This window comes from Fimbriimonadaceae bacterium (assembly GCA_019454125.1).
In the GTDB taxonomy this organism is placed as follows: Bacteria; Armatimonadota; Fimbriimonadia; order Fimbriimonadales; family Fimbriimonadaceae; genus JALHNM01.
Window position 1 is genome coordinate 225,779 of sequence record CP075365.1, and the last position, 57,671, is coordinate 283,449.

51 protein-coding genes (2 of these 51 running past the window's edge) are annotated in these 57,671 nt (G+C 66.0%); 25 read left to right on the top strand and 26 right to left on the bottom strand.

Annotated features, from left to right (window positions below; genetic code table 11):
• Positions 1–612 carry the 5' portion of a DegT/DnrJ/EryC1/StrS family aminotransferase gene (locus KF733_01135; GenBank protein QYK56089.1) on the bottom strand. The gene continues 516 nt to the left of window position 1, outside the view, so the window shows 612 of its 1,128 coding nt (coding positions 1–612); the start codon lies at positions 610–612; its stop codon lies off the left edge, out of view.
• A gap of 37 nt (positions 613–649) precedes the next feature.
• A complete protein-coding gene (locus KF733_01140) occupies positions 650–1,210 on the bottom strand; it encodes a hypothetical protein (protein ID QYK56090.1) in 561 nt (186 codons plus the stop codon).
• Positions 1,211–1,261: 51 nt separating this feature from the next.
• Here KF733_01140 and KF733_01145 point away from each other — a divergent pair, with 51 nt between their 5' ends.
• Positions 1,262–2,515 carry a glycosyltransferase family 39 protein gene (locus tag KF733_01145; GenBank protein ID QYK56091.1) on the top strand — a complete coding sequence of 418 codons (1,254 nt, stop codon included), beginning with the start codon at positions 1,262–1,264 and terminating at the stop codon, positions 2,513–2,515.
• A 101-nt stretch (positions 2,516–2,616) separates the two neighbouring features.
• Here the strand turns inward: KF733_01145 and KF733_01150 are convergent, their stop codons facing one another.
• Genes KF733_01150 through wecB form a run of 4 tightly spaced genes read right to left on the bottom strand, consistent with a single transcriptional unit; the run spans position 2,617 to position 6,662 of the window.
• Positions 2,617–3,237: a GNAT family N-acetyltransferase gene (locus KF733_01150; protein ID QYK56092.1), complete on the bottom strand. Its 621-nt coding sequence runs from the start codon at positions 3,235–3,237 to the stop codon at positions 2,617–2,619.
• A complete protein-coding gene (locus KF733_01155) occupies positions 3,234–4,322 on the bottom strand; it encodes a DegT/DnrJ/EryC1/StrS family aminotransferase (GenBank protein ID QYK56093.1) in 1,089 nt (362 codons plus the stop codon). The genes KF733_01150 and KF733_01155 overlap by 4 nt, the downstream gene beginning before the upstream one ends.
• Positions 4,319–5,545, bottom strand: coding sequence for a glycosyltransferase family 4 protein (locus KF733_01160; protein ID QYK56094.1), 1,227 nt, complete (start codon positions 5,543–5,545; stop codon positions 4,319–4,321). Before KF733_01160 ends, KF733_01155 begins: the two co-directional genes overlap by 4 nt.
• A 7-nt stretch (positions 5,546–5,552) precedes the next feature.
• Complete coding sequence (gene wecB / locus KF733_01165; protein QYK57148.1) at positions 5,553–6,662, bottom strand: UDP-N-acetylglucosamine 2-epimerase (non-hydrolyzing); 1,110 nt, start codon at positions 6,660–6,662, stop codon at positions 5,553–5,555.
• 48 nt (positions 6,663–6,710) lie between these two features.
• Here wecB and KF733_01170 point away from each other — a divergent pair, with 48 nt between their 5' ends.
• A complete protein-coding gene (locus KF733_01170; GenBank protein ID QYK56095.1) occupies positions 6,711–8,042 on the top strand; it encodes a hypothetical protein in 1,332 nt (443 codons plus the stop codon).
• A complete protein-coding gene (locus tag KF733_01175) occupies positions 8,039–9,151 on the top strand; it encodes a glycosyltransferase (protein QYK56096.1) in 1,113 nt (370 codons plus the stop codon). Before KF733_01170 ends, KF733_01175 begins: the two co-directional genes overlap by 4 nt.
• Here KF733_01175 and KF733_01180 read toward each other — a convergent pair.
• From KF733_01180 to KF733_01195, 4 genes are read right to left on the bottom strand one after another with little or no spacing between them, the layout of a single operon-like run.
• Positions 9,120–10,445, bottom strand: coding sequence for an oligosaccharide flippase family protein (locus KF733_01180; protein QYK56097.1), 1,326 nt, complete (start codon positions 10,443–10,445; stop codon positions 9,120–9,122). The genes KF733_01175 and KF733_01180 overlap by 32 nt on opposite strands.
• The gene (locus KF733_01185; protein ID QYK56098.1) at positions 10,442–11,722 is read right to left on the bottom strand and encodes a hypothetical protein; all 1,281 of its coding nucleotides are present in this window, start codon (positions 11,720–11,722) and stop codon (positions 10,442–10,444) included. The genes KF733_01180 and KF733_01185 overlap by 4 nt, the downstream gene beginning before the upstream one ends.
• Positions 11,704–13,047 (bottom strand): metallophosphoesterase, encoded by a 1,344-nt coding sequence (locus KF733_01190; protein ID QYK56099.1) that lies wholly within the window; start codon positions 13,045–13,047, stop codon positions 11,704–11,706. Before KF733_01190 ends, KF733_01185 begins: the two co-directional genes overlap by 19 nt.
• Before the next feature lie 37 nt (positions 13,048–13,084).
• Positions 13,085–13,996, bottom strand: a complete 912-nt coding sequence (locus tag KF733_01195; protein ID QYK56100.1) for a tetratricopeptide repeat protein — start codon at positions 13,994–13,996, stop codon at positions 13,085–13,087.
• Positions 13,997–14,201: 205 nt separating this feature from the next.
• Between KF733_01195 and cysS the strand changes: the two genes are divergently transcribed.
• Both cysS and KF733_01205 read left to right on the top strand, forming a co-directional pair.
• The gene (gene cysS, locus KF733_01200; protein ID QYK56101.1) at positions 14,202–15,800 is read left to right on the top strand and encodes a cysteine--tRNA ligase; all 1,599 of its coding nucleotides are present in this window, start codon (positions 14,202–14,204) and stop codon (positions 15,798–15,800) included.
• 722 nt (positions 15,801–16,522) lie between these two features.
• The gene (locus KF733_01205; protein ID QYK56102.1) at positions 16,523–16,849 is read left to right on the top strand and encodes a hypothetical protein; all 327 of its coding nucleotides are present in this window, start codon (positions 16,523–16,525) and stop codon (positions 16,847–16,849) included.
• 30 nt (positions 16,850–16,879) lie between these two features.
• Here KF733_01205 and gluQRS read toward each other — a convergent pair whose 3' ends face one another.
• Both gluQRS and KF733_01215 read right to left on the bottom strand, forming a co-directional pair.
• Positions 16,880–17,728 carry a tRNA glutamyl-Q(34) synthetase GluQRS gene (gene gluQRS / locus KF733_01210; GenBank protein ID QYK56103.1) on the bottom strand — a complete coding sequence of 283 codons (849 nt, stop codon included), beginning with the start codon at positions 17,726–17,728 and terminating at the stop codon, positions 16,880–16,882.
• 34 nt (positions 17,729–17,762) lie between these two features.
• Complete coding sequence (locus KF733_01215; GenBank protein QYK56104.1) at positions 17,763–18,545, bottom strand: hypothetical protein; 783 nt, start codon at positions 18,543–18,545, stop codon at positions 17,763–17,765.
• A 104-nt stretch (positions 18,546–18,649) separates the two neighbouring features.
• Between KF733_01215 and KF733_01220 the strand changes: the two genes are divergently transcribed.
• On the top strand, positions 18,650–19,984 hold the full coding sequence (locus KF733_01220; protein ID QYK56105.1) for a nucleotide sugar dehydrogenase: 1,335 nt from the start codon (positions 18,650–18,652) through the stop codon (positions 19,982–19,984).
• A 76-nt stretch (positions 19,985–20,060) separates the two neighbouring features.
• Here the strand turns inward: KF733_01220 and KF733_01225 are convergent, their stop codons facing one another.
• Positions 20,061–20,744 (bottom strand): hypothetical protein, encoded by a 684-nt coding sequence (locus KF733_01225; protein ID QYK56106.1) that lies wholly within the window; start codon positions 20,742–20,744, stop codon positions 20,061–20,063.
• Between KF733_01225 and KF733_01230 the strand changes: the two genes are divergently transcribed.
• Positions 20,743–21,324 carry an NAD(P)H-dependent oxidoreductase gene (locus KF733_01230; protein ID QYK56107.1) on the top strand — a complete coding sequence of 194 codons (582 nt, stop codon included), beginning with the start codon at positions 20,743–20,745 and terminating at the stop codon, positions 21,322–21,324. The two genes, KF733_01225 and KF733_01230, sit on opposite strands and share 2 nt — an antisense overlap.
• A gap of 5 nt (positions 21,325–21,329) precedes the next feature.
• Complete coding sequence (locus KF733_01235; GenBank protein QYK56108.1) at positions 21,330–22,208, top strand: NAD(P)-dependent oxidoreductase; 879 nt, start codon at positions 21,330–21,332, stop codon at positions 22,206–22,208.
• A 195-nt stretch (positions 22,209–22,403) separates the two neighbouring features.
• Here the strand turns inward: KF733_01235 and KF733_01240 are convergent, their stop codons facing one another.
• Positions 22,404–23,258 carry a prepilin-type N-terminal cleavage/methylation domain-containing protein gene (locus KF733_01240; protein QYK57149.1) on the bottom strand — a complete coding sequence of 285 codons (855 nt, stop codon included), beginning with the start codon at positions 23,256–23,258 and terminating at the stop codon, positions 22,404–22,406.
• A gap of 77 nt (positions 23,259–23,335) precedes the next feature.
• Between KF733_01240 and KF733_01245 the strand changes: the two genes are divergently transcribed.
• Positions 23,336–23,497 (top strand): YqaE/Pmp3 family membrane protein, encoded by a 162-nt coding sequence (locus KF733_01245; GenBank protein QYK56109.1) that lies wholly within the window; start codon positions 23,336–23,338, stop codon positions 23,495–23,497.
• On the opposite strand, the gene uvrC is transcribed toward KF733_01245, so the two are convergent.
• Positions 23,494–25,383, bottom strand: a complete 1,890-nt coding sequence (gene uvrC / locus KF733_01250; protein QYK56110.1) for an excinuclease ABC subunit UvrC — start codon at positions 25,381–25,383, stop codon at positions 23,494–23,496. The genes KF733_01245 and uvrC overlap by 4 nt on opposite strands.
• A 90-nt stretch (positions 25,384–25,473) precedes the next feature.
• Entirely contained in the window at positions 25,474–26,034 is a 561-nt protein-coding gene (locus tag KF733_01255; protein QYK56111.1) for a hypothetical protein, read from the bottom strand.
• 377 nt (positions 26,035–26,411) lie between these two features.
• On the opposite strand from KF733_01255, the gene KF733_01260 reads away from it, so the two are divergent.
• Entirely contained in the window at positions 26,412–26,612 is a 201-nt protein-coding gene (locus tag KF733_01260; GenBank protein QYK56112.1) for a hypothetical protein, read from the top strand.
• A 60-nt stretch (positions 26,613–26,672) separates the two neighbouring features.
• Here the strand turns inward: KF733_01260 and KF733_01265 are convergent, their stop codons facing one another.
• Both KF733_01265 and atpC read right to left on the bottom strand, forming a co-directional pair.
• Complete coding sequence (locus tag KF733_01265) at positions 26,673–27,437, bottom strand: PspA/IM30 family protein (protein QYK56113.1); 765 nt, start codon at positions 27,435–27,437, stop codon at positions 26,673–26,675.
• 105 nt (positions 27,438–27,542) lie between these two features.
• Positions 27,543–27,950 (bottom strand): ATP synthase F1 subunit epsilon, encoded by a 408-nt coding sequence (gene atpC / locus KF733_01270; protein ID QYK56114.1) that lies wholly within the window; start codon positions 27,948–27,950, stop codon positions 27,543–27,545.
• Positions 27,951–28,098: 148 nt separating this feature from the next.
• Between atpC and KF733_01275 the strand changes: the two genes are divergently transcribed.
• The 4 genes from KF733_01275 to coaBC are packed head-to-tail and all read left to right on the top strand — an operon-like array spanning position 28,099 to position 31,565.
• On the top strand, positions 28,099–28,476 hold the full coding sequence (locus KF733_01275) for a phage holin family protein (GenBank protein ID QYK56115.1): 378 nt from the start codon (positions 28,099–28,101) through the stop codon (positions 28,474–28,476).
• 22 nt (positions 28,477–28,498) lie between these two features.
• On the top strand, positions 28,499–29,785 hold the full coding sequence (yvcK, locus tag KF733_01280) for a uridine diphosphate-N-acetylglucosamine-binding protein YvcK (GenBank protein ID QYK56116.1): 1,287 nt from the start codon (positions 28,499–28,501) through the stop codon (positions 29,783–29,785).
• A gap of 3 nt (positions 29,786–29,788) precedes the next feature.
• On the top strand, positions 29,789–30,337 hold the full coding sequence (gene gmk / locus KF733_01285; GenBank protein ID QYK56117.1) for a guanylate kinase: 549 nt from the start codon (positions 29,789–29,791) through the stop codon (positions 30,335–30,337).
• Positions 30,330–31,565, top strand: coding sequence for a bifunctional phosphopantothenoylcysteine decarboxylase/phosphopantothenate--cysteine ligase CoaBC (gene coaBC / locus KF733_01290; protein QYK56118.1), 1,236 nt, complete (start codon positions 30,330–30,332; stop codon positions 31,563–31,565). The genes gmk and coaBC overlap by 8 nt, the downstream gene beginning before the upstream one ends.
• Here the strand turns inward: coaBC and KF733_01295 are convergent.
• Positions 31,494–32,141, bottom strand: coding sequence for a hypothetical protein (locus KF733_01295; GenBank protein QYK56119.1), 648 nt, complete (start codon positions 32,139–32,141; stop codon positions 31,494–31,496). The genes coaBC and KF733_01295 overlap by 72 nt on opposite strands.
• Before the next feature lie 9 nt (positions 32,142–32,150).
• Between KF733_01295 and KF733_01300 the strand changes: the two genes are divergently transcribed.
• The 3 genes from KF733_01300 (at position 32,151) to KF733_01310 (ending at position 35,711) form a co-directional block, all read left to right on the top strand.
• Positions 32,151–33,410 carry a hypothetical protein gene (locus KF733_01300; GenBank protein ID QYK56120.1) on the top strand — a complete coding sequence of 420 codons (1,260 nt, stop codon included), beginning with the start codon at positions 32,151–32,153 and terminating at the stop codon, positions 33,408–33,410.
• A 56-nt stretch (positions 33,411–33,466) separates the two neighbouring features.
• Positions 33,467–35,296, top strand: coding sequence for an ABC transporter ATP-binding protein (locus KF733_01305; GenBank protein QYK56121.1), 1,830 nt, complete (start codon positions 33,467–33,469; stop codon positions 35,294–35,296).
• Positions 35,297–35,558: 262 nt separating this feature from the next.
• Positions 35,559–35,711, top strand: a complete 153-nt coding sequence (locus KF733_01310) for a hypothetical protein (GenBank protein ID QYK56122.1) — start codon at positions 35,559–35,561, stop codon at positions 35,709–35,711.
• A 530-nt stretch (positions 35,712–36,241) separates the two neighbouring features.
• On the opposite strand, the gene KF733_01315 is transcribed toward KF733_01310, so the two are convergent.
• A complete protein-coding gene (locus tag KF733_01315; protein ID QYK56123.1) occupies positions 36,242–36,847 on the bottom strand; it encodes a dTMP kinase in 606 nt (201 codons plus the stop codon).
• Between the two features lie 54 nt (positions 36,848–36,901).
• Between KF733_01315 and KF733_01320 the strand changes: the two genes are divergently transcribed.
• From KF733_01320 to KF733_01330, 3 genes are all read left to right on the top strand, one after another.
• Complete coding sequence (locus KF733_01320; GenBank protein ID QYK56124.1) at positions 36,902–37,984, top strand: acyl-CoA/acyl-ACP dehydrogenase; 1,083 nt, start codon at positions 36,902–36,904, stop codon at positions 37,982–37,984.
• 89 nt (positions 37,985–38,073) lie between these two features.
• Positions 38,074–40,761 carry an aconitate hydratase AcnA gene (acnA, locus tag KF733_01325; GenBank protein QYK56125.1) on the top strand — a complete coding sequence of 896 codons (2,688 nt, stop codon included), beginning with the start codon at positions 38,074–38,076 and terminating at the stop codon, positions 40,759–40,761.
• A 99-nt stretch (positions 40,762–40,860) separates the two neighbouring features.
• Positions 40,861–41,145: a hypothetical protein gene (locus KF733_01330; GenBank protein QYK56126.1), complete on the top strand. Its 285-nt coding sequence runs from the start codon at positions 40,861–40,863 to the stop codon at positions 41,143–41,145.
• A 7-nt stretch (positions 41,146–41,152) separates the two neighbouring features.
• On the opposite strand, the gene nadA is transcribed toward KF733_01330, so the two are convergent.
• The 4 genes from nadA to KF733_01350 form a co-directional block, all read right to left on the bottom strand.
• On the bottom strand, positions 41,153–42,319 hold the full coding sequence (gene nadA / locus KF733_01335) for a quinolinate synthase NadA (protein ID QYK56127.1): 1,167 nt from the start codon (positions 42,317–42,319) through the stop codon (positions 41,153–41,155).
• 58 nt (positions 42,320–42,377) lie between these two features.
• Entirely contained in the window at positions 42,378–44,303 is a 1,926-nt protein-coding gene (dxs, locus tag KF733_01340) for a 1-deoxy-D-xylulose-5-phosphate synthase (protein QYK56128.1), read from the bottom strand.
• An 82-nt stretch (positions 44,304–44,385) separates the two neighbouring features.
• Positions 44,386–45,489, bottom strand: coding sequence for a radical SAM family heme chaperone HemW (gene hemW / locus KF733_01345; GenBank protein QYK56129.1), 1,104 nt, complete (start codon positions 45,487–45,489; stop codon positions 44,386–44,388).
• 205 nt (positions 45,490–45,694) lie between these two features.
• Positions 45,695–47,752, bottom strand: coding sequence for an arginine--tRNA ligase (locus KF733_01350; GenBank protein ID QYK56130.1), 2,058 nt, complete (start codon positions 47,750–47,752; stop codon positions 45,695–45,697).
• A gap of 201 nt (positions 47,753–47,953) precedes the next feature.
• On the opposite strand from KF733_01350, the gene tadA reads away from it, so the two are divergent.
• The 4 genes from tadA to KF733_01370 all read left to right on the top strand — a co-directional run bounded on the left by tadA (position 47,954) and on the right by KF733_01370 (position 52,936).
• Complete coding sequence (tadA, locus tag KF733_01355; protein ID QYK56131.1) at positions 47,954–49,747, top strand: Flp pilus assembly complex ATPase component TadA; 1,794 nt, start codon at positions 47,954–47,956, stop codon at positions 49,745–49,747.
• Positions 49,748–49,940: 193 nt separating this feature from the next.
• Positions 49,941–51,263 carry a hypothetical protein gene (locus tag KF733_01360; GenBank protein ID QYK56132.1) on the top strand — a complete coding sequence of 441 codons (1,323 nt, stop codon included), beginning with the start codon at positions 49,941–49,943 and terminating at the stop codon, positions 51,261–51,263.
• Positions 51,264–51,269: 6 nt separating this feature from the next.
• Entirely contained in the window at positions 51,270–51,482 is a 213-nt protein-coding gene (locus tag KF733_01365) for a hypothetical protein (GenBank protein ID QYK56133.1), read from the top strand.
• The gene (locus tag KF733_01370; protein ID QYK56134.1) at positions 51,479–52,936 is read left to right on the top strand and encodes a hypothetical protein; all 1,458 of its coding nucleotides are present in this window, start codon (positions 51,479–51,481) and stop codon (positions 52,934–52,936) included. Before KF733_01365 ends, KF733_01370 begins: the two co-directional genes overlap by 4 nt.
• A gap of 53 nt (positions 52,937–52,989) precedes the next feature.
• Here the strand turns inward: KF733_01370 and KF733_01375 are convergent, their stop codons facing one another.
• On the bottom strand, positions 52,990–54,627 hold the full coding sequence (locus KF733_01375; protein ID QYK56135.1) for a mechanosensitive ion channel: 1,638 nt from the start codon (positions 54,625–54,627) through the stop codon (positions 52,990–52,992).
• A 98-nt stretch (positions 54,628–54,725) separates the two neighbouring features.
• Between KF733_01375 and KF733_01380 the strand changes: the two genes are divergently transcribed.
• Positions 54,726–55,196, top strand: a complete 471-nt coding sequence (locus tag KF733_01380) for a hypothetical protein (protein QYK56136.1) — start codon at positions 54,726–54,728, stop codon at positions 55,194–55,196.
• Here KF733_01380 and KF733_01385 read toward each other — a convergent pair.
• Positions 55,180–57,671: the 3' portion of an alpha-mannosidase gene (locus tag KF733_01385; GenBank protein QYK56137.1), read on the bottom strand. It continues 646 nt past the right edge of the window; the window shows 2,492 of its 3,138 coding nt (coding positions 647–3,138); the start codon falls outside the window, past its right edge — the gene reads right to left on this strand; it ends in the stop codon at positions 55,180–55,182. The genes KF733_01380 and KF733_01385 overlap by 17 nt on opposite strands.

Here is a 57,671-nt window from a genome sequence, read left to right on the forward strand (position 1 = left end):
CACGATCGCACCGCCGTCGCCAAAACAGCCGAGGATCTTCGCGGGATAAAAACTGAAGGTGCCGGCCACGCCGAACGTGCCCGCATGCTTGCCCTTATACTTCGAACCCAGCGCCTGGGCGCTGTCTTCGACGATGGCGAGGCCGTGCTCGGCCGCGATTTCCAGGATCGGGTCGAACGCGCAAGTCCGACCGTTCAGCGAGACAGGCATGATCGCCTTGGTGCGCTTGGTGACGGCCGCGCGGACCGCCTCGGCGTCGATCAAGTGGTCGACGCCACATTCGACCGGCACCGGCGTCGCCCCACACCAATGGATCGAAGAAGGCGAGGCCACGAAGGTGTGCGACGGGAAGATCACCTCGTCGCCGGGGCCGACGCCCGCGCACTTAAGCGCCACAATCAGCGCGTCGGTACAGTTCGACATACCGATCGCGTGCTTCACGCCGAGGTAGTCGGCCAGCGCCCGCTCAAACTCGGTGACGTCCTTTTGCAGGATGAACGCCCCGCGGCGCAGCACCTCCACGATCGCCTCCGTGTACTCCTGCTCGCGGTCCGTAAAGAAGCGGTTGTAGGCGAAGAAGGGGACGGTGCGCGTGGCGCTCAGCGTGCTCATAGCGGTCTTCCCAGGATACCTTTGGCCGGCTCGGCGCTCAGACGCCGTGCATGTCGTTCGTGACGCAGACCAGGCGCCACGCTCCATACTGGTCGCGCTTCCAGACCAGCACGAGAGTCCACCAGTCCAAGTTGCCGTACTGCTCGGACCCCGCGTAGTGGTACTCCACGAACTGGCGGCCCGGATAGACCGAGGCCCAGTTGCTCGTGTGGTGGGCGGTGCGCAAGCGGATGTTCTCGCCGACCGTGATGTCCGCCGCGCTGAAGTCCCGCTTCCAGACGAACTGCGGGAAGTAGTCCCGGAAGGTGCCCCGGATCGGGTCGCCCGTGCCGTCAAACCTGCCCCACGTCCTCACCGTTTGGTTAGCCAAGAGGCTGCGGGTCTGGTCTGGACTGAAGACATGATCCGCCGAAGTGAGATAGGGATAGGGCGCGAACCGCAGACCGAGCGACGGGTGGGCGAAGAACGCGACCGTCGCCATGTCCCTTTCGCGGAGCGCGCGAACGACGGCGTCCGAACAAGAACGGACGATGCTGGCCGGCACGGCGGGCCCCTCTTGGGCTTGCGCCATGCCACAGAAAGCGACCAATGACACCATAACCGCGATTCTGGCACGCCGACCACGGCCCCGGAGTAATCTCTCCCCTTAGTGAGGGGAAGGAACTGGGAGGCGGCGACCCTGGCCGCCCTGGGCGCGCTCATGGCCCTCGCCTATGCCTTCACCAACCCCCCGTTCGAGGCGCCCGACGAACCTGGCCACGTCGCCTATGTCAACTTTGTCGCACGGACGGGCCGCTGGCCCGATCTGAACAAAGAGTCGGGGAGGGTCGACATGGGGCACCACCATCCCCTTGCCTACTTCCTCTATGCGGGGGCGTTGCGACTGGTGGAACCCGACGGGCAGATCGACTTCCACCTCCTTCCCCGTCAGAACCCGCTTCCTCGACGGTTCGTGAACCCGGGCGAAAGCTTCGCCACTGCGAGCGACCTACGCGCGTTCCTCGTGCTTCGCGCCCTCGGCGCGGTGGCAATGGGACTAACCATTTGGTTGACATATTTGGCCGCGCGGCTCTGGTCGGGACGGCGGGCAGCCCTTCTTGCAGCGAGCCTGGTTGCGTTTCTGCCCCAGTTCGAGTTCGTCTGCGGGGCCGTCAGCAACGACCCGTGGGTCGCGCTCGCGGGGGCGGGGGCGACCTATGGCGCCCTGCGATGGTCGCGGGGCAAGCCCCACCACTGGGGCTGGTGGGCGGCCGCGGCCGTTCTCGTGAAAAAATCTGCCTTTGTCCTTCTGCCCGTAGGGCTCCTCGCCGCGTTGCTCGCGCCAAGTCGGGGCCGGAGCGGGGCATGGCGGGCGTTCGTGCCCGCGGGCCTCGCCGCCGCCCTCGTCCTCACCCGCAACGCCGTGCTCTATCGCGACCCCAGCGCCAACGCGGTGGAGGCTTCGCTTTACGCCGAGCTTGTCAAGCCGAAGACGCTCTTCGAACCCTACTTCCGCGAGGAGTTCCCACGCATCACCGCCAACTCGTTCTTCGGACACTTCGGCTGGATGTCGCTGGAACTGCCAGGGCGGCTGATCGCGCTCGTTGCCCTGCCCTGGATGGTGGGGCTGCTCGCCAGCCTCGTGACCGCGGTTCTCCCGAAGAGGCGGCGGATTCGCCGCGGGGTCTTGCTGCTCGCGGCGAGTTTCCTCTTCATGGTCGGCGGGGTGCTCTATTACAACCTCTCCTACACCCAGCCTCAGGGGAGGCTGCTTTTCCCCGCCCTCTCGGCCCTGGCCGTCCTCTCGGGAATCGGCTGGGCGAGCCTCGCCAGGTTCCTTCCAAAGTCGCTCGTGTGGCTCGTGCCCCTCGCCTCCGCGGCCACGGCATTGGCCGCGCTCTTCTTCAACCTCCGCGCGAGTTAAAGCCGGGAGGACTGGCACTCCCCCCTCCCCAGGCTTGGGGAGGGGGCAAGGGGGAGGGGGCGGCGAAGCCGCCGCGTCGGCGTCTCTCCCAATTCACGGGCCTAATCCAGGCCGAAGACGTAGACCCGGCTCGGGGTGCCCTTGTGGACCTCGATCGTGCGAGCCAGGATCGCGCCTCGCTTTTCATAGAACCGCTGGGCAGAGACTTGCGATTCGCCCGTGACGATGCGGATCTTCGTGACGTCGCGCCTCCGGAACTCCGCGCACAGTTCTTCGAAGAGCCGCCCGCCGACGCCCGTGCCCTGCGCGCTTGCGCGCACGCAGAAGTTGAGGATCTCCGGTTCCGGCAGGTCGTCGGACTGCTTCTTGCTGGGGTAGAGGAGGGTCTCGACCACGCGCTTCATCCGCTGAGGGGACAGCAGCTTTGGCGCCAGCGCGACGATCGCGGAAGGGCCCGCCCGACGCGCGAACTCCCTATAGACCGCGCCCGTGTCGATCGCCCCCGCGATGAACCCGGCCACCTGGCCCCCCGAAGTGGCCGCAACGACGAACGAACTCGCGGAAGCCGAGAGGGACCGGTACAGGGTGACGAGAAAGCGGTCGCCCAGCGTGCTCAAGAAGCCCTCGTGGATGGCCTCGCGGTGGATCTCCGCGAGCTGCAAGAAGGTCTCCTCGTTCTCAGAGCCGTCCAGCCGTACCAGCAGCAAGTCGGTCGAAGTCATAGCGAATTGAGCAGGCGAACGACGGCGTCGATGTCTCGGTCGGTGGTCTTCTTGTTCACGGGCAGCGACACGATCTGCCGCGAGAGTTCTTCCGCGCGCGGGCAGGAACCGGCCTCATAGTGGACCGCAGGCCACGACTCCGGGCCGGCCGGGTGGATCGGCGTCTTGTACCAATCGGCCACCTCGACCTTCGCCTCCTCAGCCTTGGCGAGCAGCGCTTCTTTGTCCTTCGCGAGCAACGGATAGCGGGCGAACGCGATCTCGCTTTGCTCCGGGAGGCACACCTGCCCGACCGCGCCGGACTGAATCTCCGCCCGGTAGCGGCCGGCGACGTGGTTGCTGTGGACCAAGACCTCGCCCGCCTCACGGATCTTGCCCAAGAGCCGCCTGCGGAGCGACCCCGCCATACGGAGGGAGAAGTCCTCCGCCACCTCGCCGGTCGGGTTGTAGTTTCCTTCGGCCGCGCCCGCCCGCGCCAGCTTTTGGAACGCGCGACGGACCTTCCAGTACGAGGACGGTCGGTAGAGCGCCTCGAACGCGAAGTACTGGAGCTGGATCTTCAGCAGCGACTTGAGAGACGCCTCCTTCAAGGTCTTATGGTGCTGCGTCAACTTCGCGCGAAGGTCCGCATCGTCAGTCGTGACCGCGCCGCCGATCCCCGCGACGAGCGGCTTGCCCCATTCGAACGAATAGAACGAGGCCACCCCGAAGTCTCCGACCGTGCGGCCTTCCAGACGGGAGGCAAACGTGTGGCAGCAATCTTCGATGAGGGGCAGGCCGCCCATGACTGCGGCGATCGCGGGAACCCGGGCAGGAATGCCGAAGGTGTGTTGGACGACGACCGCTTTCACTCCGGGGAGTCTCCGGGCGAGGTCTTCGGCGTCCATGTTCACCCCGCCAGGCTCGGTATCGATCCAGACCGGGACCGCGCCGGTGGCCATGATGCCTTCCGGCACGGCCAGACAGGTGAAGGCTTGGGTCGCGACCCGGTCGCCCGGCCCGATGTCGAGCGCCTTCAAGATCGCGGCGAGGCCCACCCGCCCCCGGTAGTACGTAAGTTCGGCAAGCGATTCGAGCCGGGTCACTGCGCCCTCTCCGCCGCGCGCTTCACGGCCGCTTCCAGCACCCGCCCGAGCTTCGCCAGGTCGTGGTGCTCTTCTACGTAGCGCCGACCGTTGAGGCCCATCTGCCTGCGCTCTTCGAATGGCGCCTCGCTCAGTCTCAGGACGCCCTCCGCCAGCGAGCGGGCGTCCTCCGGAACGACCGTGATTCCGGCCTCCGCGTCACGCACAGGGTTGTTCGAGGCTTCCACCGAATAGACCACCGGGCGGCCGGCGCCGAAGTAGTCGAACAGCTTGTTCGGGCTCACGCCCCAGCGAAACACCGGGGACGACTTCAGGATCATCAGGCCCGCGTCGGCCTCGGCGATCTCGTCCGACACCTTGGCCTTTGGCACCGACGGACGGAACTCGACGTTCGTCAACCCCATCTCGGTGGCTCGCTTAACGAGCCGGTCCTTCTCGCCGCCGTCTCCGACGAAGCGGAACCGGATCCGGTTCGCCATCCCCGCCTCGGTCAGGATCTGGGCCGCGTCGAGCACGGTATCAAGGCCGTTCGCGACCCCATGGATGCCTGCGAAGACGACGGTGAACTCATCGCGCTGAGGGAGCTCCCGAACGGGCGGAAGGTCGGGCAGGTAGACGCCGTTCGGCAGCCACATCACGCCATCGGGGTCGGCGCCCTTTTCGACGAAGTACTTCTTGGAATCGGGGAGCAGGGTCAAGACCGCGCCTGCGCGCCGCACCAGGTGCCGCTCGATGGCCGACATCACGAGGATGGCCGGATGGCTCGGGGAGAGACGGCCGTAGTCGATCAGCGATTGCGGCCAGATATCGCGGACTTCGAAGACGAAACCGGCTCCGTTGCGCTCTGCTTGCCGCTCCGCGGCGAGCGCGGCGAAGAGGTGCGGGTTCGAGCCGACCACAGCGTCGGGCGGCTCCAAGTTCGCGAGGATGGCCGAGGTCGCGACGCGCCGCGCGAACGCGACCATGCTGAAGAAGCGCCGCACGGTCGAGCCCGGGTAAGGCGGGACCCGGATCCAGACGAACCGGACGCCGTCGATGAACTCTTCGAGCTCGTCCTGGCCCTCTTTCAAGCGGGATTCCCTTCGGGTCCAGTGGTTGAAGCTGCCGAGGACGAGGGTCACGTCGTGGCCCGAGAGGGCCAGTTCTTTCGCCAGGGCAAAGGGGCGCAGCCCACCGGGTTGGTCCGGCGGCACCGCATATTGGTTGACGATCCAAACTCGCATCAGGGAGTCAAACCGAGCCGGACGTCGCGGAGCGCGCCAACAACCCTTCGACGATAAGTTCAGACGCGCGACCCTCGCCGTAGGGTGTGCCCTCCGCGCCTTTGCGGCCAATGGCCCCGAGCACGGCCTCCGCGACCGCCGCGGGAGAATTCGGCGGGCACAGGGTGTTCCATCCCATCTGCACGAGCTCGACCCACTCCGTCTCGTCCCGCAAGGTGACGCAAGGGCGCCCGTGGAAATACGCCTCCTTCTGGACCCCGCCGGAATCGGTCGCGACCACCGCCGCCTCGCTTTCGAGCGCGGCCATTTCGATATAGCCGACGGGCTCGGTCACGACGACGCCCGCGTGTGCGCCAAGGTCCAGACCGCTGGCTTCGGCCGAAGCGCGCGTGCGAGGATGTAGCGGCATCACCACCGGCAATTGGCGGGCGACGATGGCGAAGCCGTGCACCAGATTCCGCAGGCGTTCGGGGTCGTCCGTGTTCTCGGCCCGGTGGACCGTGGCGAGCACGAAACCGCCCGGCTTGACGCCGAACCGGTGCAGCGCGTCGCCCATGCGGGCCGCGTCCTCGCGCGATGCAAGGGCAACGTCGTACATCACGTCGCCGCAATTCACCACCTTCTCGCCCGTGAGGCCCTCATCGGCCAGGTTTTTCACCGCGGTCTCGGTCGGGGCGAAGAGCAGGTCGGCCGCGTGGTCGGTCAGGACGCGGTTGATCTCCTCCGGCATGCGCCGGTTGAAGGAGCGCAGGCCCGCTTCCACATGGGCGACCGGGATGTGGAGCTTGACCGAGGCGAGCGCGCCCGCCAAGGTCGAGTTCGTGTCGCCATAGACCAGCACCCAGTCCGGCCTCGCCTCCAGGAGCACGGCCTCGATCTGCTCAAGCATGCGCCCCGTTTGGGCGCCGTGGCTCGAACTGCCTACGCCCAGGTTCCAGCAGGGGGTCGGGATCTTGAGCTCGCGGAAGAATTGCTCGGACATCGCATCGTCGTAATGCTGCCCGGTGTGCAGGATCGATTCTTCGACCCCGGTCGCTTTGGCGAACGCGCGGGAGACCGCAGCCGCCTTTATGAACTGCGGCCGCGCTCCGACGACCGTCAGTACTCTTAGCACGATGGCGGAGTTTAGCAGAGCACGGTGCCTGGTACGATGACGCGGCCCGGCATGGCGAGGTGGCCCTTACCCCAGGAGATCTCTAAGCGGCTTTTTCTCGTCGCGCTTTGCGCCGGGTTCGTCTGGTCCCTCCAGTGGTCGTACGAGGTCATGGACTCTCGTCTCTTCAGCTTCCTCGGGCTTGTCTACAACCCGCCTCCGATGCCCTATCCGCTCTTGGGATGGGCGATGGCGCTGGCCCCACCCCTCTGGCTGCCGATCCGCCTGCGCAGGCCCTCCGAGGTGGGCATCTGGATCCTTTACCTCACGGTGATCGCGCCGGTCATGTGGATCCCGTACCACGTGCTGGACCGCGACCCGGCGGACCTGGCCGTGTTCCTCGGCGCGATGCTGCTCTGTTTCTTCGGGCTGTGCGCGGCCTTGCGCCTCAAGCGGTGGCGTTTTCGGAGGCCAGCCGTCCACCCCACCGAGTTTGAGTACGTCCTCGCGGGGTTGGTCGTCATGCTGTCGGTCGTAACCTGGTCCAGCGTCGGGTTCGCCCTCGATCTGAGCTTTCAGACCCTTTACGCAAGGCGCCACGCGGCGCGCGAGGTCATCAGCCAGCAGTCCTTCATGGCTTATCTGAAAGGCAACCTGGCGAGCGCCCTCCAGCCTTTCGCGTTCGCGCTCGGGATGGTGCGCCGCAACACGTTCCTGATCGGCGCCTCCATCTTCGCGGGTGTCGTGGTGTTCTCGGTAGAGGGGAGCAAGACCTCGGCCGCGATCCCCTTGTTCCTTGTCCTGCTGTACCCGATCATGACGTACTTCCGGCGCTCCTTTGGCCTCGTCCTCGCGGGGACCTCGTTTGCAGGCGTGGCGTCGGCCGTCCTTCTCTGGCAGAAGACGAACCTCGTGGTCATCCCCGTGCTCACCACGTGGCGGCTCTTTCAGGTGAAGGGGCTTCTGAGCGCCTACTACTGGGATTTCTTCAGCAAGAACCCGCTCACGCTCCTCGGCGACGGCATCCTCGCGCCTTTGGTCGGCAGGCAGTACGAGCTCGCCACCCCCCGGCTCATCGGGCTCCAGTATTTCAACAATGTCGAGACAAACTCGAACGCCAACGTCTTCGCGGCCGCTTTCGGCGATTTCGGATACCCGGGCATGGTCGTGGCGACGATCGTCCTTGCCGCCATCTTGCGCCTCGTCGACTCTCTCGCCGTAAACCGCGGGTTCCTCGTGGCCGCGTTCCTCGTCGCCTTCATGGCGATGAAGTGGAGCGACGTCGCGCTCGACACGTCGATCCTTTCCCATGGCGTCCTCGCGGGCCTCGCGCTGCTTTACGTCATGCCGCCCAAGCGCGGCGAGCTCGACCCGCTCCCTCAGACGAAGGCGGTGCCCGCGTGAAGAGGGTCTGCCACATCACCACCGTCCACCAGCCCTTCGACGTGCGCATCTTCCAGAAGATGGCCCGCGGCCTGGCGAAGGCAGGCTATGACGTCGTGCTCCTTGCCCCGCACACTCAGAACGAGACCGTGGACGGGGTCCGGATCGAAGCGCTGCCAAAGGCGCGCCACCGCATCGAGCGTTGGCTCTCCTCCCGCAAGCAGGCGCTCTACCAAGCCCTGGGCGTGGGGGCCGACCTTTACCATTTCCACGACCCAGAGTTGATCCCCGTCGGCCTCGCCCTCAAGGCGCAGGGCAAGACGGTCGTCTACGACGTCCACGAGAGCCACGCCGAATCGATCCTCGACCGTGCATACATCCCCGCACCCCTTCGCCGGTTCGTCTCCGCCAACGTGGCACGGCTGGAACGACAGGCCGATCGCAAGCTGGACGCGATCGTCGCGGCGACCCCGAAGATCGGCCGCGCCTTCACCAACCTCCGCACCGTGCTCGTCCAGAACTATCCGCTGGCGGGGGAGCTCGAGGCCCCGATCGAGGCGCCTTTCGCGGACCGCGAGCGCGCCGTGGTCTTCGTAGGCGGCGTCTCAGCAGCGCGTGGAGCGAGAGAAATGGTGCGCGCGATGGACCAGACAAGGGACGTGCGCCTGATCTTGGTCGGCCCCTTCACGCCCGCCGCGCTCGAAGCCGAGCTCCGCCAGGAGCCGGGCTGGCGGAACGTGGAAGCCCTCGGCTGGCAAGACCGGCCCGCGGTCGCCGCCGCCATGGCGCGCGCCCGCACCGGGCTCGTCCTCTTCCATCCCATGCGGAACCACGTCGAATCCCAGCCGAACAAGCTCTTCGAATACATGTCAGCCGGGCTCCCGGTGATCGGATCTGACTTCCCCTATTGGCGCGAACTGCTGACACCCGAAGGTGGCGAGCCAGTCGGCGTCCCTGTCGATCCCCTTGACCCGACCAAGGTGGCGGAGGCCGTGCAACGGCTCGTCGACGACCCGGGCTTCGCCGAGAGCCTTGGTCAAAACGGCCGCCGCGCGGTGGCGGAGAAGTTCAATTGGGCGACCCAGGAGCAAGTGCTCCTCAACCTCTATCGCGACCTTCTGCCGCGTTAGGCTGGTGCCGCGAGATGGCCTGGCGGCACGCATAGAGCAACGCGCCGTACATGAGCGTGATCGCGACCGAATAGAAGCCCACCGAGAACAGCGCAGGCCAACCGTAAGTCCGCGCCATCCAAAGCCCGGCCGCCATCACGGCAAGGCCCGCCCCGTCTATCCAGAGCTGCCACCTTTGCCGCTCGAGGATTGCGAGGGCGGGGAGCACCGGCCCCACCACAAACATGGCGAACCAGGAGGGCGCTTGCACCTGGACGTACTCGCCGGCCGTGCGCCATGGTTCGCCGAAGACCAGCGCGACCAGCGGGCCGCCTGCGAACGTCAAGATCGCGAAGGGCACGCTGCCGAGCACCATCAGGCGCCGGACGATCGAGCGGAACGCCGCCCGCAACCGGGCCGGGTCCTCGCGCGACAATCGGCTGGCCTCCCCGACGAAGACCTGCGCCATCGCCTGGCCCACGAGCGAGACAGGCGCCCACACGAAACGGATGCCGAAGAAATACGCCCCCCAGACCTGCGGCGTATAGACCACCGTCAGCAACAGGGGGATCGCGGTCGTCGCCGTATGGATCAAGGCGGCAGGGCCGCCGAACTTGGGGAAGGAGGAATAGCGGCGGGCCATTGCCAGCGCGCCCTCCCGCGTCACCGACCGGATCTTCTCCCCCGACCGCTTCCAAGCGAGGGTCGCGATGGTGCCGCTGCCCGCCACCCGCCCGAGGACCTCGCCAAAGACCAGGCCGGGCCCGCCCCAGTTCAGGACGCCCGCAACGATCTGGGCGGCCGTGCCGGTGAGGCCCTGGCTGAGCTTCGTGCGCGCCGTGACTTGGTAGAGCCGGTGCCGAACTGCCCAATAGTTGAACGCCTGGTAGACGCCGACCCCGGCAAGGCTCAAAGGGACGAACGGGAGCAGCCGGACGAGGCCCGGCTGTTTGAACGCGGCGGCGAGCAAGTCTCGCGAGAGCATCACGGCGACGAATGCGGCCAGTGAAACGAGTAGGGTCGAGACCAGGCAGACGACCAGCAGTTCGGACGCGTGCTGCTCGTCCTCGGGAAGGCTGAGGGCGGACTCATAGCGCAAGCACGCGATCGGGGCGAGGAAGGAGAGCAAGGTCGCAAAGGTCGCGAGCGCGGCCACGTCCGCTTGGTCGAAAAGGCGCGAGATGACGGGGCCGGTCAGGACCACCACCGCTTGCGCGGCTGCCGTGCCCCCCGCCAGCCACGCGGTCCCGCGCACGAACGCGCCCCGGTCAGAGTCGCCGGCGACGAGGTCCTTCAGTCGAGCCAGGCGCTTCATGGGGCAGGGGCCAGCGCGTCCGCCCCACGCGCCAGGCAGTACTCCGCGAGCCCCTGGCACAGCAAAGCCTGAGCCCAGCGCATCGAATCAATCCGCATTGCGTTCAACGGCCACCGGCGGTAGATAAAGCCCCCGTCACCGTACATCATATCCCGCACGATGTAGCCTACAAGACGGTGCAGCGTATCCACGGCCCGCGCCCGCAACTTTGCCTCGACCCACGGCGAGCGCACGGCGCGGACCAGAGTGAGGACGCTTTCTCCCGCGCTGTAGGCGTCGATCGGCCAGCGCGTGTGCGGACGCATCTTCGGGCACCCGTCCTTTTCGAAGTGGAACCCCAGGTGGAAAGAAAGGCCGAGGTTGAGCGCCCGCACGACGTTCTGGTCGTCGAGCGTCCCGACCGTTTCCAGCAATGCGGTGAGGATCATGCCCGTGTGGTAGTGGTCTATCACCTGCCGCCCCTCGCCCGCGTCTGGGGCCGAGTAGAACCAGCTGCCGCCCTCGTTCTGGGTCTCCAGCACGAACTGGGTCAGGCGCTGGGCCAGGTCGAAGTGGGCCGGATCCCCGTTCCGGAGCAACAGCGCCGCGATCTCGGCGTTGGTGTTCATCACCTGCGACCAATCCAGCGGCGTATAGCTCAGTGCGACCGACCCGGACGGGCGCTCCGTCTGGTTCAGGCCTTCGGTCAAGAAGCGGCACGCCTCTTCCGCCTCGGCCTTTGCCCACGCCTCTCCGGTCGCGTCGTGGAAATCCAGGAGGGCGTTCGCGACCGCCATCGTCGTGTGCCCGATGGCGGTGCCCGCGGGAACGACCACGAAGGCCTGCCACTCGAAGGGCAGTCCCCAGCCCTTGCCGACGCCCGCCGTCCCCGGGTTTTGGGCGAGCCACTGGAGCAACCCCCGCGCGGCGTCCAAATGCCGGCTCTCGCGCGTGAGGGCGTAGCGGGCTAAGTGGGCCTGGGAGAACCGCGCCACCCCTCCCGCGCTCCGACGCTTCTCGCAGCGCAGGAGCTGGCGGACTCCGATGGGGGCGAAGAGCTCCAGCCCGAAGACGGCCTTGCGCAGCAGGGTGTGGAGGGGGGTGCGGGACCGGTACGTCCACATCACGAACTGCGACCCCTTCGTGTCGAACGGGTCGTAGGTGTCCACGCCGATCTCCTCGGCGAACTCGAACGCGACGTCCGCCGCCGCCCGCGCCTCGTTCAGGGTCAAGCCGAGCCCTCGCGCCGGGCGATAATCGCCGCGGGGCTCCGGAGAAGTCACCTGCTGAGCGCCCACCGGTCGATTTCCTTGCCCGCCCCGTCGATCTGGCTGAACTCGACCCGGCCCTTGCCGACCTTGATCCAGCCAAAGCTGTTCCCGGCCAGGTAGTTCAGCGTGTAAGGCTTCCAGGCTGCCGGCTTTTGCGCCAAGTCTTGGTCGTAGAGCGCGGCCCCGCCGGCGCCCTGCACGACGTACACGACCCCGTCCGCCTTCGTCGCCTTCTTGCCGTCGAACGCGCGGTCGAAGGCGCCCCCTGCCTGCATCGGCGCGGACCGCTGATAGTTGTGCACGTGGCCGCAGAAGACGACGTCGACTTTGTGCTTCAAAAAGAGGTCGTGAACGGCCAGCATCCAGTCCTGGCCCGCGTTCTTCCGCGAGCTGTGGTAGGGCGGGTGGTGCATGGCGACGAAGCGCCACGCCTTCGATGCACCCCGCGCAAGCTCTTTGTCCAGCCAATCGCGCATTTGCGGGTCTTTCCAGTTCACGTAGACGTTCGAGTCGAGCACGGTCCAGTGCGAGTCGCCATAGTCAAATCCAAAATTGGCCGAGCGGGGATAGGTGGAACCCGCCGAGCGGATGAGGCGCGCCCCGCCTGCTCCGGCGGGGATCGGCGCGTTCTTCTCGCCCGTCCGGGTCGGCCCCTGGGGCGGCTGCCGCCAATAGACGAACCAAGCGAGACCGTCGGGATAGGCGTTCATGTCGCGATAGCCCGTGTCGTGGTTGCCGGCGGCGGAGACGGCAAGGCACTCGGTGAAGAGCGGAGAGCCGCGCCGCACGCCCGGGTCTTGGTTCAGGTACTGCGGGAAAAATCGCCGCGCGTACTCGCTCGCCCGACCCCGGTCGTAGACGACGTCCCCGACGATCATCGTCATGGACGGCTTCTTCAGCCAGGCTTGGTAGCCCACGGCGGCCTGGCCCGGCGTGGCCCCCCCGCAATCGCCGAAGACAGCCATTTCATAGCCCTGGCCCGGGGCTGGCGGCGTCGCGGCCAGGGCCGAGAACTGCACCCGCCCCTCAGCCGTCACCCGGTAAGGCACGCGCGCCCGGGAAGGAAGCCCCTCCGCGTCGAACGTGAGCACGTCATGGGGAGCGACCCCGCCCAAGTCCACATGGACACGCTCAGACTCTCTTGTCGCGCGCCACTCGCCCCCGACCTTGACTTCCAGTTTCGGCGTGGCCCTCGGTGGCGTCTGCAGCATGAAGCTGAGCTTCCCCGGCCCAGGGTCCGCGCCGAGCTCCACCATGGGCGGGTGCAACAAGACCCGCGAATCCGGGCGTGGCGCGGCCACCTCCAGGGCCCAGAGGATGGGAACCACGCAGACAACGGGGACCCGCCGCACGGAAGCCATTGTGGCCCAGCGCGCCGCCGCTGGCCCGTTAAGGCCTGAGGCGGCTGATCTCTTCGCCCGCAATGACCTGGTTCGGGTCGTGGGCGAGCGCGGTCTTGAATGCCTCGCGGGCTTCGTCGTCGCGGTTCAGGCGGCGCAAGGTCACGCCCAAGAGCGCGTGCGCCTCGGCATATCCCTCGTTGATGGCGATCGCCTGCCGGAATTCGTCTTCGGCCCGGTTCACCTGGTCGACCTCCAACAGCGCCTGGCCATAGCGCACGTGCAGGTCGGCGAAGCCCGGTTGCAGTTCGATCGCCGTCCGGTAGGCCTGCTCGGCGTCCGCGTAGCGGCCGTGGGCCATCATCCGGTCGCCCAACATGGCGAGCGCGTCGGGGTCTTGCTGTTCGGCGCGGACCTGTCGCAGCTTCAGGGCGGCCGCGTCCCACTCGTCCCGGTCTGCCATGGCAATGGCCTCTCGGAAGGTGTCGGTCTCCAGCCGGCGGTCGAGGGAGACCGCTTGGACCGCGCGGGCGAGCCCGTTGCCGTGGTCCCCGCTCGCGATCATGAGGCTCGCCTGCCAGAGCACGGCGAAGCCGTACTTGGGATTGATCCGCAGGGCCGCGTCCACTTCCTCGTTCCGCTTGCCGTGCTCGCCCAGGGCCTCGTGGGCCATTGCGAGGGCCATGTGCAAGTCGGCGTAGCGCGGGCGCATTGCGACCGCGTCGCCCAGGAGTTGGATCGCCCCGGTCACGTCGCCGCGCTCCATCGCCAGCCGCCCCAGCCGGCCCAGCGCCCCCGCCAGGTACGACTTTGCGCGCTGGCGCAGGGCGAGGTCCGTGGTGGCGCTCGCCGCTCGGAACTCCTCTACGGCCTCTTCGAAGCGGCCCGCCTCATAGGCGCGGACCCCTGCGTCGAACGAAGCGTTCCTCCCAAAGCCGAACCATTTGCCAACGTGCGCCATCGTAAAACCTCTCATTCTCGCCCGCGAGCCCCTTTCCGCTCGGGACCCCGGTATCTCTGTCACAGCCCGAGAGGGCGGCAGAAAGAGTCTGAGTGTTCCTACGAAGGCGCACCGTGAGGCCTGAGTCTTCCGGAAGGGGAGGCTGCCCGGGACGCCCTCCGCGCCTACCGGGAACCTTTTGGGGGCCGGTACCCTAGAGTCTGCAATGGCCGACCGAGAGTTCCTTCTCTATGACTCCCTCAGCCGACAGGTCAAGCCGCTGGAAACCCTCGAACAGGGGCACCTGAGGTTCTATACCTGCGGGCCGACGGTCTACAGTTACGCCCACATCGGCAACTTCCGCTCCTTTCTCGCGGCAGACCTTGTGGTGCGGACGGCACGGGCACTGGGTTGGCGCGTCACTTGGGTGAGCAACATCACCGACGTGGGGCACCTCACCCAAGACGACGTCGCGGACGCGGGCGGGGAAGACCGCATGGAGAAGGCGCTGCATTCAAAGGAAGGCGAGCAGTTCGCCAACGTCTGGCAGCTCGCGGAGTTCTACGCCGACAAGTACATCGAGGACTGGCGGCGGCTGAACCTCACCGAGCCGACCGTCCGGCCCAAAGCCACGCAACACGTGCGCGAACAGATCCTCATGACGGTCGGCCTGATCGAGAAGGGCAACGCGTACGAGACCCCCACCGGCGTCTACTTTGACGTGGAGAGCGACCCGAACTATGGCAAGCTCAGCGGCAACACGCGGGAGAAGCTGCAAGAGGCCGTGCGCGACGTGGTGCTGGACGGGAACAAGCGCCGTCAAGCCGATTTCGCGCTCTGGAAGAAGGACGACAAGCATCTGATGCAGTGGTATTCCCCCTGGGGATGGGGCTTCCCCGGCTGGCACATAGAATGCTCGGCGATGGCGCGGGCTTATCTGGGAGACACGATCGACCTGCACAGCGGCGGTGAGGACAACGCCTTCCCCCACCACGAATGCGAGATCGCCCAGAGCGAAGCCTACTCCGGCAAGACGTTCAGCAACCACTGGATGCACGTGCGGTTCTTGCAGGTCGAGGGCGAGAAAATGGCCAAGAGGGGGGGCAACTTTTACACCGTGCGCGACCTGGTCGAGGAAGGCTACGACCCGCTCGCCTTGCGGCTGGCCCTGATCAGCGTGCCCTATGGCAAGCCGATGAACTTCACCTTGCAGTCGCTGCGCGACGCCCAAGGGCACATCGAGCGCTTTCGCGAGTGCGAACGCCGCGTGGAAGCGTCCGGAGCCCCTCGCCCCTCCGCGGGAGAGGGGCCAGGGGGTGAGGGGGCGCCGGGCGCACGGCCCGGATCTCCCCCCCCAACCCCCCCCTCAGTTTCGCCGGGCACGAACCATCCCGGCAAAGCCGAGGGGGGGGCTCTCGGAGCCGACCTGGCGCGGCTCTACAACGAGGCCCTCGACGCCATGGCCAACGACCTCAACACCTCCGTCGCCATCGCCAAGGCCTTGGAAGGCACCCGCGTCATCTTGAGGGAGGCCTCGCTGACCTCGGAGCAAGGACAGGCGGCAAGGACTTTCCTGGACCAGGTGAACGCCCTGCTCGGCATTGTGCGCACCGACTATCCCAACGGCTGCCCGGAAGCCGCCGCCCAATCCACGCCGGAGATCGACGGCCGCCCAATCGACGACTGGGTGGCCGAGCGAGACGTCGCGAAGAAGGCCAAGGACTTTGCCCGCGCCGATGCGATCCGCAACCGGCTGAATGAGGAAGGCATCGAACTCCGCGACAGCCCAGAAGGCACGACCTGGGCAAAGAGAATCGGTGCCTGAGACGGTCGGAACTTGCTCTCAACACGGCAACCGGCACAATCACTTTGGTGATGGCGTGCAACGAACCTGGTCGTAGCATCTGGAACCCGTTCGAATCTCGTCGAGGTATCGGACTCCTGCTTTCCGGACAGCTCGTAAAGAAAGTGTCCAAGGGCAACTTTGCAGATCCAGCCTGGTGGGCAAACCCCGAATTGTAACTCAAGATCGTGACCGCATCGCTTCCAGAGGAAACACTCCATGAATAAACAGAGAAACCTTCGTGTTTCGACGATTGTCGCCACGGTCGCACTGAGCACGACACACTCCGCGATTGCTGACGAACCCTGGTGCATCGTCAAAAAACGTAACGAGGTTCAAATTCTTCTTCAGGAGGGTTGGGTCTGCCTTGTCGAAACCGACTGCTATTGAGGCAAGACCTGCGAAGTGGGTTCCTTACCTGGTCTTAACCGTTCTCGCTGCGGCTGGCGCCCTTTGGTTGTTCCGTCCGCAGGCGAGCTTGGAGGACGTCTGCTACACGGCCCTGGACTGCATCCGAAGGAGTGACCTTGAATGCGTCTTTTCACTTAGCCGGGTTGGAAGACCGTGTCGCCTATAACCTTACTCCGGACAGCGTGAGGGCCCTGATGCGGGATTACGCAGAGCCACGACTCGCAGGAAGCGTCTTCGGCGAGAAATCAAGCGAGATTCAACTCCAATTCGGCCGTGGTACTTGCACTCAGAGTATGGTGACCGCGCAAGGTAAACGCAGTGGTCTTGAGGTCCAAGTCGTACGGACTGACGAGGGGATTCGCGCCCTTCGCCTTGTCACCTCCATCTTGTTAACCGTCGCACACGCGCGGTACGAGAATGTCGGCGGCAATTCCACCGTGGACAAGCTAAAGGCTTGGCAAAAGCAGGCGACCGAAGATAGTAAGTTGCTGGAAAGGATCGGCATCAACGGGATCTTTCGATCCGACGAAGAAGGTTTAATAGCTTGGGATCGGTGGCGACTCCTGAACGAGGAACGTTTGGCGCGCGTCACGGCGCAATCTGTGGGGCAGTCCAGTTAGGGCCTAACCGCCGGGACTAGCGATTGACGGCTAACCGATCTCGAGTAGGGCCCGCTCTAGGTCGGCGTCCCAAGCGCCCGGCCGCGCGATCCGTGCCAGGTCGTCGCCGAACCGCGACTCGCGCAGGGCGCGGAGGGTGACCGACTTGTCGCGCTTCGCCAGCCGCTGGCCATCGCGGCCGAGTAGGAGACGATGGTGCCAGTATTCGGGCTCTGGACAGCCGAGCAACGCCTGCAGCAGACGCTGGTGGGGCGTGGATTCGGCGAGGTCGATCCCCCGCGTGACCAGCGTCACCCCTTGCAGCGCGTCGTCCACGACTACGCTGAGGTGGTAGCTGGTCGGGGTCTCCCGACGGGCCACGACGAAGTCGTCGCTTGCGGTCAGTGCGACCGGGTGGACCCCCGTCGCACGGTCGGACCAGGAAAGGCTTCCCGTCAGGCCCGTTGCCATGACGACATCGAGCCTCCACGCGAAGGGGGCCCCCGCTTCCGCCCTGCGCTCCGAATCCTCGGCGGGCAGGTCGCGGCAGGTGCCGGGATAGCCCGTGGCCGGCGTGCCGTGCGCGGCCGAAGCCGCTTCGGCGATGTCGCGCCGGGTACAGAAGCACCGGTAGACGGTTCCAAGCTCCTGGAGCCGCCCAAGCGCCGCACGATAGTCGTCAAGATGCTCGCTCTGGACCCGTGCCGGTGTCTCCCAGGTGAACCCTAGCCAGGCGAGGTCTTCGTAGATGGCGTCCGTGAACTCCGGTCGGCAGCGGGTCGGGTCAATGTCCTCGATCCGTAGGAGGAACTGGTCGCCATGCTCCCGGGCGAACCACGCGGAGTACGCGTGGCCCAGGTGGAGCAGGCCGGTCGGCGAAGGGGCGAAGCGAGACCTCAATGTGGCCCCATTAAAGGCTCCGAGCCGCCTTGCCTTAGAACCCCACGTTCAGCGACCAATAGGCGAACTCTCCGCGCATGACCCCTGCGAAGGCGTACACCCGCACGCCGCGGTCGCGCACCGTGCCGACCTGGCCAAAGTCATAGCCCAGCCCTGCGTTCCAGTTGTAGCCGTCGTGTTCGGCGACCGCCTTCAAGCGGGGCGTCAGGTTGTGCGAGGCGCTGGCGAAGCCGCGTCGGAAGCGCGTGTCGCCAAACCCGGCGGAGACGTGCGTCCCCGGGCGCACCTCGTAAGTCGCGGCAAGGAAATAGGAGCGGCTTTCGCCCGGGTCGGTTCCGTCCGGCTGCTCCCCGGCGGTGCCCCCCTGGCCGCTCACGTCCTGGACGCCGATCACGTAGCGCAACGCGCCCTTCTGCCCGGGGGGCGCCCAAACGAAGTTTTGCGCGTTGTCCAGCTTGTTGCTGAGGATCATGTGCGTCGCCGTCAGCGACCCGTACTTGCCAAGCGAAACGCCGAGAAGGATCTGGCCCGTGCCGTTGCCGCCAAGGTCGCGCTCGCGGCCCCGGAAGAAGGTGGGGGCCAAGTCGGCGCTGAGGTTCCCGAGCCCGAAGACCGCGTGCCAATCGCTCAAGGAGTAGCCGATGGGCGAGGAGATCGACATTGCGCCGTCCATGCCGATCGACCCGTCCGCGCGGACCCCATAACCCGAACCAGGGAGGCCGGACATCGAGCGGTATTGGGGGTATTGGCCCGGGCCGCCAAGCTGGGCGAGGCACAAGGCGGGGAACAGCGCGGTGGCAAGGGCGAACGGACGCACGGGCAGATTATGGGCCAGGCAGACGGCGCGCTTTGCCATGGGCCGCCTTGCGCGGCGCGGGACCCTGGTTCTAGGTCGCCGAGTACACTGCCGAAACTTCTGCTATGGCTGAGACCCTCGCCCCCGCCGCCGCCCTGCACCAGAGCCTGGTGCAAAAAATCCAGGACAAGACCGCGATCGTCGGCGTCGTCGGGTTGGGCTATGTCGGCTTGCCGTTCGCGGTCGAGAAGGCGAAAGTCGGGTTCCGCGTCGTCGGAATCGAGCAGAACCCCGCCCGCGCGGACAAGGTGAACCGCGGCGAGAACTACATCGGCGACGTGCACGACCACGAGCTGACCGAGTGCGTCGAAAAGGGGCTCATCACCGCGACGACCGACTTCAGCGGCGTCGCCGAGATGGACGTGGTGGTCGTCTGCGTCCCGACTCCGCTCAACAAGAACTTGGCACCGGACCTGCAGTACGTCGAGAGCGTCACGCGCGAGATCGCCAAGCACCTGCGCCCGGGCCAGCTCGTCAGCCTGGAGTCCACCACCTACCCCGGCACCTGCGAGGAGGTCATGCTCCCGATCCTCGAGCAAAGCGGGTTGAAGGTCGAGGAAGACTTCTACCTCGCCCACTCGCCCGAGCGCGTCGACCCCGGCAACAAGCGCTACACCACAAAGAACACGCACAAGGTGGTCGGTGGAGTCGGCCCGCGCTCGCTGGAGGTCGCGATGGCGTTCTACGGCATGACGATCCTCAACGTGATCCCGGTCAGCAGCGCGAAGGCGGCCGAGCTGACCAAGGTCTTCGAGAACACGTTCCGCGCCGTGAACATCGCGCTCGTGAACGAACTCACCCTCCTTTGCGACCGCATGGAGCTGAACGTCTGGGAGGTGTTGGACGCGGCCTTCACGAAGCCGTTCGGCATCATGCCGTTCTATCCCGGCCCCGGCGTCGGCGGACACTGCATCCCGCTCGACCCGCACTACCTGGAATGGAAGGCGAAGGAGCACAACTTCGCCACCCGCTTCATCGCACTCGCGGGCGAGATCAACCGCGCCATGCCCCGCTTCGTGCGGCACAAAGCGTGGAGGTGCCTGAACGAGATGGGCATCGCCCCCTCGCGATCCTCGATCCTCGTCATCGGCGCGGCCTATAAAAAGGACATCGACGACTGGCGCGAGTCGCCCGCCATCGAGGTGATGGCGCTGCTCGTCGAAGACGGCGCCAAGGTGAGCTACCACGATCCCCACGTGCCCGCCTTCCGCGACCACGGCCTTGACCTCGTCTCGGTTCCGCTGACTCCGGAAAGCCTTGCGGCTGCGGATCTCGTGATGATCCTAACCGACCACACCGCCGTCGACTACGACTTCGTCGTGAACCACGCCCGCCACGTCCTTGACACCCGCCATGCGACTCGTGGCCGTTCCGGTTCGGCTGTCGTGACGTTGCTGTAAGTTCCGGAGCCCCCTCCTCGTTTCTCGCCCGATGGTTCGTGCGGGTGGGAAATGAGGAGGGGGTTGGGGGTGGAGACTAGGGCGTTATGGTCAGCGAAGTTTCGGCTTCAAGCCTTCCCTTGAACGATCGGTCGAACATCTTCTTCGCCGTGGGCGTGAACTCGTAAGTGTCGTTCGGGCCGCCCATCCCGGTCGTCAGGGGTCGGTCGAACTGGTACCACCCTTTCACCGTGTAAGTCCCCGGCGGCAGCGGTTCCTGTATGACAACCCACTCTTCGAAGTCTTTCTTCAAGGAAGGTCTCGGCTTTCCACCCCCGACCATCATGCTAAAGGTTCCTTGCCAAAAATTGGCTTGGTACCCCTTATAGAGGTCTTGAAAGCGGTGGCTCGTCACCTGGTTGTCGACCATCACCTGATACATGCTGGGAGAGTCTCCCCCGCCAACTTCGATGGGCGTCCCGCCACGGAAAACGCGAAAGCCGGCCCCCGCCCCCATCCCGCCATCGTGCCTCGTGGTGCAGACGCTCACCAGCGAGTCCGTCTCGTTCCGAACCACAAGGTTAACCTCCACCATCTGGCCAGGGTGCGCGACTGCAGGAGTTAGAACGACCTCCAGAGTCAAGCTTGGAGCGGCCATCGCGATTGCGGCTAGTAGGGAGACCATCGAGTCTCTGTACGCCGCTCCCCGACCGTTTGCTTCCAGCTGGGAGATCTTTTCCAGGTGGGGTCGGCCGGGGCCAAAGTAGACTCCGCTCGTCATGGCTAGTCTGGACCTTGTGGTCGTCTATGGTTCTGTCCGCACAGAGCGGCTGGGGATTCGCCTCGCGCGAGGGGTCGTCAAGGCGTTGGAAGAGCGCGGGCACAAGGTAACGCTCATCGACCCCCTTGAATACCGCCTCCCGTTGCTGGACAAGATGTGGAAGCAGTACGGCGAGGGCGAGGCGCCCGAGGACTTGCAGCGGATGCACGACGTGATCGTCCCTGCCGACGGCTTTCTCATCGTCACCGGCGAGTACAACAAGGCGGTCCCGCCCGCGCTGAAGAACCTGCTCGACCACTTTCTTGAGACCTGGTTCTGGCGGCCCTCGGGCATCTGCAGCTACTCCTATGGCAGATTCGGAGGCGTGCGCGCGGCCTCGACGCTCCGCCAAATCCTAGCCGAACTGGGCATGCCCGCCGTCCCCTCGGAGATCAACGTGCCGGCAGTCCACAAGGCCTTCGACGAAGACGGAAACCCCACCGACCCCGACTTCGCCAAGTGGACCAAGCGCTTCTTCGAGGAGTTCGAGTGGTACGCGGAAGCGTTCAAGGCGCAGCGGGCAAAGGGTACGCCCTACTAACGTAGATGCGTGTCTTCCTCACCGGTGGGACGGGCTACATCGGCGGCCATCTCTTGAAGCAGTTGCTGGAATCCGGGCATCAAGTGGCGGTGCTCGCGCGGAGCGAAGTGGCGCTGCCGCCGGGAGCGGAGCTGGTGCAGGGCGACCTGGAATCGCCCGAGACTTACCGGACCGCCCTTGAGGGGCAAGATGCCCTGGTCCACAACGCGGTCGTGTGGCCGGAAGAGCCCGGGGAGTGGGGGGCTCCGGACGTCTGCGCAGGCGCGGCGCTCTTCCATGCCGCGGCCGAAGCCGGCGTCCGGCGGATGGTCTTCACCTCGTCCACCGCCGTCCACCGCCCCTTCCAAGAGCGGATGAGCGAGGCGGACGTGCTGCGACCCCAGGACGCCTACGGAGCGACCAAGGCGGCAGGCGAGGCGTTCCTCTGGGCGGTGGCCGCGACCTACGGCGTCTCCGCCACGGTCGTGCGACCTGGCCCCACGGTCGGACCTCCCGCGACCCCTGGCGCGCGCTTCCATTGCGACCGGCGGCTTGTCGCCATCGCCCAGGGCGCCCGCCAGGGAGACGAGATCGTGGTCGAACCGGGCGCGCGGCAATTCACGTGCGTCCAGCAACTCGCCTCGGTCTACGGCAAACTCCTCGAGGGCGAGCCCAGGCCGGGCACCTTCCTCGCGGTCGACCCCGAACCCGCCACCTGGGAGGAGGTCGCCCAGGAAGCCGCTTTTCTAGCGGGGACGCGGCCGACCGTGCGGGTCGACGGCGCCCCAGAGCCTGAACACCGCTTTGACGTCTCGCGGCTCGCGACGAAGTTGGGCGTCGAGATCGATTCCCGGCCCGCCCTGCGCGCGCACCTGGCCTACCTTCTGAAGGAAGCCTGCGCCTAGCGGCGCGCAAGTGAGGTCAGTAGCCGACCCGCTCAGAGACTGCTGGGCTAGGGGCGCCCGCTTTGAGGACGGCGGGTCTGGAATCGCCCCTACCCTCGCGCCCCTGCCGAGCGTGGCCGCAGGAACACCCCTCCGCCGGTCAAAGACTAGGTTAGACTTGGGGCGTGACTTTGGCCGGCGCCGAGAGTTGACGCCTCAGGTGTTCGCGACCCCGCCGATGATGCCGGAGAGGTCGGTCGGTAGCGTGTAGGTGTCGCACTCGCTTTGGCCGTTCGGGCAGTCCTTGATCGACTTGCCCTCGATCTTGCCTTTTCTCTGGTACCGCTTGGCGTGCCCATCGGCGAACGAAATGTTGAACCCGTCGGCGTGGCGCGGCGCACCCGGGAAGATTATGCCGCCGAAAAAGCCGTCCCGAAGCAGCTCTTGCAGGGTGGGGCGCTTGAAGCCTTCCATCATGTCGCCTTCGGGCGTGTACGGCAACAAGAGGAACGAGTCGTAGAACGCGGTGGTCTTCGACGGTTCTTCGAGCTGGCTGCTGTTTATGGTGGGGTCGTCCCCGCCGAGCGAGGCGATGCCGGGGTCTTGGAAGAGGGCCCAATTGAAGCCGTAAGAACTCCGCCGGGTGAACTCGGTGAAGCGGACGTTGGGCGGCGTGGGAATCTGGAACGTCCACGGGAAGAGGTTGTCCAAGTTCACCGTCGCCTGGCGAGACGTGCAGACCTGCACCTCTTTCGACTTCGTGTAAGGCTGATGCGCGTCGTAGACGGTGAAAAAGTCGTTGTCGGTCGTGATGATCAACGTCAGGACGTCGAGCCCGCTACCGCCCATCTCACGCTGTTTGCTATAAAGGCTCTGGGCGAAAAAGTCGTCGTTGTCGCCCAGGTAAAGCTGGATCGCCGTGGCCAACTGCTTGTTGTTGGAGAGGCAACTCGAGGCTTTTCCCGCCTCCTTGGCCTGCGAGAAGACAGGGAAGAGAATGGCGGCAAGGATGGCGATGATCGCGATAACGACCAGAAGCTCAATTAGAGTAAAGGCGGCGAGTCGACGCATTAGGTGATCCTCCGGTTCTAGGCCCGCTACGACCGGGTTAATTGTGACCCCTGGAGCCGGGTAAAGTCCACCGCGTCGTGTCTTGGCTCCGCGTGATCGCCTGTATCCTGATGCCGCCCCTGGCCGTGATCGACCGAGGGATCCGCCCCCTTATCCTCACCACCATCCTCACGTTCTTCGGCTGGATCCCGGGCGTCGTGAGCGCCCTGGTGCACTCTTCAATGGTGCGCCGGGCCTAGTCTCGCCGCAAAAACTCCCGCACCGTCTCAGCCTGCCGCAGGGTGAGGGTCGGCACCGCCGCGATCTCCTCCACCGTTGCCCGGCGGATCGCCTCGATCGAGCCGAACGTGCGCAACAAAAGCCGCCGCTTCTTCGGCCCGATGCCGGGGACCTCGTCCAACACCGAACCCTGGAACCGCTTGTCGCGGACCTTGCGGTGGTAGCCCAGCGCGAAGCGGTGCGCCTCGTCCCGGAGCCGCTTCAGCAACTCCAAACCCGGCGATCCCATCGGCAGAACGACCTCGCGGTACCCCTTGGCCGATTCGGCCTCCCCGTCCACCAACACGGAGCACGGCTGCTCCAGCGGCAGATAAAGGATCTCCTGCTTCTTCGCCAACCCCACCATCGGCACCGTCAACCCGAGCTCGTTGCGCGCCTTCAGGGCCGCGCCGAGCTGCCCCTTGCCGCCGTCGATCATGATCAGGTCGGGCAGGCGCGAGAACTTCTCGTCACCGTCGCGGTACGCCTTCAACCTTCGATAGAGCACTTCGTGCATCATCGCGAAGTCGTCCGGGCTCTCCGGGCTCCATTTCACCTTGAACCGCCGGTACTCGCCCTTGGCCGCCTCCCCCGCCTCCGCGACCACCATCGAGCCCACCGGCGCCGTGCCCTGCACGTTCGAGATGTCGTAGCCCTCGATCCTGACGGGCGGGGTCGGCAGGTCGAGCGCTTCCGCCAGTTCTTCCGCCGCCCGTTCGGCGGCAAGCTCTTTCTGCTCCAGCTCCAGCGCCATGACCTTCAAAGCCTGCTCCGCGTTCGACGCGGCCATGTCAATGAGCCGCATGCCCTCGCCCCCTTGGGGCACTTCCACCGAAACGGCGCCGCCCCTGCGCTGGCGCAGGAAGGACTCCACAATACGCCGCTCTTCGATCTCGACCGGTAACAACACTTCGCGCGGGATTTCGGCGGCGTCGCTGTAATACTGCTTGACAAATTCCTGCACGGCTTCGCCCGGGGCTACGTCCTTAGAGCCGTCCAAAACAAACTGTCTTTGCCCGATCAGCCGCCCGCCCCGGATGTAAAGCATTTGCACCGCGGCCCCGCGGTCATCCTTGACGACCGCGATCACGTCGCGGTCGCTTTCGTCCTCGGACATTACTTTTTGCTTGGTCAAAACTTTTTCCACCGCTTCGATGCGGTCTCGGACGGCGGCCGCTTGCTCGAACTCCAAATCCTCGACATAGGCGGCCATCTGGCTGCGAAGGTCGGCGAGCAGCCCGGACTCCCGTCCTTGCAGGAACTTATGCACTTGGGCGATGATCTTGTCGTACTCGTCCTTATCGCTTAAGCCCGCGCAGGGGCCCAGGCACTGCTTTAAGTGGTAATAGAGGCAGGGACGCTGGTCCGCCTTGCCGCTCCAGCTCTTTCCGCAAGGGATAAGGGGAAAGGTCTTGTGCAAGAGTTGCAGCGTATCGCGCACGGCCCAGGCGCTGGTGTAAGGCCCATAAGCCTTCGCCGCCCACCGCTTCGGGTTGCGCGTGAAGAGCACCCGCGGATAGGGCTCCTTGGTGACGATGATGTACGGATAGCTCTTATCGTCCCGCATCAGGACGTTGTAAGGCGGCCGGTGCTCTTTGATGAGGTTGCATTCCAGCACGAGGGCCTCAATCTCCGAGTCCACGACGATCCACTCCAGGTCGCAAACTTTGGCGACCATGCGGGCGATGCGGTTGCCTAACTTTGCACTCGGCTGGAAGTAGCTCCGGACGCGGTTCCGAAGGTTCAGGGCCTTACCGACGTAAAGGACCTCGCCTTTCGAATCGCGATAGATGTAGCAGCCGGGACGGGTCGGCAACCCGCGGAGCTTTTCGCTCACGGTCTCGGGGAGGGATTGTGCCCGTGGCACCCCTCGATTATTGCGTACCCGGGCCAAGGGGCAAAGCGAAAAGGCGGGCCGCTTGGGGCCCGCCTTCTTCGAATCGGTCGGCTGTCGAGCTTAGTTGGCGACCTTGGCGACCATCTTGTCGATGGTCTCGCTGACCTTCGCGCCTTCGACGTTGGTCATGTTCGCGGCGACCGTCCAGTCCTTGTAGGCGAGGACGGTGTTCTTGACCGACTTGTCGAGGTTGATCTTGTAAGCCTTGACCGACTCGTCGTTCTTGCCGATGACGGCGATGGCGACGTCCTTGACGCCGCTCTTCTCGGCGACCATCTTGGCCTCACCGGCGCAAGCCTGGCAGTCGGTGGACATGCCGACCATGACGATCATAGCCTTGAGCTCCTTGCCCTGGTGCTTGTCGATGTTGGCCTGCAGGCTCTTGGCGATGGCGACCACGTTCTCCTGGCTGTCGCCGTTGACCCAGACTTGGATCTGCGGGCGGGCCTGGTAGGTGCACGGGAAGCACTTGGTGCTGTCCGCCAGCGGGCCGCTGACGTGCTTGGGGTGGAAGGGGCTGACCTTCTCGCCAGGCTTGAGGCCGGAGTTGACCGGGCTGAGGGCCATAGCGGGGACGGCAAAGAGGGCGGCGGCGAGGCCGGCTAAGAGAACGGATTTCATGGTTGTATCCTCGTACTATCTTCGGCCGGTAACCCGAAAAGGCACCGTCCTATCGGGACGTAATGCCGGAGCGCCCCCTAAAGTTCCGCCTTTCGCCCGCGGTGGGTCTTTGGATGGGCTATCAACGTGCTTAGGCTACCGTGGAGCCGGTTGGACGGGGAAGCGCGAGCGAGTAGCCTGATGTTTGCGGCTGACTTAGGAACCTGCCCTCTTAGCTGGGTCCATCATTAGCCTGCTTCTGGCCGCCGACTGCGTACCAGCGTCTCAAGGGCCCGAGCGGGGCGAACACGCTCGGCACGAAGACGGAGCTGCTGCTGGCCAAGCTGCCGAGCGCCAATCGCAAGGCCTTTGCGGGCCAGTACCGGACCAAGGCTTACGTGGCCTTCACGGGAGGTTCTCTGAGCGCGGACGTGAATGTGCCGGCCGGCTATTGCGCAGCGGGTTATCGGTTCGTGAACACGGCGACGGGCCAGGCCACGGACATGGTGCCGATCGGCTTGCGGACGGTCGCGCTCTCGCTGGAGCTTGGCGGCGACCAGCCCCGAGAGACGACGCAGGGCCGCAAGAAAGCGGCTTGACGGCTCAGTGACACGGCTCTCCTCCTTTCGGGGAGGAGGGTTTGCTTAAGACTCGGGGGGCTAGTTGCCCGACTGGCCTTGTTGGAGGCGTTTCTCGAGGGCCTCGAGCTCGGCTTCGACGTCGCTGGACGTCGCGGGGACTTCGGTCGCCGCCGGTTGCTCCACCATGCCGAGCTTCTCTTCCAGCTTGCGGAGTTCCGCCTCGGCGGCGTGGTCCATGGCTTGGTCTTCCAGCGCCATGATCTTGCCCTGGATCGAGCCACCCAGCATCTCTTGGCGGGCGGCGGCCTCGGCCTGTTTCTCGTTGATCCTCTCGCGAGCGGCGGCGAAGCTGCCCTCGTACTGGTTCTCGAACGTTAGGCCCTCCAGGGCCTTGGTGATGCCCGTTTGAATCTGCGACTGCTTCCACTGCGCCTTCAGCGCGAGCGCCTCGGCAGCCTTTCGGCGGACTTCCTCCTCTTGGCGCTTGATCGCGACCTTCACTTGCTCGACCGTCTCGACGGCCTGGGCGTGGGAGGACTTCAGCGTCTCCAGCGTGGAATCGTTGGAAGCCTTCTCTCGCAGCAGGTTCAGGGCGAGCTCGCGGTTCCCTGCCTTCAGCGCCATCGCCGCCTGGTTCTCAAGCTGGGCAGACTTTTTCTGGTTTTCTTCCAGCATCTGCTGCAGCCGGTTCTTCTGGGTGATGGCCTGAACCGCCTTTTCCCGGTTCTGGACGAGGGCCGACTGCATGTCCCGGCGGGCCTGGTCGAGCATGACCTCGGGGTCTTCGAGGTTGTCCATTGTCCGGTGGAAGAGGGCGCGCAACCAGGCAAAGAATCGCTTCATTCGTTCCTCAGGTTAAGGGTCGGCAGTATACACGGCATGGCGGCTAGGTTCGTTTCAGGCCGTCACGGCCAATCCGGATCGTAGGACCGAAAAGGGGAATGGGCCCTAGCCACCCTTCGCGACCCGAAGGCGGGCCATAGCGCGGTCGAGCTCTTGCTGGGCCTGCTCCATCGTCATGTCCGACTGTTCGCCCCGCAGGGTGCGGCGGGCGCGCTCAAGGATCTGGTTTTCCTCGGCCACGTCGATCTCCTTGGCCCGGCGGGCGTCGTCGACCAGGATGATGCAGCTCCCGCCGCTCACTTCAAGGAAGCCGGGGCCGATGGCGATGTGCTCGCGCTGGTTGTCCGTTCCCAAGGCTTCCACCACGCCGGCCCGCAACGCCACGATCGATGCCTCGTGGTCAGCCATCACGCCGAGGTAGCCCTCGACCCCAGGCGCCACCACCGAGGTCACCTGGTCGTCCACAACCGTCCTGTCCGGTGCCACCACCGACAGTCGAAACGCCTTCGCCATTGCCTCAGGATTGTAGCCTCTCAGATTGGGGCCTTCGGGCCCCGGCCCAACCCTCAGGCCTCCGCATCCGTGGACAAACTAGATGGGGCGGTTTGTGGCGGAGTCTGGGCCGCCGTACGTCTGAACGAATAGAATCAAGGCGACTCCCATGAGAAAAATGTTCTTGCGCTGGGTGTTGCTCGCGGTGTCGCTCGTGGCGGCGTCGTGGCTGACGGGGTTGGTGCTGCCCGGGCAGTTCGTGGTGCGGCTCGAAAACGCGGGAGACGTCTTGATGATCTTCATCGGGGTGGCCGTGCTCTCGTTCGTGAACGCGACCATCGGCTCCTTGGTCAAACTTCTCACCCTACCGCTGAACTGCCTGACGCTCGGCTTGTTCTCGCTCGTCGTGAACGCGGCGATGCTGATGATCGTCGGGAACCTCGGGCTGGGCTTCCGCGTGGAGGGTTTTCTGGCCGCGCTCCTGGGCAGCGTGCTCCTCTCGGCGGTGAGCGCCGTCCTGGGGGCGTTCGTGAAGGAAGATGATTAGGTCAAGGGCGACGATCGGTCGCTTGCGGAGGTTCTTCGCGCCGGCCTACGGCCTTCGGCGCTATGCCTTCCTGTCCCTCTTCGGGCTGCTGGTCTTCCTCGGCGGGATGGCGCTGAGTTTCAAGGTCCTCTTCGGCCCCGTGGTGGAGGCCGTGGCTCGCGGTTGGAACGGCATGATCGGCGGGCTGTTCCCGGGTGACGGGCTCGACCAGACCAACCACCTGCTCGGCGGCACCACCATGCTGCTCGGCGCGGTCGCCCTCTATTTCGGCACGACCGGGGTCTGGCGGCGGCTGAACGAACCGCGCGACCCGCGCCAACCGACCGGGGTCGTCGACACCTACAAGCGACGGCAAAAGCTCGCCTTCGGCCCCCGCGTGGTCGCCATCGGCGGCGGCACCGGACTCTCCACCCTGCTGAGGGGCCTGAAGCAGCACACCTCGAACATCACCGCCATCGTGACGGTCACGGACGACGGCGGCTCCAGCGGCAAACTGGTCCAAGAACTCGGCATCATCCCGCCCGGCGACATCCGCAACTGCTTGGTCGCGCTGGCCGACGCGGAAAAGCTCATGACCGACCTTTTCCAGCACCGCTTCACCTCGCGAACGGGCTCGCTGAGCGGGCACTCCGTGGGCAACCTGCTCATCGCCGGGTTCCTGGAGCAGACCGGCGGTGACGTGGACCGCGCGCTCGAGATGGCGAGCGAGGTCCTCGCGATCCGGGGGCGGGTCGTGCCCTCCACCGTCGCCCACGTGCGGCTCCGCGCCCTGATGGAAGACGGCAGCGAGATCTGTGGAGAGACCGCCATCGTCGAGTCCACCAAGCGGATTCGCCGGATCTTCATCGATCCCGGCGACCCGCCCGCCCACCCCGCCGCCCTTGCCGCCATCGCCGACGCCGAGATCATTTGCATCGGGCCGGGGAGCGTTTACACTTCGGTCGTGCCGAACTTGCTCGTCGGAGGGATAACGGAGGCCGTGGCCGAGTCCAGGGTCCCCAAGGTCTACATCTGCAACGTGATGACCCAACCGGGGGAGAGCGACGCCTTCACCGCCGCGGAGCACCTCGTCGCGATCGAGGCGAACGTGCCTGGCAAGGTCTTCGAGAACGTGATCGTGAACACGGGCGTGCCGTCGCAAGCTACCCTCGACAAGTATAAGGACTACCGCCAAGAGTTCGTCGTGCCGGACATCGACCGCGTGGCCGCGATGGGTTACAAAGCGCTGACGGGAGACTTTATGAGCGAGACCGACTACGTGCGGCACGACCCCTCGCGGCTCGCCGCCCGCATCCTGGACCTGGTGTGACCGATGGCGGGGAAGCTTGTGATCTTGAGCGGGCCGAGCGGGGTCGGGAAGGACACCGTGATCGAGGCATGGCGGCAACGCGACCCTCGGGTCGAGCGCGTCGTCGCCACCTGCACCCGCGCCCCCCGGGAGGGCGAGGTTCAAGGGACCGACTACGACTTCGTCTCCCACGAGCACTTCCATCGCATGGCGGCGGAAGGCCGCTTCCTTGAATTCAAGGAGGTCCACGGCAACTGGTACGCCACGCCCCTTGCAGGGGTCGAGGCGCGCCTCGCCGCAGGGAAGGTCGCGGTGCTTAAAATCGACGTGCAGGGCGCTCTGGAGGTCATGCGAAAGCGGCCGGAGGCCCTCACCATCTTCTTGCTGCCGCCCTCGCTCGAAGAGTTGGAGCGGCGCATCCGCAGTCGGGGGCAGGACGACGAGGCGACCATCCAGCGCCGTCTCGAAGGCGCCCGGCGCGAACTCGCCTGCGTGGACAAGTACCGGCACCAAGTGGTGAACGACGACTTGGCGACGGCCGTCACCAAGATCATGGAGGCGGTCGGTGCCTAAGCTCGTCCTCGGCGTGAGCGGTTCCATCTCCTGCTACCGGGCCTGCGACCTGGCGCGGGACTTCATGCGCGCTGGGTACGAAGTGCGGGTCGCGCTTACGGACAGCGCCCAGAAGTTCGTCTCCCCCGTGCTCTTCGAGACCCTCACGGGGCAGGCGTGCCTGGTGGACGTCTTCGACGAACCCGAGCGTGGGCGCATGGCCCACATCGATTGGGCGCGGCAGGCCGACGTCCTGGTGCTCGCCCCCGCGACCGCCTCGCTCCTGAACCGGGTGGCGGCGGGGATCGGAGACGACATGCTCGCCGCCATCGCCATAGCCTATGAAGGCCGCATCGTCGTCGCCCCCGCGATGAACCCGTCGATGCTGGCCAGCGAACCGACCCAAGAGGCGCTGCGGCTGCTCGAAGCTCGCGGGGCCGTCATCGTGGAAGGACAGGAAGGCGACGTGGCCTCGGGCGAGCTCGGCCAAGGGAAGCTCGCCCCGAACGCCCAGATCGTCGAGGCGACGCTCGCGCTGGCCAGGGCGTCCCGGTCCCTCGCCGGACTCCGCGTGCTCGTCACGAGCGGACCGACCCGGGAGCCGATCGACGACGTCCGCTTCCTCTCCAACCGCTCAAGTGGCAAGATGGGGGTCGCCATCGCCAAGGCGGCGTGGACGATGGGCGCGGAGGTCGCCTTCGTCACCGGGCCGACGGCCCTGCCCGACCCGCGCTATGCCAAGGTGCACCGCGTCCAAACCGCGGACGAGATGTTGCGCGCGGCGCTTTCCGAGATCGGCAACGCAGACCTCGTTGTCGCGGCCGCGGCCGTCGCGGACTACCGCCCGGCCCAGAGGGTCGAGGGCAAGCTCCGTCGGGGCGACGAGCCCATGGCGCTCGAGCTCCTTCCAAACCCCGACGTCATCGCGAACCTCGCCCAACGGGCGCTGCCCCAGGCGACCCTTTGCGCCTTCGCGGCCGAGCCGGGAGAGGGCCTCGAAGAGGCCCGGGCGAAGCTCCGCCGCAAGGGGGTGCACGCGATCGCCGTCAACGACGTCAGCCGTGCGGACATCGGGCTGGAATCGGACGAGAACGACCTGGCCCTCGTCACCGAGGCAAGCGAGGCGCGATCAGGAAAGATGAGCAAGCTGCGATGCGCCCTGTGGCTCCTGGAGAACCTAGCGGCGCTGCATCGCGAGCGTGGCGCTGGCGCCTCGCTGGCCGAGAAAGTCGGCGAAGCGGGCGTCTAGTCGCACCAAGGATCCGGACGCGTCCAAGACCCACGTGGCCTTCATGGCCATTGGCACGGGCACTCCTGTCTCCACCGCCTCGCCCCCCACGGTCGCCTGTCCGTCTTGCAGCGCGACCAGCGTGAACGTGGTGCGGCATGCAGGCCAGCCCTCACGGGCCGGGCTTTCGTAGGCCCACGTTCCGCCCACTTCGACGGGCGCCTCGGGGGAGACGAACGCGGCCATCGCCGCCTGCCGCCCTTCCTGGGCGCCGCCGCTCACAGACCGTACGTCCCCGCGCGGGCCATAGGCGATGGTCTTCGTCGTCGTCCGCTCGTCCCGGGCGGAGTCGGTGCCCACCGTCACGAAGCCGCCTTGGCTTTTCGCGACCACGGTGTAGCCGTCGGGCCGCGATTTCGACACCTTGCGCTCGACAAGGCCCGTCACCGCGACCGTGTCCCCCGCTCCCTTGATTTCGAGCGACGCCTCGTAAAGCGCCTTCTCGCCCGCCTTAGGCGTCCATCGCAGGCCCACCCTTTCACCACCTCCGGCGAAGCTTGAAAGGAAAACGAACCAAATCGCAGTTGCGCCCGACATACTGTTGTTATGATCGGGTTGCTCGCCGTTCTCTTGACTGCCCCGCAGGACTCTCAAGCCGCAGTCGCCCTGAACCCGGCCTGCCGCTATATGTTCTGGGAGGACAAAGGATATGCGGTGCTCCCCCCGAAAAAGGTCGGCGGACCGCTCGTTTCCAGGATCGCGGCTTCGAACGACCGTTACGTGGTCTTCTGGGAGACCCCTCTTGCAAGTCTTGAAAAGGTCGCCACGATTGACCAAGCGACCGCGTCCAAGGCGAAGACCCGCCTAGGGGTCTGGGACTCGACCACCGACAAGGTCTCGTATCTTGGCGCGGACCTTTCGGTTCCAATGGGACAGCTCGAACTGGCGACAAACGGGCCCGTCCTGCTTCAGGGCCTGCCGGTCGAACAGGAGCCGGGCGGCCGAAGCCGGGTTCGTCTGGTCTGGCTTGACCATATGACCTCCAAGACGCTGGACGTCGGCCCGGCAGGGGGCAGCTCCATTCTTTCGCCCAGCGGCAAGTTCCTGCTCCAAATGACCTTCGAACAAGACGGCGGCAACCCTCCGGTTCAGAAGATGTCCCTTTACGAGACCGCGCGGGGAACCACGATTCCGATCGAACTCCCAAAGACGAGTTCGTTCCGTGTGAGCGGCTGGGCGCCGAACGTGGACGCCCTGGTCCTCACCCGCCCCGCGACCTCCGGCTCGATGGCCAGCGAATTCGTGCGGTACGACCTCGCCTCCGGGACGGTCACTCCGGTCGACCGCGAAGACCTCTTTCCCCAGCCGCTGCTCATGCTGGCGAACCTGAAGCGGGACGTGCGCACGCTTTGGCTGCAAACCAGCGAGAGCAAGCGGCCGGGGGAACGGGCGTTCATCGACGCGGAGGCGGAAGAGGAGCGGCTCCTCGGCCAATCCTGGGCGGTCTATCTCCGGCAAGGGTCGCTCTATGCGGCCGCGATCAAGGTCGTCGATAAGGCGCTGATCCTCGAGGCCCTGGCCCGGGAAGCCCGGACGGAGGCCCTGCTGAAAGCCAAACAGATCGGCACGGGGCTCATCATCTACGGACTCGACAACGGCGAGATGCTCCCGGACAAGTCCACGTTCCGCCAGGACCTGCTGCCATACCTCAAGTCGGAATCGATCCTGGACGGCTTCGTCTACACCACCCAAGAGCGCAACCTTTCGAAGATCAAAGAACCGAGCACGTTCGTGCTGGGCTATATCGAAGCGGGGGGAATGCGTGCGGTGCTCTACGCCGACGGCCACGTAAAGCTTGAGAAATAGGCCCCTTCTAGTAGACAGACGGCGCCATGCCGCGGGATTCCGGGTAGCTTAACCTCGTGGCAGAGCCCGAAGGAAAAGCGAACGACAGAGCCCTGCTCCGCCGCATTATCGGGCTGTTCGCCCCGTACCGTTCCGAGGTCTTAGGGATCGCGCTGGCCGTGCTGGTCGGCGTCACCCTCGGCATCCTGCCGCCATTCCTCCTGCAGCGGGTCATCGATTTCGGCATCCAGGCAGGGGACCTTGGCGTGGTCGCCCAGTTCTCGGTCTTCACCGTGCTGGCCGTGCTTGCCGGCGCCGGGGTCACCTTGCTCTATGGCTATTGGAGCGTCGTGGTCGGGCAGAAGATCATGTGCGACCTTCGCGAGCGGCTCTTCACCCACCTCCAGGGGATGTCGCTGCGATTCTTCACCGCGACCCGCACGGGCGACATCCAGACCCGACTGATCAACGACGTCGCAGGCGTGCAGACCGTGGTCAGCAATACGATCACGGACCAGCTGAGCAACGTCGCGATCGTGGCCACGACGGTGGTCGCCATGTTCGTGCTGGACTGGCGACTGAGCCTGCTCAGCATCGCGATGGTGCCGTTCTTCGCGTTCTTCGGCCGCTACGTCGGCGAGTTCTCCCGCAAGGTGCGGCAAGGGATGCAGGAGCAAACGAGCGAGCTCAACTCGATGATGCAGGAGCAGCTCAGCGTGAGCGGCATCCTCCTCAGCAAGACCATCGCCGACCAGGGCCTCCTTCACGATAAGTTCGACAAGGAGAACAAGGAGCTCGCCCGGTGGCAGATCAAGTCGAGCGTCGTCCAATACCTCTTCTTCGCCTTGATCCGGCTCATCACCCAGCTCGCGCCGGCCCTTGTCTTCTGGCTCGCGGGCTGGCTGCTGATCGCCCAGGGCGACAGCAACATCACGGTCGGCAAGCTGGTGGCGTTCACAGGGCTCCAGGCCCGGCTCTTCTTCCCCCTGACGGGACTGCTGAGCGCCCAGGTGGAGATCATCAGCTCGTTCGCGCTCTTCCAGCGCATCTTCGAGTACCTGGACATGCCCCACGACGTGCAGGACGCGCCGGACGCAATCCCCCTCACGGTGACCTGCGCCCACGCCAAGACGAACGGCGAGCTGGGCGTCCGCGGTCGGGTCGAGTTCCGCGACGTCGAGTTCCGGTACGAGCCCACCCAAGCCGAACCGACCCTGTCAGGCATCAACTTCGTGGCCGAACCGGGCCAACTCGTCGCCCTGGTGGGGCCGAGCGGCGCCGGGAAGACGACGCTGACCTACCTGATCCCCCGGCTCTACGACCCCGACCAGGGCCAAGTCCTGATCGATGGGCACGACCTACGCAAGGTCAAACTCGAATCGGTGCACCGGCTCGTGGGGACCGTCACCCAGGAGACGTACCTTGTCCACACGACCATCCGCGAGAACCTGCGCATGGCCCGGCCCCAAGCCACCGACGAAGAACTCGTCGACGCCTGCAAGAGCGCGGCCATCCATGAGCACATCGCCTCGCTCCCAGAAGGCTACGACACCGTCGTCGGGGAGCGCGGCTACAAACTGAGCGGCGGCGAAAAACAGCGCCTGGCCATCGCCCGCGCAATTCTCAAAGACCCTCGGGTCCTGATCCTGGACGAGGCGACCTCGGCCCTCGACACCGCGAGCGAGCGGGTCGTCCAAGCCTCCCTGGCCGAGCTGATGAAAGGCCGCACGACCTTCGCCATCGCCCACCGGCTCTCCACCATCCTTGCCGCCGACCAGATCCTGGCGCTGCAGGACGGACGCATCGTGGAACGGGGGACACACGCCGAACTCTTGGCCAAGGGCGGCCTCTACCGCAAACTGTACGACGAACAGTTCCGCGGCGAGGCGACGGAAGCCCACGTCTAAGCCCCGCTTCTGAGTGGGTGGCATGGTTATGGCCCGCCGCGAGCCGCCGGGTGACGCCCACCGACACCTAAGGGCCATAGCCATGGGCTCCCGCCCCGTGCTAACCGCGGAGACAACCACGACGACAGCTTAGCCCGCACGCGCCAAGAAAACAAGCGTGGCAGTGCACCTCTCGCAGGGCCCCGCAGAGACAAGCGTGTCCCATGGCTATGACCCTTGACCAGCGCCCAGCAACGAGGAAGCGTGAAGACGGGTCATAACCATGCCACCCACCCAAAGGAGCAAGTCACCCGTCGTCGAAGGGATCGCACGGGAAGACGGGCTGGACTTAGACTTGTCGCTCGCGATGTTCAGCGTGGCCGAGCAGGAGTTGTCGGTCGAGAATAGCCCCGGCACGGGGCGTGCCGAGGCATGAAAAGATCAATAGCACTCTGATCTTTGCTGTTGAAGAAGTCGTCTGCAGTTACATTGCTCCCAGGCGGGGTAAGGACAACGCTGTCTCCGATCGTCACGAAGTTACCAGGCACAGGAGACTCGCCCTCGATGACTGTGACCCCGGATTCCCAGTCATAGTGGACGTTATCACGGTCAATCCACCTTCCTAGCATTTGGAGGCCCCTCGGCCAGCGCCCTCGGCCGCATCTTTGCCATAGCTTGGTTACTGGCCCTCAGCCGGCTTTTCCCAAGGGCTCCCCGACGGTTCCCCGAGCGTTCCCCACGGCACCGGTGCCGTGGGGAACCCTCGGGGAGCGCGGGGGGAGTTGGCGGGGCTGTGGTCGAGGACGCGCTTTGTCTCGACGGGTGGCACGGCCCTCCGAGTGGGTGGCATGGTTATGGCCCTCACCAGTCGCTCCTGCCAACTCTCTGCCCACATGCGGGCCGGAGGCCCGCTAGCCGGGTTGCGGACGGGGACGTCCGCGCTCCGGGCGCCGCCATTGGTACGGGCTAGCCGCGCTGTCGCAGGCGTTCCAGCACGAACCCCAGGGCCGTGGCAAGCGTCTCCTCCGGGGGGCGGCTCGCGTCGATCACGACCCAGCGCCCCGGCTCCGCCTTCGCCTCGGCGTGGAACCCTTCGCGCACCCTCTTGTGAAACTCGATCCCCTCGTTGTCGATCCGGTCCTTGTCCTTGATCCGGTCCAGACCGCTCTCCGGCGGGAGGTCCAGCAGCAGCGTGAGCTCCGGCTTCAAGCCCCCGCTCGCGATCTCGTTCATGCGGCGGAGCTCGTCCAGGTCCAAGCCCCGACCGTAGCCTTGATAGACCACGGTGGAATCGGTGAAGCGGTCGCACAAGACGACGGTCCCCTCCTCGAGCGCTGGGCGCAATGTAGTCGCGACGTGCTGGGCACGGTCGGCCAGGAACAGGAAGAGCTCGGTCGTCGGGAGGATGTCCTCGCCGTGCAGCAGCAGTCCGCGCACGGCCGCGCCGAACTTGCCCGAACCCGGTTCGCGCGTCGCCAGGACTTTGTAGCCGCACGCCCCCAGCTCTTGGGCCAGGCCGCGGACGAGAGTGGTCTTGCCCGACCCTTCCGGCCCCTCGAGGGTCACAAACATGAGGCCCTATTATGCCGACCCTCGCGCCCTCTAGGCTGAAGGTAGCCTTCGGCCATGCATCCCGTGGTGGAAGAGGCGGTCGCATTCTTGAAGGCGGAAGTCGCGCCAAAGGCGAACGAGATCGACCGCGACCCGGAAGCGCTTCGCCAAGCCCTGCAAGGCCTCTGCGAGCGCGGGCTGATGGCCCTGCGCCGCCCGGCCCAGTTTGGGGGCCCCGGCCTCGCCGAGAGCGAATTCCGGACCTACCAAGAAGCGGTCGCGCGGGCTAGCGGCACCCTCGCCTTTCTCCAGACCCAGCACCAGAGCGCAGGCTCGATGATCGCCAAGAGCGAAAACGCGCCGCTGAAGGAGGAGGCGCTGCCGAAGATGGGGAACGGGGAGCGGCTCATCGGCATCGGCTTCAGCCAGCTCCGCCGCCATGGGGAGCCGGTCTTGCGGGCCGAGCCGGTGGAGGGCGGCTACCGCCTGGACGGACACGTGCCCTGGATCACGGGCTATGGCTTTTACCCGGAGTTCCTCATCGGCGCGACCTTGCCGGACGGCCGCGCCGTCTTCGGCATCGTGCCGTTCACCGCGTCGCCCGGGATCAGCTTCAGCGAGCCGATGCGGCTCGCCGCCATGGAGGCCGCGATGACGGTGACGGCCGAACTCAACGGGCTCCACCTGCCCGCCTCCCACGTGGTCTTCAAGAAACCGGCCGGCTGGATCCACGAGAACGACCAGATCAATGTGACCTTGCAGGGCTTCTTCGCCATCGGCTGCGCACAAGCCGGGATCGACGTCACCCAGCGCAACTTCGAGAAGAAGGGCATGGCCGCGATCGGGGAGGCGGCCGCGGCGCTCCAGCTGGAACTGGAGGAATGCCGCCGGGCCACCAACGAAGCGCTCGGCGAAGGGGACGAAGGGGTGACCAACGAGGAAAAGCTGCGGTTGCGCGCCTGGGCGATCGACCTGGCCGTGCGCTGCGCCCACGCCGCCGTCACCAGCAGCAGCGGGGCCGCCAACAGCATCCACCACGACGCCCAGCGCATCTACCGGGAGGCGCTCGTCTTCACCGTTTCCGCCCAGACCGGCCCCATCATGGCGGCCACCCTCGACCGCCTTGCCGCCCGCTCCCGGGAGTGGCCGAGCCCATAGGCGCACGCGGTCCGCGCAGGCTCCGAGAAGGCCCCTGGCCAAAGCCCGGACGCCGGCCGTCGAGGAACCCCATAGGTAAGATTGAGGCGATGGACAGCTTCGGGACGCGCAGACAGTTAGACCTCGCCGGGAAGGAGCGGACGATCTTCTCTCTGAGGGCCCTGGAGCAAAAGGGGCACGACCTCACCCGCCTGCCCTATTCGCTGAAGGTGTTCCTGGAGAACCTCCTGCGGAACGAGGACGGCGCACGGGTCGAGCGCAAAGACGTCGAGGCCCTTCTCGCTTGGGACCCGAAGGCGCAGCCCACGGCGGAGATCAGCTTCTCCCCCGCCCGCGTCCTCTTACAGGACTTCACGGGCGTGCCCTGCGTCGTGGACCTCGCGAGCATGCGTGACGCGATGGCGGCGCTCGGTGGCGACCCGAACAAGATCAACCCGCTGCAGCCCGTCGAGCTTGTGATCGACCACAGTGTACAGGTCGACGCCTACGGCAGCGAAGCCGCCCTGCTGATCAACCTGGACCACGAGTACGAGCGCAACAACGAGCGCTACCAGTTCCTCAAATGGGGGCAAGGGGCGTTCGAGAACTTCAAGGTGGTGCCCCCGAACACCGGCATCTGCCACCAGGTGAACTTGGAATACCTGGCCCGGGTCGTCTTCGACAGCGAAGGCGTCTGCTATCCCGACACGCTCGTCGGCACGGACAGCCACACGACCATGGTGAACGGCCTCGGCGTCCTGGGCTGGGGCGTGGGGGGCATCGAGGCGGAGGCGGCGATGCTCGGCCAGCCGGTCAGCATGCTCTTGCCGCAGGTGGTCGGGTTCCGCCTGACGGGGCAGCTGCGGGAGGGGGCGACCGCCACCGACCTCGTGCTCACCGTCACCGAGATGCTGCGCAAACACGGCGTGGTCGGCAAGTTCGTCGAGTTCTACGGCCCGGGCGTCAGCACCCTGCCCCTGGCCGACCGCGCGACCATCGCGAACATGGCGCCGGAATACGGCGCGACCTGCGGCCTCTTCATGATCGACGAGGAGACCTTGCGCTACCTCCGCACCAGCGGCCGCCCAGAAAGCCAGGTCGACCTTGTCGAGGCCTATGCCCGCGAACAGGGCATTTTCCACCAGCCCGGGGGGGCGGAGGCGGAGTACTCCAGCACCCTCGAACTCGACCTCGGCGACGTGGAGCCGAGCGTGGCGGGGCCGAAGCGGCCTCAAGACCGCTCCCCGCTCGCCAAGGCGCGCGACAGCTTCTTCCAGGCCTTTCCGAACGCGGTCCCCGGCTCTGACCGGCCCCGCGAGAAGGGCGGCGCGGCCGTCATGGACCGGGCCAAGACCGAGACTCTCACCCACGCCAGCGTCGTCATCGCGGCCATCACGAGCTGCACCAACACGAGCAACCCGAGCGTGATGATGGCGGCCGGGCTGGTGGCGAAGAAGGCGAACGCGCTCGGCCTCAAGCCGAAACCCTGGGTGAAGACGAGCCTCGCGCCAGGTTCCAAGGTCGTCACCGAGTACCTGCAGGCAGCCGGGCTGCTCGCGGAGCTCGACGCAATCGGCTTCAACCTCGTGGGTTACGGCTGCACGACGTGCATCGGCAATTCCGGCCCCCTGCCCGAAGATGTGAGCCGGGAGGTGAACCAGCGCGACCTCACAGTGGTGAGCGTGCTCTCTGGGAACCGGAACTTCGAAGGCCGGGTCAACCAGGAGGTCAAGGCGAACTACCTGATGTCGCCGCCGCTGGTGGTGGCCTATTCCTTGGCCGGCACCATAGACATCGACCTTGCCAATGAGCCCATCGCCCAGACCCCGAGCGGGCACGACGTGTACCTTCGCGACCTCTGGCCGAGCCAGGCCGAGATCGCGGTGACGGTGGAGCGCCACATCACGCGCGAAATGTTCACCCAGAGCTACGCCACCGTCTTCGACGGGGACGCAAAGTGGCAGGGGATCTCGACCGCCGCAAGCGACCGGTACGACTGGGACGGGTCTTCGACCTACGTGAAGGGCGCGCCCTACTTCGAAGGCATGCGGCCGGATCCCGCGGACCACATCGAAGACCTGAACGGCATGAAGTGCCTCGCCCTGCTCGGCGACTCCATCACAACGGACCACATCTCCCCGGCGGGCTCGATCAAGCCGAACTCGCCGGCAGGCGAGTACCTGGTGCAGAACAACGTGCGCCCCCACCTCTTCAACAGCTATGGCAGCCGGAGGGGTAACCACGAGGTGATGATCCGGGGCACCTTTGCGAACGTCCGGTTGCGCAACTTGCTCGCCCCGGGCACGGAAGGCGGGTTCACCACGCACCTGCCCACCGGCCAGGTCACGACGATCTACGAGGCCTCCCGCCGCTACGCGGAAAGGGCCACCCCGCTTATCGTTGTCGCAGGCAAGGAGTACGGGACCGGATCGAGCCGCGACTGGGCGGCGAAGGGAACCTTGCTACTCGGCGTGAAGGCCGTCCTGGCCGAGAGCTTCGAGCGCATCCACCGCTCGAACCTGATCGGGATGGGCGTGCTGCCGCTACAGTTCGCCGCGGGCGAGGGCGCCGCGAGCCTCTGCCTGACCGGCCACGAAGAGTTCGCCCTCGTCGGCCTCTCCGAGGCCTACGACGCGGGGACGCTCGTCGGCAGCACCCTCACCATGCGGGCTACCGACGATGGCGGCATGACCCGGCAGTTCCAAGTCCTGGTCCGGATCGATACGCCCATGGAGGCGCAGTACTACCGCCACGGCGGCATCCTCCAGTACGTCCTTCGCCAGTTGTTGAACGCCTGAGGCCACCTTCCGGGCGGCTTCGGGCTCAGACCAGGGGCTGGGCCCCGAGGTATCATGCCCAGCCGCGAAGAGAGACCCATGAGAGTTCGAAACAAGGAAATGCGAGCCCGGCGCCACCGCAAGGAACAGCGCATCCGGGAGCTGATCAAGGAAGCCATCGAACAGGCGAAGGCCGCCGGCAAGACCAAGGGCGGGGCCAAGGCCAAGCGCACTGCTGCCCCCAAGGCCGCCCCGGCTGAGAAGGCCGCCACGCCCGCCGCCGAGAAGCCCAAGAAGGCCGCCAAGCCGAAGAAGGCCGCAGAGCCGAAAGCTGCGGAAGAGTCCCAAACCGAAACGCCCGCCCCGGTCGCCGACGAAGCCGGGCAGGCTCCCAGCGAAGGCTGAGCCCAGGTCAATCAACGTGTGACGCGGCGGCGACTGGAGCGAGCGAAAGCATCCGCTCCAGCGCCACCAGCGCCCATTTCTTCACGTCGTCCGGCACCACGACCTGGTTGACGACCTCGCCCGCGGCAAGCCGCTCGAGCGCCCAGCAGAGGAAGCTGGGGTGGATGCGGTACATGGTCGAGCACGGGCAAATCTGGGGATCCAGACAAAAGACGGTCTTGTCCGGGTTCTCCTTCTGAAGCCGGCTGACCAAGTTGATCTCCGTCCCGACCGCCCACACCGTCCCTGGAGCCGCTTCGGTCACCATCCGGATGATGTACTCGGTGGATCCGTTATAGTCTGCTTCGCGGACGAGGGAAATGTCGCACTCCGGGTGGACCAGCACCTTGACTCCGGGGTGCGCCTCACGCGCGGCCAGAGCCTGCTCAAGCGTGAACCGTGCGTGGACCGAGCAGTGGCCTTTCCACAGAATGAACTTGGCTTGCTTCAGGCGGTCGGCCGTGTTGCCGCCGAGCGGCTTGAAGGGGTCCCACACCACCATGTCCCGCTCGGGATCGTAGCCCAGGGTCGCCCCCGTGTTGCGACCGAGGTGCTGGTCCGGGAAGAACAGCACCTTATCGCCGCGGTCGAGCGCCCACTTCACGGCGACCGGGGCATTGGTCGAGGTGCAGACGGTGCCGCCGTGCTCCCCGACGAAGGCTTTCAAGTTCGCGGCCGAATTGATATAGGTGACGGGGATTACGGACGCGCCCTTCTCGGCCACGACCGGACGGTTTGTGCCGTTCGCGGGGGTCGGCCAGCCGAGGACCTCGCCGAGCTGGCGCCAAGCCGCGCGGACTTGGAAGATGTTCGCCATGTCCGCCATGGAACATCCCGCCGCCAGGTTCGGCAAGACCACCTTTTGGTGGTCCGGGGTCAGGATGTCGGCGCTCTCCGCCATGAAGTGGACGCCGCAGAAGACGATGAACTCGGCCTCAGGATGCTTTCGTGCGTCCTGGGCAAGTTTGTAGCTGTCGCCGCGGTAGTCGGCGTGCTGGATGATCTCGTCGCGCTGGTAGTGGTGGCCGAGGACGACGAGCCGGCTTCCCAGAGCCGCCTTTGCCGCCGAGATCCGGCGGGAGGTCTCCGCCTCGTCAAGGGTGGTGTACTCCTCCGGGAGGGGAAGCTGTCTCATCTCACGTCCGTCCTTAATCGAGTCTACGGGTCCGCCGCTCCGCCGCTGTCCAGGGGCCCTAACCGGAGCGCGCCTTTCTATAGGCCACGGCGCGCCTCGCCGCCTCGGCGATGCCTTCGGGGCTCAGCCCCTGCTCGGCACGGATGATGGGCTGGGCGCCGTGCTCGACGAACGCGTCGGGCAACGCCACGATCTCGATCGGGACCGTCGCCAGCCCCCTGCCCGCGAGGCCGTCGCGAACCTGCTGGCCGAAGCCGCCGATCCGGGCGTTCTCCTCCGCTGTGACCACCGCGCCGCATTCCCGGGCGACCTGGGCGATCGTCTCGAGGTCGAGCGGCTTTGCCCAGCGGGCATTGACCACGACCGCGCGGAGCCCTTCCTGGGCGAGGGCTTCCGCCGCTCGCCAAGCCTCCGCGACCATCGAACCGAGCGCCACGATCGCGACCGAGGAGGAGGCGATCGGGCGGGCCGATTCTGGCGAGCCGAGCACTTCGGCCTGGCCGAGCCGGATCGGGGTGCGGGACTCGGGAAGGACGTCTTCCGCCGAGCCTCGCGGGTAGCGCATCGCCACCGGCCCTTCGTCGTACCGCGCCATGAAGCGCAGCATCTCGCGAAGCTCGGTGGCGTCGCGCGGGGCGCAGATCGTCATGTTCGGCATGAACGAGAGGTAGGAAACGTCGAAGACGCCGTGGTGGGTCGGCCCGTCGTCGCCGACCAGGCCGGCTCGGTCCATCACGAACCGCACGGGCAGGTTCTGGATGCAAACGTCGTGCAGGACTTGGTCGAAACCGCGCTGCAGGAACGTGGAATAGACCGTGCAGAAGGGCTTCATGCCGCCCGCCGCGAGCCCGGCGGCGAAGGTGACCGCGTGCTGCTCGGCGATGCCGACGTCGTAGTAGCGGTCCGGCAGGGTCTTCGCGAAGAGGTTCAGCCCGGTGCCGTCCGGCATGGCCGCCGTGATCGCGACCACCCGCTCGTCATCCTGGGCGACTTCGACCATGGCCTCGCCGAAGACTTGGGTGTAGGCCGGGGCCCCGCCCTTCTTTGGGAACTCGCAGGCGACCTTGTCGAACGGCACCACGCCGTGCCACTTACGCGAGTCGTCCTCGGCGACCTCGAACCCCTTGCCCTTAACCGTGATCGCATGGACGAACACGGGGTAGTCGACCGTCCGCACGTTGCGGAAGATCTGGAGCAGGGTGGCAAGGTCGTGGCCGTCGACGGGGCCGATGTATTCGAAGCCCATCTCCTCGAAGATCGTGCCCGTCTCTTCCGGCGCGAGCGAGTGGGTGATGCCGTGGCGCAGGCCCGCGGCGAACCTCGGGGCCGGCTCTGGCAGGTGCTCGATCACCGACTTGGCCATGCGGGCGAGGCCCTGCACTTCCGGCCGCGAGCGGAGCCGTGCCAGGTAGTTGTGGAGTGCGCCGACGTTGGGCGCGATGGACATGCGGTTGTCGTTCAGCACGACGCAGAGGTCCGTTCCCATCTCGCCCGCATGGTTCAGGGCCTCCCAGCTCATGCCGCTGGCGATGGCCGCGTCCCCCGCCACCGCGATGACCTTCTCCTTCGTGCCCAAGCGGTCTCGGGCGGCAGCGAAGCCGAGCGCGGCCGAGATCGCCGTGCCCGCATGGCCCGCTCCAAAGGAGTCAAGCTCGTGCTCGTCGCGCTTCAAAAAGCCGCTGATGCCTTTGTGCTTGCGAAGCGTGTCGAAGCGGGGAAGGCGGCCCGTGAGCAACTTGTGGGGATAGGCTTGGTGCCCCGTGTCCCACACGACCTTGTCCGGCGGCAAGGAGTACGTGGCATAGAGGGCCACGGTGAGTTCGACCGTGCCGAGGTTCGAACTGAAGTGACCGCCCGTCTGGCTCACCTTGTCGATGATCGCCTTGCGCACTTCCTTCGCCACTTGGTGGAGCTCCTTATCGCTAAAGCGGTGGAGGTCGGTCGGGTTGACGATCTGCTCTAGGAGCTCGTATGTTCCGCTCATTCCCTGCCTGATAGTCCAATACGTTGCCCGCGCGTCAGACGTTGAAAGGATGGTAGCACGTAGGCCGGATTCTCCGGAGACGTTAGGCCAGGGTGGCCACGACTTCGTTGTGGAGAAGTCGGCCCTTCGGCGTCAGCCGGAGCCTGCCTTCGGAAAGCTCGCCCCAACCCGCGGCCAAAACCCTTTCCAGCGCCTTCGGTCGCAGGCCGAGCGGCGCGGTCTCCAGCCCCGAATTGAGCCGCAAACCCAGCATCAAGCGTTCGAGCCGCAGGGTAGGGTCGTCCACCGACTCCTCTTCGCAGGCGAGGGGCTGCCGCGTCTCGACCCGCTCGCAGTAAGCGGCCGGGTGCTTCGTGTTCGTTTGGCGCAGGGAGCCCACACGGCCGACCGCCCCTGGGCCATAGCCGACGTACTCCTCCGCCCGCCAATAGGCCAGGTTGTGGCGGCACTCCCGCCCGGGCCGAGCGAAGTTCGAGATCTCGTACTGGGCGAGGCCCGCCTCCTCGCAGGCGGCTACGGCCTCCTCGTACATGGCGACCTGGCGGTCCTCGTCCGGCAAGTCCAGCATGCCACGGAGCTGGTAGCGGTAGAACCGGGTGTTCGGCTCGATCGTAAGGCAGTAGAGGCTCAAGTGCTCAGGCGCCATCGCCAGCGCAAGCTCCAAGTTGCGACGCCAACCCCGGAGGCTCTGGCCGGGCAACGCGAACATCAGGTCCAGGTTCAAGTTCTCAAACCCGGCCTGGCGGGCCGCGTGGACGGCACGCCCCACATGCCCAGGCTCGTGCACCCGGCCTAGTTGGACCAGGTCTGAGGTGTCAAATGATTGAGCGCCGAGGCTGATCCGGTTGAACCCGGCCTGGCGCATCGCGGCGAACTTGCCCGCGTCCACCGTGCCGGGGTTGGCCTCGCTCGTGATTTCGCAGTCCGGGGCGAAGGGGTGGGCCTCGCGAACCGCATCCAGGATCCGCGCCAACTGGGAAGCTTCGATGAAGGTCGGCGTGCCGCCGCCGAAGAAGACGGTCTTCGCCGGGCGGCCCCGGTGGGGGCTCCCCGCGACCTCCGCCACGATCGCGTCGACCGTCCTCGGCACGATCTCCCCCGAGAGGGCAAAGGAATTAAAGTCGCAGTACCCGCACTTTGACGGGCAGAAGGGGATGTGCACGTAGATGGCGACGGGCTCACTCATGGCGAGCCGAGAGCACCGCGACCAGGCCGAGGACGGCCCCAAAGATAACCGGCACCGCCGGTTGGCGCGAAGAGATTCACCCCGTCTTGCAAGACATCATCCAGAGCGAGTACAGCCAGCCCGCGCCGCCTCCCAGCGCCATGCCGACAAGAGCTTTCAAAACCATCTCTATCTCTCATAAGGTTGGGAAGCGGACCGCCGTTCCCTACATTCGGGACGGTGCGCTCACCCCGAGCAGTTCCAGCGCGGCCCGCAGCGCCGTCCGCGCGGCCACACAATAGGCCAGTCTCCGCTGGGTGGTCTGGAGGTCGTCTGCATTGATGACCCGGCACGTGTCATAGAAGCCGTGGTAGGCCCTCGCGAGTTCGATCGCGTAGGTCGCGAGGCGGTTCACGGCATAGTCCTCGGCGCTTCGCTCGATCTCATAGGGCAGGTCGAAAGCCTTCAAGAGCAGGGCCCGCTCCTTCGGGTGGAGTTCCGGAGCCCCTTCGATATCGGTCGGCTGCGGCCCTTGCCCCGAAGGTGGGGAGGCGGCTGGGGGCGGGGCGATGCCAGCCTCCGCCGCCTTGTCGATCACTCCCGTGATCCTCGCGTGGGCGTATTGCACGTAGAAGACCGGGTTCTCGTCGCTCTGCTTCTCAGCCAGGTCAAGGTCGAAATCGAACGTGGTGTCGTGGTGGCGCATCAGGTAGAAGAACCGGGCGACGTCCTTCCCGGCCTCGAGCTGCTCGGCCTCGGGCGCATCGGGACGCACCTTCTGGCCGATCTCTTTCACCAGGTCGATGAGGGCATAAATGTTGCCGTCGCGCTTGCGCATGGGGGCGGGCTTTCCTTCCTTCAGGAATCGGACGAGTTGGAAGATCACGACCTCCAGGCGCTCGTCGCTGAGGGAGCGGGCGGCGCGGCATTGGTCGCGGCGCGCAGCTGTGCCATAGAGCTGCGCCTCCCAGTCGGCCAGCCCCTGCTCGGCCAAGGTGTCCCCTCCCCCCGACCCCCTCCCCAAGCTTGGGGAGGGGGAGAGGCCTGCCATCAGGTTGGCCGCGACCACGGCGTGGAGCCGGTTGACATAGCCGTGGTGGTCCGGGCCTAGCACGGTGATGAGCTTGTCCGCGTCGGAGGGACGGTTGAACTTGTCCTTGTGATAGGCGACGTCGCTGGCGATATAGGTCAAGCGGCCGTCGGCCCTCCGCAGCACGCGGTCCATGTCGTCCCCAAAGAGGGTCGATCGCAACCACAGCGTCTCCCTGAGCCCCTCCATTTCGGCCTGGACAGGATCGTGCCCCGCAGGGCTCAGGGGCGGAGCCTCGCCTTCGTCGTCGAGCACCGCCGTCGTCTGGACCTCGAACTCGACCTCCTCGACTTTGCCCCCCTTGCCAAGCTTCAGCTTCGTGCGGACGGGACGCTCGTCGGCGACCCCCGAGGCTTCCAACCCCGCCACACACCGCGCCACCTCGCCGCTCTCGTGCAGCGACTGCTCGCTGAACCAGGTGTCGAACTCAACGCCGAAGGTGGTCAGGTCGGCGTGCTGGCGCTTGAGCATCATATCTTGGGAGATGGTCTGCCAGGCCCCGTCGGGAACCGGTACATCTTTCAGCCGGTCCGCGACTTCTTGGACATAGTCGCCGCGATACCCTTTCTGGGGAAACGGCGTGCCCGTCGCCAATGACCGCACCGACTCGGCGAAGAGCCGCATCTGCTCGCTGTTCACGCCGTCGTTGATGTAGTACTCCCGGTGCACCTCGTTCCCGCTCGCCTGCAACACGTTGCAGAGGGCCGATCCATAGGCCGCCCCGCGTCCCGAGCCGATCGTGATCGGGCCGTTGGGGTTGACCGAGACGAACTCGACGTTGATCCTCTGGCGGGTGGCGGCCGGGCGGGCGAAGTGGGAGGGGTCGGCCAAGACCTGGCGGTCCTGCGAGGCGAGCACGGACTGAATCTGGCCCGCGAAGACCAGGTCGGCCAAGAAAAGGTTCACGAACCCAGGCCCCGCGACCTCGACCTTCGCGAACTCCGGGAGCTCGGCCAGGGCCTCGACGAGGAGGGCGGCCAGCTCTCGAGGGTTGGCAGGGGCGGCCGTCCCTGCCGCGTTCTCCTTCACCTGCTTCACCGCGACCATCGCCCAGTTCGTGGCAAAGTCGCCGTGGGCCGGGTCCTTTGTGTCCTGGACCTCAGGGTCCGGATAGTCCTCCGAAGGAAGCTTGCCCCCGGAAACCAGGCGGTCCAAGGCGGTGCGGAGCAGACGGGCGACTAGAGAACGAAGCACGAGAACCCCACGGATACCTGAAACTTGGGCCCAGTCCTGAACGAACCGCCTACCGGCGTACGTCTTTCAGGTCACGCCCGCTAACAATGTCCTGGGATGATGGGCTAGAATCGTTCCACGGTCGATGGGATCGGTGCCCAAATTGGTGCGCCTCCGTCCTCGGCCCGAGGAGCGGCTAGGCCGCAGGCGAAACAAGGATCCATGGCACTACCTCGTCTACCGATGGCTGAGTTCCTCGTGCAGCGTGGCTACGTCACGCCCGAGCAAATGGAGGAGGCCAAACAGGTCTCAAAGCAGACGAACAACCCGGACCTCGGCCGGGTCGTGATCAACCTCGGCTTCGCCGGTGAGCGCGAAGTGCTGCACGCCCAGGCGCAGGAGGCCGGCCACCCGTTCGTCGACCTGGACCGGGTGCAGGTCGACAAGGCCGCGATCGCCGCTGTGCCCGAGCGCATCGCCAAGATGCACAACGTCATCCCGGTCAAGAAGGAGGGCACCGTCCTCTGGATCGCGATGTCGAACCCGAACAACCTGCAGGCCCTTGACGACGTGCGCCTCGCCAGCGGGCTCCTCGTCCGCCCGGCCGTGGCCGTCAACGGCGCCATCGAGGACGCGGTCCGCAAGTATTACCAGGGCGCGACGGAAGGATCCGCTCCCGCTCCCGCCGAAGCGCCCAGCCCCGCCCCTACCGCCGGTGGCACCGGCAGCAAGATGACGAGCGACCTTCGCGCGGTGATGGCCCAGGCCCAGGCGACCCGCGACGTCGCCGACCGCGACCTCAAGGGCGGCGGAAAGGAAGAGTCCGACGAGGAGATGGCCGAGCAGGCGCCGATCATCCGCCTCGCCAACGCCGTCATCCAGCAGGCCATCAACGACCGCGCTTCGGACATCCACGTGGAGCCGGGCGAGCGGGCCGTCCGCGTGCGCTACCGCATCGACGGCGTCCTCATGGAAGCCATGACGGTGCCGAAGAACCTCCAGGCCCCGCTCATCTCGCGCTTCAAGATCATGTCCGAGATGAACATCGCCGAGCGCCGCATCCCCCAGGACGGCCGCATCGAGGTGCGCAGCACGGGCAAAGACTACGACCTGCGCGTGAGCAGCATCCCCACCCCGTTCGGGGAAAAGATCGTCATGCGCATCCTTGACAAGGGCAACGCGATGGTCGGACTCGGCCGGCTCGGCTTCACCGCCGAGAACCAGGCGAAGATCGAAGAGCTCGTCAGCCAGCCGAACGGCATGTTCCTCTGCACGGGCCCGACGGGTTCGGGCAAGACGACGACCCAGTACTCCGTCTTGCACAAGCTGAACACGACCGAGGTCAACTGCATCACGGTCGAAGACCCCGTCGAATACCAGCTCGGCGGCATCGCACAGGTCCAGGTCAACCGAAAGGCCGGCCTGACCTTCGCCACCGCCCTCCGCGCCTTCCTCCGCCAAGACCCGGACATCATCATGGTCGGCGAGATGCGCGACTTGGAAACGGCCGAGATCGCGATCGAAGCGTCCCTCACGGGACACTTGGTGCTCTCCACGCTCCACACGAACGACGCCCCCTCCGCCACGATCCGTATGATCGACATGGGCGTCGAGCCGTACCTCATCTCCGCCACCGTCATCGGCGTCCTCGCCCAGCGTCTCGGCCGACAGGTCGATAAGGACAACAAGGAGCCCTACACCGTCAAGGAGATCGACTTGAGGCGCTTCGGCTTCACCGTCACCGACCCTGACGCGGAGGTCACGCTCTACCGCGGTATCCCCGCCGAAAGCAACCGCATGACCGGCTACCGAGGCCGGACCGGCTTCCACGAGCTGATGGTCATGAACGAAGAGATCGCCGAGATGGTCGTGCGCCGCGCCCCCCTCGGCGACCTAAAGGCGGCCGCCAAAGCGGGCGGCATGAAGGAGCTTCGCGAAGACGGCCTTGAGAAGGTCTTGATGGGCGTGACGACGCCCGAAGAAGTCATGCGCGTGGTCTTCACCGCCGGCTTCTAGGCTCGCCGCTTGAGGGTCGTCGTTCTACCGAAAAATCGGTAAGACCAAACGAAACACTTCGGGGCAGGCGTCTAAAACGGTGTCATGAAGACAACTTTGACCCGAAGCCTTTTCGCCCTCTCGCTTTTTGCGGGGGGGGGGGGCAGCTTTCGCCCAAGACCCGAGCGCAATCCTCTCAAATGGCATTTTCGAGGTGGTGGGATCTAACCCCACTGGCACCGTGACCCCGCAGGGCATGAGCGAGACTGGCTCGGGGGCCATCTTCAACGTCTTGTCCGGCGGCGTGAGCCGGAGCTACATCTTCGACGGCACGACGCTTGGCGACCCCCTCCCCATCCCGCCCGACTCCTCCGCGACCGTCGCCATGCGCGGCGCGACCGGAGACTCGGCGGTAGGCTGGTTCCGGAGGAACGGCCAAACCTTCGACCGACCGATCTACTGGCCAAACAGGACGACCTACGTTGATCAGGACCTCTTGCCCGAAGGCGCGACCGAGGGAAAGATCCATGGGATCAGCCAGGAGAACGGCTTGCTGGTCGAGCGGCAGATGGTGGGGGAATACAGAAATGCATTTGGTCAGACTCTTCCATTTCGATCCCTCCACGGTATCGCCTTTACTTTGCCTTTTGATACAACCCACAACCAAGGCCGGGCGCTGGCGACCAGCTTCGACAACGCCTACATCGCGGGCCAGGCGCGGCACACGACCCTGGGCATCTGGGTGCCGGTCTACTGGACCTTAACGAACGATCAGTACCAGATGAACGTGGTCGGCGGCTTCCCGACCAACCGGGAGGGCCGGATCGTGGGAGTCCGCGAGGACGGGGTCATGGTCGGCTACATGGAGCCAGCCGCAGTCCCCGAGGAGGAAGGCGCAGGCGCTCAAGGACAGACCTTTGTCTTCAAGCCTGGGCAAGCCATCAAGTGGCTGCCTTCAATCTACGGGCCGCCTTCGCAGTTGCTCAGGGCTAACCCAGGCAGTCCTGACGACAGCGACGTGCAATTCGTCGGCAACAGCCCGGTGCCCTACGTCTGGATCGGCTCGAAGACGCTGTCGGGCTTCGGTGAGGCCTTAGACCTCGGCGCGTTCACCGTGCCCTACTACAACGATATCGATTCGGCCACGGTCACCGGCATCGGCCAACCGGCCGGGCCGGCAGCCCCCGCGATCTCCGGCGCCAACTTGAACGGGCTCAAGGCCTGGGCGGCCAAATCAAGCGCGAGCTACTTCAGAGTCGCGACCGGGGAAATGTCGTTGTACGAAGTGACGACTGTGGTCGGCACCACGCTGCCGGGAAGCGACAGCAGCTTCGCGATGCTGCCAGACGGGCGCGTCTATACGGTAGAGCGCAGTTTGACCGCCTCGCCGTGGAAAGTCCACCTGGAGGCGAGTTTGCCCCTCAACCTGAACGTAAACGTCATCGACGAGTTATCCATAAGGGCTTCGACCAGGTTCAGCACTACATCGCTGTACCTCATCGAGCTTTCCCTCTGGGACTATACGGTGGGGGTCTAGGCGTCCGTGACCGAGCTTGACGCAAGGCCCTACATGTACACCTACGACGTGCCCGTGGCCGGGGGGAACTTCATAAACCGCTTCTTCCCAAGTTCCCACGGCCGCATAGGCAAGGTCCGCCTCCGCCTGCGGATAAACCCGGCCCAGCCCATCCAGCCGGCGTACTGGTCGGTGGCGACCGACCAGATCAACTGCGTCGTCAAGGGGTCGAAGTTGTGAACCGCGCCTTAACGCTCCTGGCCCTCGCCGCCGCCGCCCTTGGGGCGGAGGCGGGCCCCTTGCAGTACCGCGTCGTCTTTCCCCTCCCAGCCTGGAAAGACAGGGACGCCGTCATCACGCTATACGGAAACCGGGGGTACTGCGTCCTTGGCGACCGGCGATCGAACCGAATTTTTCTCGTGCACCGAGGCAAGATCGTCGACCGCTTTATCCTGCCAAACGGGCTAAACCCGCAACTCTCCATTCTAAGCATGAACGATTACGGCGAGGCGGTCGGCGTGGCGGTCACCGGGAGAAACTTGCCTTGTTACTGGCGCGCTGCTGGGGCAGCGGTCTTTCTCCCATTGCCCGCTGGGCGCCTTGACGGCTGGGCATCCGATATCGACAATTCAAGGATTATCGTTGGCGCGTCGGCCGACAAGAGGCCGAATTGGGGCCCGACGTTGTGGGATTCCAACTTCAACGCGCATGTCCTTCCTTCCCCCGTCGAAGACTTCTGCCATGCCAAGGCCCGCGACCCGGAGGGCCGGATCGTGCTAGGGCGACAGGGCGGCAGCTACCGGTACGACCCGGGCGAAGGGTTCGTGGAGATCCTGCCGCCCCCCGGGGCGAGCAACGCCGGCGCCAAAGACATCTCGAAGTCGGGCCTGGTCGTAGGATCCTCTTTCTATGTCCCTGCGCTCATCGCTAAGCCGTTCATTTTCACCCTGGACAACCGCTACATCGAGATCGAGCCGCGGGAGGACGGCGAGTTCGGCGACGTGAACGCGCTCGACCATGCGACGGGCCTGAGCGGGACCGTCCAATACAAAGACTGGCCCAACTTCTGGAGCGAGGACACGGGGTGGTTGATCTTGGCCGAGCACATGGAGCCCGGGAGCCGCCAGTACACCCTCAGCGGCGACGCAAAGGTCAACGACAAGGGCCAGGTCTCATGCTGGGTCAAGCTTGACGGCGAGTTCCGCCCGGGCATCGCCGAGCCTGTCACCACAGACGCCCCGGCCACGTCGTTCCGGCTCGAGACGGGCAGACTTGAGGCGGGGGGGCTCGGGAGCCTGGCCGCGAGGGACGGCGACGCCCTGCGCGCCGCCCGCTTCATCGTCCCGAACCGCAAGGCCCCCCCGGTCTCGCTCGTGGTCGAGGCCGCCCTGCCCGAGAGGGCCCTCTACCTCTGGCTCCGCACGAGCCTCCGCTCTGCCAACGCCGGAGTGAGGGCCACAGCCGAGCTCTACGACTGGCAGGCCGCCGGCTACGACGACGCCTGGACCGAGGCCCTCACCGCCGAGTACCAGCCCCTCGAGGCGATTGGCACGCTCAAGCTCGACCGCTACCGAGGCCCCGAGGGCAAGGTCCGCGCCCGAATCACGTGCCAAGCCCCGGAAAACCCCGGCCCCTGGTCCGTCGAGTTCGACGAGGCCGTGCTCGAATGGGTGCCGGTGCCGCCGAAAGGATGAGCCCGAACTCGGACAGCCACACCCGCCGTCTTCACCGCCCGGCCCAAATGGTCTCACGCCTCGGGGTTGGGCTTATCGCCCGACCCTTGCAGGAATTTCGGCAGGGTCTCGTCCTTGACGTGCAGAGTCTGGGTCGGAAAGGCGAACTCCACGCCCACCTCGTCCGCGATCCTCACGATGCGGAGCAAGAGGTCGTCGCGGATGACGAGCTCCTCCTGGTAGGTCGCGGCGGTCAAGAAGCAGTAGAGCAGGATGGTGAGCGAGCTCGGGCCGAAGTCGTTGAAGTAGACGTAGCGCTTTTCGTCCCAGACCTGGGGGTGCTCGCGCAGCATCTCGCGGATCCGCTTGGTGAATTCGGCCAGCTTCTCGGGCGGCGTGTCGTAAGTGACGCCGATCGTCGTGCGGAGCCGTCGGAACCGCCTCATCCCGAAGTTCTCGACACTGTCCGTGACCAGCGTCCGGTTCGGCAGGATGATCACCGAGTCCTCGAAGGTGCGGATGCGCGTGGACCGCAATTGGATGTCCTCCACCTCGCCGTCGATCGAGCCCAGCCGGACCCAGTCGCCGATGCGGAACGGCCGCTCGATCAAGACCATGAGCGAGCCGAAGAGGTTTTCCACACTGTCTTTCGCGGCCAGCGCGAGGACGACGCCGCCCAGTCCCAAAGTCGCGACCAGGCCGGTGATGTTCACGCCGAGATACCCAAGGACGACCAGCGCGGCGACGAGCCCCATGACCGCCTTGCCCAGGCGCGAAAGGACAGGCGCCACCAGCTTTTCGCCGCTCCCAGTCCGATCCTGCAGGCGCCGGGTGAGGTGAAAGACCGCCGCGTCCCAAGCGGCAAACGCAATCAGCGTGAAACCGACCACCTCGGCCAGCCGCGCGATGAAGCCCACCGCCCCTGCGACCGGCCCCGGCAAGTTCAGAAAGGGAAGGCTCGCGCGCAGGAGCCCGCCCGCGATGAGCACGTTCGCGGCCATGCTGGCCTTGGCCAGTTCGCGGTAGGCCCGGCTTGATTTTTCAAGCCGCAGGACCCGCTTTCCCAGAACCCGCGCAAGAATCTGCACCAGGGCCCCCATGGCAACGGCCACGACGACGAGGGCGCCGAGCATTCCGAGCTTCCACACCGCGATCCCAAGGACGGGCCTGCGCGCCTCTTCGGGGAGCTGGCCCTCTGCCCAGGCGTCCGTGTCGAACCTCAGGGCGTTGGGGTCTTCGAGGCCGGTGATGACCGGCTTTGACCTGACCAGTTCCCAGATTCGGGGCAAGTCCTCCAACGTGTCCGAGGTGAACCTGAAGGCCTTGTCGTCCTGCTTGGCGATGGTGACCTGGCCGACCGTCGAACCGCGCCTTGTCGTAATCGCAAGAGTGTATGGCTTCGCCTCCGGGCTGGAGGAGAGCTTGTCGAGCACGATGTATTCCTGCCGATTCAGGACCGCCCAGAGTTGAAAGGCGAGCTTGGGGCCCCGGTCCGGTCGTTCTAGCAGGCTCACCCAGCTCAGGTCCAGCGCCTTCACCGCTTGCCCGAGGTCGCCGTCGTTCATCCCGCGCAGGAAGGTGTCCATGGTCGCGCGCGGGGACTCCAGCCCGACGGGGACTGCCTGCGGCGGGGCTTGCTGCTGGCCTGGAACGATCTGCGCGAGACCAGTCGCGAACCAAAGGGAAAGGGCGCAAACCCAGACAAGTCGCATAGCCGACCCGGAAAGTACCTGACCGCCGGCCCACGTGGTCTTTCGGGAGGCCGCAGGCCGTGCCGAACCTTTTTCCACGGCGGTGTCTTGTAGGAGGCATGGACACGAATCCTCGCCCGGCACAACCGGTACTGGACCGTTCTGCCCCGTTGTTCCTCGTCGCGCTCTTACTGGCCGTGCTGTGGTTCCAGATGATCCTCCCGAAGTGGACAGGCGGAGGAGTGCCTCCCCAGTTCCACGAAATGTTTGCAAACACCTTCTTGGCCCAGTTCCCCGGCACCACCGTGGCGTTCTATATGATCGCGGTAATGGAGACCGTCGCCTTCCTGCTCGCGGCCCTCTCCCTGGTCCGCGGCGAGTTCCTGGGGCAGCGCTCGCCCGTGCTCCTCAAGTGGGCCCTGGCCGTCTCCAGCCTCACGTTCATCAAGCTGGGCTTTGGCCTGCGGCTCGTGATGGATTCGCAAGGAGGCTTCCAGCAGTACGTCTACGCGGTGGGCGCGCTCACACTCTGGTTCCTGGTGGATTACTGGGATAGTCGTGGTGGCCGCGCCGTCACAGGGCCAGCATAAGCGTCACGATCTCGAATGGCTTAAACCGAACTTCGACCACCCCGTCAATCACGTCCAACTCCTGCTCCCGGTTCTCGTTCAGGTCGCAGAGCCAGGCGTGGCGGACGGGGGTGGCGCAATGCACCTGGGCCGAGCCGCGCGTGTTGTGGCACTCATAGAGCCGCACCACGATGTCGTCGGAGTCTTCCGCCAATTTCACGGACTCGACCACGACGTTGCGGTTGTCGCAGGAGACGAAGCGCGGCAGCGTCGTCGCGGCCCCTTGCGCGGGCCGCAGGGGCACGACGTGGACGGGCGCATTGACCGCATAGGAGGCGGCCACGACGTCCGAGTGCTGCACCTGGTCATAGTGGGGGAAGAGCGCGTACGTGAAGCGGTGCATCCCCATGTCGCAGACCGGGTCGGGCGCCTTCGGCGAGCGGAGCAAGGTGAGCCGCAGGGTGTTGCCGAGCACGTCGTGCCCGTACTTCCCCTGGTTCAAGATGGCGGCGCCGTAGCCTCCTTCTGAGAGGTCGGCCCACTTCTGGGCGCAGACCTCGAACTGGGCGAGATCCCAGCTCGTGTTGCGATGGGTCGGGCGCTCGACGTGGCCGAACTGGATCTCGAACTTCGCCCGGGCCGCGTTGACGTTGAGCGGGAACGCGACCTTGAGCATCTTGTTGTCCTCCTGCCAGTCCACCCATGTGTCGAAGCGGATGCCGGGGGTGGGGCCAAGGCTGATCCGTTGACGGATCGTGCTCCCGCCGAACCGCTTGACGAGTTCGACCGCGACCCGGACCGGGCCGCGCTCGACCACCTCGAACACTTCACTGCGGACGAGATCGGTCGTGGTCTCCAGGGCAAAGACGTCCACGTCCCAGGCGCTCCAGAAGAGCGGTTGGTCGTCAAAGACCTGGAAGAGGTTCGCCAGCTTGCCCGGGGCGATGAACTCGATGGGGTCGTCGTCCAGCGTCTGGAGGCTGACGATGTTGCCGTTGTTGTCGAAGCGGACGGCCCAATCGTCGTTCTCGATGCGGCGGGCCGAGGCCTTGATGCGTGGGAAGACGTGGGGCGGGGTCTCGACCAAGTCTCCCACCGCGACCGCGCCGAGCGCGTCCGAAGGGGTCCGGAAGATGAGGCGCCTTCCGTCCGCGTCTTCGACAAGCTGGACCGGGAGCTTTTCGTCGCCGGACCGCAAGGCGGCGGGGGCGGCGCCCTCCTCCCACGGCAGCTCCGCCTGGGTCGCCACCGTCGCGTTGTGGAAAACGGCCACGGGGCGGGCCATTTCGGCCGTGTCCAGGCTCTGGCCGAATGCGGCGACGCACGATTCGATGAGGGGTTGCAGGGCAGCCCGGACTTCGTCATAGTCGCGGGCGCTGTCCTCGTAGACCTCGCGCACGCTGCTCCCCGGAATGATGTCGTGGAACTGGTTCAAGAGCACCGTCTTCCAGGCCCGCTCCAACTCGGCCGCGCGGCCGCGCCGGTCGCCGTGCGGGCAGAAGGCGGAGAGCAGGTCGGCGTCGCGCAGGAGGAACTCGCACTCACGGTTCGAACGCTTGTTCGCGGCCTGGCTCGTATAGGTGCCACGGTGCATCTCGAAGTAGAGCTCGCCGGACCAGGTGCAGAGGTCCTCGCTCTCCGCGATGGCGGTGGTGAAGAAGTCGCGCGCGCTGGATCGCTGGGCGAGGGCAGGCATGCCCGGCGCCTCCTGGGCGCGTCGCAGGAACTCGATCTGGAACTCGGTGGAGCCCCCGCCCCCGTCGCCGAACCCGTAGAGGTAGAGCGACTGGTCGGACCGCCCCGCGTCCTTGAATTTTCGGACGGACTCGGCGAGCTGGGCCGGGCTGCAGTCGCCGATGTAGGTGTCCGCAGGGGGGAAGTGCGTCCAGATCCGGCTGCCGTCGATCCCCTGCCACCAGAACGTGTGGTGCGGGATCTTGTTGAACTGGTTCCAGCTCAGCTTCTGGGTCAGGAACGCGCGGATGCCGAACTTTGTGAGGATCTGGGGAAGGGCGGCCGAATAGCCGAAGACGTCCGGCAGCCACATATCCACCGTCTCCGTGCCGAGGCGCGCCTTGAAATAGCGGCGGCCATAGAGGAACTGCCGCACGAGCGACTCGCCGCCCGGCAGGTTGCAGTCGGCCTCCACCCACATCGAGCCGACCGCCTCCCACTGGCCCTTGCGCATGGCGCGTTGGACCCGCTTGAAAAGGTCGGGGCGGTCCCTTTCCAGCCACTCGTACTGGGAGGCCTGGGAATGGACGAAGACGTGCTCCGGGAAGCGGTCGCAGAGGGCGAGCTGCACGGCAGTCGTGTGGATCATCTTCAAGTGGGTGACGCTCAGCGGCCAAAGCCACGCCGTATCCAGGTGGGCGTGCCCGAGCGGGGTGACGCGATGGGCGGTCTCGGCCTGGAGCCGCTCGAACGTGTGGCGGAGCTGGCGTCGCGCCTGGCTCCAGGTGCGGCGCCTTTCCGGGTCGTAGCCGTTGCAGACGT

What these genes read in the sequence shown, in the direction of transcription:
- KF733_01300 (QYK56120.1), top strand. Translation starts at nt 32,151, where the DNA reads ATGATCGGGTTGCTCGCCGTTCTCTTGACTGCCCCGCAGGACTCTCAA.
- KF733_01375 (QYK56135.1), bottom strand. Translation starts at nt 54,627, where the DNA reads ATGCGACTTGTCTGGGTTTGCGCCCTTTCCCTTTGGTTCGCGACTGGT.
- KF733_01240 (QYK57149.1), bottom strand. Translation starts at nt 23,258, where the DNA reads ATGCGTCGACTCGCCGCCTTTACTCTAATTGAGCTTCTGGTCGTTATC.
- acnA (QYK56125.1), top strand. Translation starts at nt 38,074, where the DNA reads ATGGACAGCTTCGGGACGCGCAGACAGTTAGACCTCGCCGGGAAGGAG.
- KF733_01310 (QYK56122.1), top strand. Translation starts at nt 35,559, where the DNA reads ATGCCACCCACCCAAAGGAGCAAGTCACCCGTCGTCGAAGGGATCGCA.
- KF733_01230 (QYK56107.1), top strand. Translation starts at nt 20,743, where the DNA reads ATGGCTAGTCTGGACCTTGTGGTCGTCTATGGTTCTGTCCGCACAGAG.
- cysS (QYK56101.1), top strand. Translation starts at nt 14,202, where the DNA reads ATGGCCGACCGAGAGTTCCTTCTCTATGACTCCCTCAGCCGACAGGTC.
- KF733_01195 (QYK56100.1), bottom strand. Translation starts at nt 13,996, where the DNA reads ATGGCGCACGTTGGCAAATGGTTCGGCTTTGGGAGGAACGCTTCGTTC.
- KF733_01205 (QYK56102.1), top strand. Translation starts at nt 16,523, where the DNA reads ATGGTGACCGCGCAAGGTAAACGCAGTGGTCTTGAGGTCCAAGTCGTA.
- KF733_01330 (QYK56126.1), top strand. Translation starts at nt 40,861, where the DNA reads ATGCGAGCCCGGCGCCACCGCAAGGAACAGCGCATCCGGGAGCTGATC.
- KF733_01225 (QYK56106.1), bottom strand. Translation starts at nt 20,744, where the DNA reads ATGACGAGCGGAGTCTACTTTGGCCCCGGCCGACCCCACCTGGAAAAG.
- atpC (QYK56114.1), bottom strand. Translation starts at nt 27,950, where the DNA reads ATGGCGAAGGCGTTTCGACTGTCGGTGGTGGCACCGGACAGGACGGTT.
- nadA (QYK56127.1), bottom strand. Translation starts at nt 42,319, where the DNA reads ATGAGACAGCTTCCCCTCCCGGAGGAGTACACCACCCTTGACGAGGCG.
- KF733_01295 (QYK56119.1), bottom strand. Translation starts at nt 32,141, where the DNA reads ATGTCGGGCGCAACTGCGATTTGGTTCGTTTTCCTTTCAAGCTTCGCC.
- KF733_01255 (QYK56111.1), bottom strand. Translation starts at nt 26,034, where the DNA reads ATGAAATCCGTTCTCTTAGCCGGCCTCGCCGCCGCCCTCTTTGCCGTC.
- KF733_01150 (QYK56092.1), bottom strand. Translation starts at nt 3,237, where the DNA reads ATGACTTCGACCGACTTGCTGCTGGTACGGCTGGACGGCTCTGAGAAC.
- hemW (QYK56129.1), bottom strand. Translation starts at nt 45,489, where the DNA reads ATGAGTGAGCCCGTCGCCATCTACGTGCACATCCCCTTCTGCCCGTCA.
- gmk (QYK56117.1), top strand. Translation starts at nt 29,789, where the DNA reads ATGGCGGGGAAGCTTGTGATCTTGAGCGGGCCGAGCGGGGTCGGGAAG.
- KF733_01315 (QYK56123.1), bottom strand. Translation starts at nt 36,847, where the DNA reads ATGTTTGTGACCCTCGAGGGGCCGGAAGGGTCGGGCAAGACCACTCTC.
- KF733_01180 (QYK56097.1), bottom strand. Translation starts at nt 10,445, where the DNA reads ATGAAGCGCCTGGCTCGACTGAAGGACCTCGTCGCCGGCGACTCTGAC.
- KF733_01220 (QYK56105.1), top strand. Translation starts at nt 18,650, where the DNA reads ATGGCTGAGACCCTCGCCCCCGCCGCCGCCCTGCACCAGAGCCTGGTG.
- KF733_01140 (QYK56090.1), bottom strand. Translation starts at nt 1,210, where the DNA reads ATGGTGTCATTGGTCGCTTTCTGTGGCATGGCGCAAGCCCAAGAGGGG.
- KF733_01160 (QYK56094.1), bottom strand. Translation starts at nt 5,545, where the DNA reads ATGCGAGTTTGGATCGTCAACCAATATGCGGTGCCGCCGGACCAACCC.
- dxs (QYK56128.1), bottom strand. Translation starts at nt 44,303, where the DNA reads ATGAGCGGAACATACGAGCTCCTAGAGCAGATCGTCAACCCGACCGAC.
- KF733_01380 (QYK56136.1), top strand. Translation starts at nt 54,726, where the DNA reads ATGGACACGAATCCTCGCCCGGCACAACCGGTACTGGACCGTTCTGCC.
- KF733_01320 (QYK56124.1), top strand. Translation starts at nt 36,902, where the DNA reads ATGCATCCCGTGGTGGAAGAGGCGGTCGCATTCTTGAAGGCGGAAGTC.
- KF733_01275 (QYK56115.1), top strand. Translation starts at nt 28,099, where the DNA reads ATGAGAAAAATGTTCTTGCGCTGGGTGTTGCTCGCGGTGTCGCTCGTG.
- tadA (QYK56131.1), top strand. Translation starts at nt 47,954, where the DNA reads ATGGCACTACCTCGTCTACCGATGGCTGAGTTCCTCGTGCAGCGTGGC.
- KF733_01265 (QYK56113.1), bottom strand. Translation starts at nt 27,437, where the DNA reads ATGAAGCGATTCTTTGCCTGGTTGCGCGCCCTCTTCCACCGGACAATG.
- KF733_01170 (QYK56095.1), top strand. Translation starts at nt 6,711, where the DNA reads ATGGCGAGGTGGCCCTTACCCCAGGAGATCTCTAAGCGGCTTTTTCTC.
- KF733_01235 (QYK56108.1), top strand. Translation starts at nt 21,330, where the DNA reads ATGCGTGTCTTCCTCACCGGTGGGACGGGCTACATCGGCGGCCATCTC.